51 protein-coding genes, 1 other RNA gene and 1 pseudogene (2 of these 53 cut by a window edge) are annotated in these 57671 nt (G+C 37.9%); 23 read left to right on the top strand and 30 right to left on the bottom strand.

Features of this window, described 5'->3' with window-relative positions; translation table 11 throughout:
* Positions 1–596, top strand: partial view of a pentapeptide repeat-containing protein gene (locus H8Z77_RS10555; RefSeq protein ID WP_186996972.1) — the 3' portion only. It extends 16 nt beyond the left edge of the window; 596 of the gene's 612 nt are visible here — the last part of the coding sequence; its start codon lies beyond the left edge, outside the window; it ends in the stop codon at positions 594–596.
* 72 nt (positions 597–668) lie between these two features.
* On the opposite strand, the gene rnpB is transcribed toward H8Z77_RS10555, so the two are convergent.
* The 3 genes from rnpB to H8Z77_RS10540 form a co-directional block, all read right to left on the bottom strand.
* Positions 669–1000: RNase P RNA component class A (gene rnpB, locus H8Z77_RS10550), an RNA gene on the bottom strand.
* A gap of 42 nt (positions 1001–1042) precedes the next feature.
* Positions 1043–1240: a pro-sigmaK processing inhibitor BofA family protein gene (locus H8Z77_RS10545; RefSeq protein ID WP_076939103.1), complete on the bottom strand. Its 198-nt coding sequence runs from the start codon at positions 1238–1240 to the stop codon at positions 1043–1045.
* Positions 1203–1556, bottom strand: a complete 354-nt coding sequence (locus H8Z77_RS10540; protein ID WP_069986944.1) for a DUF2508 family protein — start codon at positions 1554–1556, stop codon at positions 1203–1205. The genes H8Z77_RS10545 and H8Z77_RS10540 overlap by 38 nt, the downstream gene beginning before the upstream one ends.
* Before the next feature lie 205 nt (positions 1557–1761).
* On the opposite strand from H8Z77_RS10540, the gene H8Z77_RS10535 reads away from it, so the two are divergent.
* Both H8Z77_RS10535 and H8Z77_RS10530 read left to right on the top strand, forming a co-directional pair.
* Positions 1762–2487, top strand: a complete 726-nt coding sequence (locus H8Z77_RS10535) for a rhomboid family intramembrane serine protease (RefSeq protein ID WP_186996971.1) — start codon at positions 1762–1764, stop codon at positions 2485–2487.
* A gap of 119 nt (positions 2488–2606) precedes the next feature.
* Positions 2607–2882, top strand: a complete 276-nt coding sequence (locus H8Z77_RS10530) for a Nif11-like leader peptide family natural product precursor (RefSeq protein WP_186996970.1) — start codon at positions 2607–2609, stop codon at positions 2880–2882.
* A gap of 697 nt (positions 2883–3579) precedes the next feature.
* Here H8Z77_RS10530 and H8Z77_RS10525 read toward each other — a convergent pair.
* Together H8Z77_RS10525 and H8Z77_RS10520 are read right to left on the bottom strand one after the other, a co-directional pair.
* Entirely contained in the window at positions 3580–5100 is a 1521-nt protein-coding gene (locus tag H8Z77_RS10525; protein ID WP_069986946.1) for a sugar transferase, read from the bottom strand.
* An 18-nt stretch (positions 5101–5118) separates the two neighbouring features.
* Positions 5119–6519, bottom strand: a complete 1401-nt coding sequence (locus H8Z77_RS10520) for a lipopolysaccharide biosynthesis protein (RefSeq protein ID WP_069986947.1) — start codon at positions 6517–6519, stop codon at positions 5119–5121.
* A gap of 392 nt (positions 6520–6911) precedes the next feature.
* Here H8Z77_RS10520 and H8Z77_RS10515 point away from each other — a divergent pair, with 392 nt between their 5' ends.
* Both H8Z77_RS10515 and H8Z77_RS10510 read left to right on the top strand, forming a co-directional pair.
* The gene (locus H8Z77_RS10515) at positions 6912–9437 is read left to right on the top strand and encodes a YfhO family protein (protein ID WP_186996969.1); all 2526 of its coding nucleotides are present in this window, start codon (positions 6912–6914) and stop codon (positions 9435–9437) included.
* 126 nt (positions 9438–9563) lie between these two features.
* Positions 9564–10358, top strand: a complete 795-nt coding sequence (locus H8Z77_RS10510; RefSeq protein ID WP_186996968.1) for an alpha/beta hydrolase — start codon at positions 9564–9566, stop codon at positions 10356–10358.
* A 180-nt stretch (positions 10359–10538) separates the two neighbouring features.
* On the opposite strand, the gene H8Z77_RS10505 is transcribed toward H8Z77_RS10510, so the two are convergent.
* Together H8Z77_RS10505 and H8Z77_RS10500 are read right to left on the bottom strand one after the other, a co-directional pair.
* On the bottom strand, positions 10539–11432 hold the full coding sequence (locus tag H8Z77_RS10505; RefSeq protein WP_186996967.1) for a bactofilin family protein: 894 nt from the start codon (positions 11430–11432) through the stop codon (positions 10539–10541).
* A 24-nt stretch (positions 11433–11456) separates the two neighbouring features.
* Positions 11457–13382: an ABC-F family ATP-binding cassette domain-containing protein gene (locus tag H8Z77_RS10500; RefSeq protein WP_186996966.1), complete on the bottom strand. Its 1926-nt coding sequence runs from the start codon at positions 13380–13382 to the stop codon at positions 11457–11459.
* A 218-nt stretch (positions 13383–13600) separates the two neighbouring features.
* On the opposite strand from H8Z77_RS10500, the gene H8Z77_RS10495 reads away from it, so the two are divergent.
* Together H8Z77_RS10495 and H8Z77_RS10490 are read left to right on the top strand one after the other, a co-directional pair.
* On the top strand, positions 13601–14428 hold the full coding sequence (locus H8Z77_RS10495; protein ID WP_069986932.1) for an Mrp/NBP35 family ATP-binding protein: 828 nt from the start codon (positions 13601–13603) through the stop codon (positions 14426–14428).
* A 116-nt stretch (positions 14429–14544) separates the two neighbouring features.
* On the top strand, positions 14545–15255 hold the full coding sequence (locus tag H8Z77_RS10490; RefSeq protein ID WP_186996965.1) for a hypothetical protein: 711 nt from the start codon (positions 14545–14547) through the stop codon (positions 15253–15255).
* 126 nt (positions 15256–15381) lie between these two features.
* Here the strand turns inward: H8Z77_RS10490 and H8Z77_RS10485 are convergent, their stop codons facing one another.
* Positions 15382–16245, bottom strand: coding sequence for a delta-lactam-biosynthetic de-N-acetylase (locus H8Z77_RS10485; protein ID WP_286165580.1), 864 nt, complete (start codon positions 16243–16245; stop codon positions 15382–15384).
* 3 nt (positions 16246–16248) lie between these two features.
* On the bottom strand, positions 16249–16515 hold the full coding sequence (locus H8Z77_RS10480; protein ID WP_069986929.1) for a hypothetical protein: 267 nt from the start codon (positions 16513–16515) through the stop codon (positions 16249–16251).
* 187 nt (positions 16516–16702) lie between these two features.
* Between H8Z77_RS10480 and eno the strand changes: the two genes are divergently transcribed.
* The gene (gene eno, locus H8Z77_RS10475; RefSeq protein WP_186996963.1) at positions 16703–17977 is read left to right on the top strand and encodes a phosphopyruvate hydratase; all 1275 of its coding nucleotides are present in this window, start codon (positions 16703–16705) and stop codon (positions 17975–17977) included.
* A gap of 81 nt (positions 17978–18058) precedes the next feature.
* Positions 18059–18367: a thioredoxin gene (gene trxA / locus H8Z77_RS10470; RefSeq protein ID WP_069986927.1), complete on the top strand. Its 309-nt coding sequence runs from the start codon at positions 18059–18061 to the stop codon at positions 18365–18367.
* A 230-nt stretch (positions 18368–18597) separates the two neighbouring features.
* Here the strand turns inward: trxA and H8Z77_RS10465 are convergent, their stop codons facing one another.
* The 5 genes from H8Z77_RS10465 to H8Z77_RS10445 form a co-directional block, all read right to left on the bottom strand.
* Complete coding sequence (locus tag H8Z77_RS10465) at positions 18598–19266, bottom strand: Crp/Fnr family transcriptional regulator (protein ID WP_186996962.1); 669 nt, start codon at positions 19264–19266, stop codon at positions 18598–18600.
* Between the two features lie 108 nt (positions 19267–19374).
* Positions 19375–19590, bottom strand: a complete 216-nt coding sequence (locus tag H8Z77_RS10460; RefSeq protein ID WP_186996961.1) for a hypothetical protein — start codon at positions 19588–19590, stop codon at positions 19375–19377.
* An 85-nt stretch (positions 19591–19675) separates the two neighbouring features.
* The gene (locus tag H8Z77_RS10455; protein ID WP_186996960.1) at positions 19676–20677 is read right to left on the bottom strand and encodes an ABC transporter substrate-binding protein; all 1002 of its coding nucleotides are present in this window, start codon (positions 20675–20677) and stop codon (positions 19676–19678) included.
* 83 nt (positions 20678–20760) lie between these two features.
* Complete coding sequence (locus H8Z77_RS10450; RefSeq protein ID WP_286165579.1) at positions 20761–21576, bottom strand: ABC transporter permease; 816 nt, start codon at positions 21574–21576, stop codon at positions 20761–20763.
* Entirely contained in the window at positions 21566–22327 is a 762-nt protein-coding gene (locus H8Z77_RS10445; protein ID WP_141720166.1) for an ABC transporter ATP-binding protein, read from the bottom strand. Before H8Z77_RS10445 ends, H8Z77_RS10450 begins: the two co-directional genes overlap by 11 nt.
* Positions 22328–22584: 257 nt before the next feature.
* Here H8Z77_RS10445 and pyk point away from each other — a divergent pair, with 257 nt between their 5' ends.
* Complete coding sequence (gene pyk / locus H8Z77_RS10440; RefSeq protein WP_186996958.1) at positions 22585–24345, top strand: pyruvate kinase; 1761 nt, start codon at positions 22585–22587, stop codon at positions 24343–24345.
* Positions 24346–24933: 588 nt separating this feature from the next.
* Here the strand turns inward: pyk and H8Z77_RS10435 are convergent.
* The 4 genes from H8Z77_RS10435 to typA form a co-directional block, all read right to left on the bottom strand.
* Entirely contained in the window at positions 24934–25368 is a 435-nt protein-coding gene (locus H8Z77_RS10435) for a PPC domain-containing DNA-binding protein (protein WP_186996957.1), read from the bottom strand.
* Positions 25369–25429: 61 nt separating this feature from the next.
* Positions 25430–26260: a 16S rRNA (cytidine(1402)-2'-O)-methyltransferase gene (rsmI, locus tag H8Z77_RS10430; protein WP_069986919.1), complete on the bottom strand. Its 831-nt coding sequence runs from the start codon at positions 26258–26260 to the stop codon at positions 25430–25432.
* Positions 26260–26979, bottom strand: a complete 720-nt coding sequence (locus H8Z77_RS10425; RefSeq protein WP_186996956.1) for a tRNA1(Val) (adenine(37)-N6)-methyltransferase — start codon at positions 26977–26979, stop codon at positions 26260–26262. Before H8Z77_RS10425 ends, rsmI begins: the two co-directional genes overlap by 1 nt.
* A gap of 69 nt (positions 26980–27048) precedes the next feature.
* Complete coding sequence (typA, locus tag H8Z77_RS10420; protein WP_069986917.1) at positions 27049–28863, bottom strand: translational GTPase TypA; 1815 nt, start codon at positions 28861–28863, stop codon at positions 27049–27051.
* A gap of 608 nt (positions 28864–29471) precedes the next feature.
* Between typA and H8Z77_RS11745 the strand changes: the two genes are divergently transcribed.
* The 8 genes from H8Z77_RS11745 to H8Z77_RS10380 all read left to right on the top strand — a co-directional run bounded on the left by H8Z77_RS11745 (position 29472) and on the right by H8Z77_RS10380 (position 37059).
* A complete protein-coding gene (locus H8Z77_RS11745; protein WP_186996955.1) occupies positions 29472–31241 on the top strand; it encodes an LTA synthase family protein in 1770 nt (589 codons plus the stop codon).
* 405 nt (positions 31242–31646) lie between these two features.
* Positions 31647–33068: a spore germination protein gene (locus H8Z77_RS10410; RefSeq protein ID WP_186996954.1), complete on the top strand. Its 1422-nt coding sequence runs from the start codon at positions 31647–31649 to the stop codon at positions 33066–33068.
* A 300-nt stretch (positions 33069–33368) separates the two neighbouring features.
* Positions 33369–33797: a 50S ribosomal protein L13 gene (gene rplM, locus H8Z77_RS10405; protein WP_069986914.1), complete on the top strand. Its 429-nt coding sequence runs from the start codon at positions 33369–33371 to the stop codon at positions 33795–33797.
* A gap of 24 nt (positions 33798–33821) precedes the next feature.
* A complete protein-coding gene (gene rpsI / locus H8Z77_RS10400) occupies positions 33822–34220 on the top strand; it encodes a 30S ribosomal protein S9 (protein ID WP_069986913.1) in 399 nt (132 codons plus the stop codon).
* A gap of 91 nt (positions 34221–34311) precedes the next feature.
* A complete protein-coding gene (locus H8Z77_RS10395) occupies positions 34312–35283 on the top strand; it encodes a P1 family peptidase (protein WP_186996953.1) in 972 nt (323 codons plus the stop codon).
* Between the two features lie 283 nt (positions 35284–35566).
* A complete protein-coding gene (locus H8Z77_RS10390; protein ID WP_069986911.1) occupies positions 35567–36082 on the top strand; it encodes a heme-degrading domain-containing protein in 516 nt (171 codons plus the stop codon).
* A gap of 118 nt (positions 36083–36200) precedes the next feature.
* Positions 36201–36710 carry a DUF4234 domain-containing protein gene (locus tag H8Z77_RS10385; RefSeq protein ID WP_286165577.1) on the top strand — a complete coding sequence of 170 codons (510 nt, stop codon included), beginning with the start codon at positions 36201–36203 and terminating at the stop codon, positions 36708–36710.
* Positions 36697–37059 carry a DUF2752 domain-containing protein gene (locus H8Z77_RS10380; protein WP_076939102.1) on the top strand — a complete coding sequence of 121 codons (363 nt, stop codon included), beginning with the start codon at positions 36697–36699 and terminating at the stop codon, positions 37057–37059. The genes H8Z77_RS10385 and H8Z77_RS10380 overlap by 14 nt, the downstream gene beginning before the upstream one ends.
* 241 nt (positions 37060–37300) lie before the next feature.
* Here H8Z77_RS10380 and H8Z77_RS10375 read toward each other — a convergent pair whose 3' ends face one another.
* A complete protein-coding gene (locus tag H8Z77_RS10375; RefSeq protein WP_186996952.1) occupies positions 37301–38296 on the bottom strand; it encodes an AraC family transcriptional regulator in 996 nt (331 codons plus the stop codon).
* Positions 38297–38486: 190 nt separating this feature from the next.
* Here H8Z77_RS10375 and H8Z77_RS10370 point away from each other — a divergent pair, with 190 nt between their 5' ends.
* On the top strand, positions 38487–41675 hold the full coding sequence (locus tag H8Z77_RS10370; protein ID WP_186996951.1) for an alpha-L-rhamnosidase: 3189 nt from the start codon (positions 38487–38489) through the stop codon (positions 41673–41675).
* A 79-nt stretch (positions 41676–41754) separates the two neighbouring features.
* On the opposite strand, the gene H8Z77_RS10365 is transcribed toward H8Z77_RS10370, so the two are convergent.
* The 7 genes and pseudogenes from H8Z77_RS10365 to H8Z77_RS10335 form a co-directional block, all read right to left on the bottom strand.
* Positions 41755–42204, bottom strand: a complete 450-nt coding sequence (locus H8Z77_RS10365; RefSeq protein ID WP_366472191.1) for a DUF6560 family protein — start codon at positions 42202–42204, stop codon at positions 41755–41757.
* 155 nt (positions 42205–42359) lie between these two features.
* The gene (locus tag H8Z77_RS10360; RefSeq protein WP_069986906.1) at positions 42360–42764 is read right to left on the bottom strand and encodes an Hsp20/alpha crystallin family protein; all 405 of its coding nucleotides are present in this window, start codon (positions 42762–42764) and stop codon (positions 42360–42362) included.
* 499 nt (positions 42765–43263) lie between these two features.
* The gene (locus tag H8Z77_RS10355) at positions 43264–43911 is read right to left on the bottom strand and encodes a flavin reductase (protein ID WP_186996949.1); all 648 of its coding nucleotides are present in this window, start codon (positions 43909–43911) and stop codon (positions 43264–43266) included.
* A 257-nt stretch (positions 43912–44168) separates the two neighbouring features.
* Positions 44169–45812 (bottom strand): annotated as a pseudogene (locus H8Z77_RS10350) (PTS transporter subunit EIIC); the annotation flags it as partial.
* Between the two features lie 28 nt (positions 45813–45840).
* A complete protein-coding gene (locus H8Z77_RS10345; protein ID WP_186996947.1) occupies positions 45841–46323 on the bottom strand; it encodes a PTS sugar transporter subunit IIA in 483 nt (160 codons plus the stop codon).
* A 283-nt stretch (positions 46324–46606) separates the two neighbouring features.
* Positions 46607–47422 carry a PRD domain-containing protein gene (locus H8Z77_RS10340; protein WP_186996946.1) on the bottom strand — a complete coding sequence of 272 codons (816 nt, stop codon included), beginning with the start codon at positions 47420–47422 and terminating at the stop codon, positions 46607–46609.
* 21 nt (positions 47423–47443) lie between these two features.
* Positions 47444–47704 (bottom strand): HPr family phosphocarrier protein, encoded by a 261-nt coding sequence (locus tag H8Z77_RS10335; protein WP_186996945.1) that lies wholly within the window; start codon positions 47702–47704, stop codon positions 47444–47446.
* Positions 47705–48266: 562 nt separating this feature from the next.
* Here H8Z77_RS10335 and ptsP point away from each other — a divergent pair.
* The 4 genes from ptsP to H8Z77_RS10315 all read left to right on the top strand — a co-directional run bounded on the left by ptsP (position 48267) and on the right by H8Z77_RS10315 (position 53330).
* Positions 48267–49913 (top strand): phosphoenolpyruvate--protein phosphotransferase, encoded by a 1647-nt coding sequence (ptsP, locus tag H8Z77_RS10330; RefSeq protein WP_186996944.1) that lies wholly within the window; start codon positions 48267–48269, stop codon positions 49911–49913.
* 19 nt (positions 49914–49932) lie between these two features.
* Positions 49933–50478, top strand: a complete 546-nt coding sequence (locus tag H8Z77_RS10325; protein WP_069986899.1) for an inorganic diphosphatase — start codon at positions 49933–49935, stop codon at positions 50476–50478.
* Between the two features lie 408 nt (positions 50479–50886).
* The gene (locus H8Z77_RS10320; RefSeq protein WP_069986898.1) at positions 50887–52149 is read left to right on the top strand and encodes an AI-2E family transporter; all 1263 of its coding nucleotides are present in this window, start codon (positions 50887–50889) and stop codon (positions 52147–52149) included.
* A 410-nt stretch (positions 52150–52559) separates the two neighbouring features.
* On the top strand, positions 52560–53330 hold the full coding sequence (locus tag H8Z77_RS10315) for a DeoR/GlpR family DNA-binding transcription regulator (RefSeq protein WP_186996943.1): 771 nt from the start codon (positions 52560–52562) through the stop codon (positions 53328–53330).
* 459 nt (positions 53331–53789) lie between these two features.
* Here H8Z77_RS10315 and H8Z77_RS10310 read toward each other — a convergent pair whose 3' ends face one another.
* From H8Z77_RS10310 to H8Z77_RS10295, 4 genes are all read right to left on the bottom strand, one after another.
* Entirely contained in the window at positions 53790–55280 is a 1491-nt protein-coding gene (locus H8Z77_RS10310; protein WP_186996942.1) for an NAD(P)H-hydrate dehydratase, read from the bottom strand.
* 75 nt (positions 55281–55355) lie between these two features.
* Entirely contained in the window at positions 55356–55928 is a 573-nt protein-coding gene (locus tag H8Z77_RS10305; RefSeq protein WP_069986895.1) for a sugar O-acetyltransferase, read from the bottom strand.
* A gap of 99 nt (positions 55929–56027) precedes the next feature.
* Complete coding sequence (locus H8Z77_RS10300; RefSeq protein WP_286165680.1) at positions 56028–56531, bottom strand: peptidylprolyl isomerase; 504 nt, start codon at positions 56529–56531, stop codon at positions 56028–56030.
* 357 nt (positions 56532–56888) lie between these two features.
* Positions 56889–57671, bottom strand: the 3' portion of a protein-coding gene (locus H8Z77_RS10295) for a 1-phosphofructokinase family hexose kinase (RefSeq protein ID WP_186996941.1). It continues 165 nt past the right edge of the window; only the last 783 of its 948 coding nucleotides appear in the window; its start codon lies off the right edge, out of view — the gene reads right to left on this strand; it ends in the stop codon at positions 56889–56891.

Here is a 57671-nt window from a genome sequence, read left to right as displayed (position 1 = left end):
ATTACACAAATATGGATTTTTCCAATCAAGTCATAGAAGAAATGGAATTAAATCGAAAAAAGTTTACTCATTGTCGTTTTATAGGAGCTGATTTTTCCGATGTTTCTATTTGTTACCATTGTGAATTTGACAATTGCAATTTTTCATCCGCAATATTGAGTAGTGTCCATTTCAAAAATTGCATCTTTTTGAATTGCAGGTTTCGTTTTGCAAACCTTTTTGCAGTTAATTTTGATGGATGTAAAATGATTGGATCCAGCTTAATGGATACGGATTGTAGTTTAGTATCTATTACAGATGGAGATTGGTCGTACACTGAAATGCGTTTTTTAGAGTTTGATAAACAAATGATAGAAAGGGTTAATTTTACTGGCTCAGATTTTACAGGGACGAGTTTTATCCGGTGTATCCTATCAGAATGTAATTTTACAGATATCATTACTCATAATCTAAGCTTTCGTCATTCAGATATCAGGACATCTCATCTTGGGCTTGATCAAAATTCATTGCTCTCGATTGATTTTCAAAACACAAAGGTGGATTTACAACAATGTATTCTATTGGCAGAAGCTATTGGAGCAACATACTCCCCTTAAAGAATACATATAAAAAGAGGTATCCAACTGGATACCTCTTTTTTCACCATATCATGGTTTGGGGTTCTAGAAAACGCGACCAGACCTATAAGCCGAGTTCTGTTTTTGTGACAATCTATCTTGGTACTATATTGCTATAGCACTCCAGCCATCCGTCGGGAGCGTCGAGCCAACGATAGCCTCCCAGTCGATGTTGCATCGGATAGGGTTTACATGGCAGCAGGGTTCCCCCTGCTCCGGTGAGCTCTTACCTCGCCTTTCCATCCTTACCGGATTGCTCCGGCGGTATCTTTCTGTTGCACTTTCCCTAGAGTCGCCTCCGCCTGCCGTTAGCAGGTACCCTGCTCTGTGATGCTCGGACTTTCCTCACCGTAATTGTACAGCGCTGCCACACAGTCTGCTCGCATTTAACAGTATACCTGAAATAAAGGATAGTGTCAAATTGTTTAAAAGATCTGGTTAAAGATTGCCACCGTAGCCACGCCTGGAATCCCTAATATCGCTGAGATTGCCAATGTAGCATAATTAATTGCCAATACTCCTGAGGTAACCCCATTTACCACAAATAGTGCGGCAATGCCAGAGATACTTCCCAATAAAAACGACCTAACAGGTTTTTTCCTGTGTTTGTAGTAAAATACCATAATGATTGCCAACAGGCTGAGTACGATCCAAACAACCATTTTGTTTAACCTCCTCTTTTACGTCCACATACTCATTATAACGGAGGCCTTGTGCTTTGGCTTGTTTGACCAAATAGTTATATTTTACTTCTAATGACTCAATCTGAAAAATACAGGCATCAATTAAATCCAGATTTACCAAGCAGTCAAAATGGTTTTGAGCAGCCAACAATTGCAGTTTGGTATCCCTGATTTCCTCCAGCAATGGCGGGGTAGTTTCCTGATCTTTACCGACCAATTTGTATAGTTTCGCTCTGATAGATTGAATAAACTCCATTATGATCAACTCCGTTAACATCAATTTATGCAGATAGTATGGGCAAATAGTACAATCGTATACAGTTATTTCCAAACAAAAATAAAATATTGGCGCTTTTCACGATTTTACCCGTTCCAATATGGTTGTTTTCGACTATACGGTGTGATATAATAAACAACATAACTTGCTCGTTACGATTATTTTGATGGGAGGGGCCACCTTTATGAAAATATTAGATAAAATGGAACGGAAGTTTGGAAGGTTTGGAATTCCAAACCTTATGTTGTATCTTGTCATTGGAAATTTATTGGTATATATTTTTGATATTTTCTTTGTTCTAAAGGCAGGTACTACTTTTAGCCAATACCTTTATTTTTCTCCTGCCCTGGTTATGCAGGGGCAAATTTGGAGGATTATTACCTTTATTTTTGTTCCGCCTAATTCCTCTTTGGTGTTTATTGCGTTTACTCTATATTTTTACTATTTTATTGGAGTTAGCCTAGAACGGGAATGGGGTAGTTTTCGGTTTACCGTTTATTATTTAACTGGTATGGTTGCCACGATTATTGGAGGATTTATCTCTTATTTCCTTCCAGTTGGTGGAGGAATTTCCGATATTATGGCTGTTTTATCCATGTCAACGATATCAGCTACCTATTTAAATCTCTCTTTGTTCTTTGCGTTTGCCACACTATATCCAGACCATAAATTGCTATTATTCTTTTTTATTCCAATCAAAGTAAAATACCTGGCATTTGCGGATGCTGTAATTTTCCTGTATTCTTTGATTGTATACCCTTGGCCAGTAAAAATTAGTATTATTATGGCAATCTTAAATTATTTATTATTCTTTGGACCGGATTTTATCCGTACCCTCAAATTAAAAGCCCAAGTACGCAAAAACCGGAAAAATTTTCAGCAAAAAATGGATAATACCTGGAATCGATAATCATAAAAATAGATGGCGGACTCTATTTGTGGTTGGATATTGAAAAACCGCCAGAAAATAACAGAAAAATTCCAATTGTCCAGTTATCAATGATAAGCAAGGGTAAAGGAGGCCTACAAATGGATGAAATACTATGCCGTCTGTTAAAAGATGCTCTGCACCATCCTGAATTAAAACAGAAATTGCTGCAAACGGAACAGGCAGATGATCCAATGGATGCCTTTTGTCAGCTGGCAACACAATTGGGGTATCCCATTAACATCGGCGATTTGTTTGCTATGGGACAAGATTATCATGATAATCTGATGAAAAGCGTCAATGGTGGTGGAGTAGAAACACCGGACGGATGGGATGACGCATACGAACAATTTTTTGCTGCATTGCATACAAAATAGCAAAAACAGGCATGGTAAGTTACCATGCCTGTTTTTTTATTGTAGCTTTAGCGAGGAACTCTCCGCTATGCGGGTGAGATTCAAGCTTAACCAAAGGAATATCCTTTCTGGTATAACGGTGATTGTTCCATCCTTCTCTTTTAGGGATGATCGTAACTATAGCTTCTACTTCAGATATTAGAGCAATAAACTGTGAATGAAAGTATCTAAAATAAATAAAACTTTATTAAAAGGGGAATTATGCGTTTACGAACGATCAAATAATCAATCTGTGCTGGTTTGTTGGCATTTCTCGTGAGACCTTTTTTATTTTCTTCCAAGTTTTTATCCATGCCATTTGTTATCCAATGATTTTGACCGTATTTTTGTATGGCACAATCTCTAATTTTACGAAAGGCCAACAAAAAATGCTTTTGATACAAATCCAAAATATTTTATGATAAAAGAAACATGAAAGGTTTATAATAAAAAATTCCTTTTTGGTGTGTTTGCTATCTGACAACAACAAAACACCAAAAAGGAGAATATAAATCGATAAATCATCATATTGGAACAACAAAGAATGACCTATCTTTATGTTCAAATACAATTGCAGATTAAATATAATTCTTTTAAAATCACATTGTTTTACCTGTTAATACCAAAACAAAAGGGAATCTCATAGAGAGTACAACCTTTATAAGCATATAGATAATAGTTATTTTGGTTTATCGGATGGTTTGGTTGCCCCTTTATCAATTTCCTCTAAAATAGTATTGATATCATCATCCTGCTGTGTAACGCCTTCTGTGCTGTCTTTCTTTAAAAAGACTATCATGGTTTGTAAAATCAGCTTAATATCTAACCAAATCGAATATTGGGCAATATACTCCAAATCCAGCGCCAATTTATCCTTTGGCGTTGTATTGTATTTACTCATAATCTGAGCTAATCCAGTTAAGCCGGCTTTTACTTTCAAACGGTACCGGAACTCTGGCAGCTCTTTTTCATATTCTTTCGCAATTACTAAACGTTCTGGACGAGGTCCCACAACACTCATATCTCCTTTTAGAATATTGAATAGCTGCGGCAGTTCATCTAAACGGAATCGGCGCAATATTTTTCCTACTGGAGTGATGCGGTCATCATTTTCAGTCGATAACATAGCACCCGTGTTTTTCTCCGCATCTACAATCATGGAACGGAATTTAAGTACATTAAATTCTCTGCCGCCTTTGGTCAAACGTGCTTGTTTATAAAAGACAGGACCTCGGTCATAAATTTTAATAGCCAAAGCGGAAATAATCATAAACGGGCTGCTAAGGAGGATCATAATCACAGCGAAAATAATATCGCAAATCCGCTTGATAATCATCTGCTCAAAACTCATACTTTGTTTTGTAGAAGCAAACATAGCGGTATCATCCACTACTACATGGCTGGCATGATTTAAAATAATATCCGAAACATCCGGCAATATATAGATATTCTTATTATGCGCATAACAGTATTCCACCTGACGGGTGCGTTCATTTTTAGGAACATCTAAAAAGAAAATGGTGCTATGCCCTAACAGTGCCCCTTTGATATCCGGGTCATCGTATTTGATCAGCCGGTTAATCCTCCACTGTTTTTTATACTTTTGGATTTTTGGAATCACGGTCGGCAGCAAACTTTCATCCTGATATACAATCAAAGATTTTTGAGGATGGTTGATTTTGAAGTAAACAAAATTTCCAAAATAGGAAAAGATATAAAGCAACAATACCTGTAGCACAAATACGATAACCAATAACCCCAATCCCGGCAATACACGGGTGGTAAAATAGTACTGTAGGAAGTATTTCATCGGAATATCCTGCAAAGGCGGAATAACAGATAAATTCAAGTGGTTGTCCGCAAAATTATGGATTTGTGTAGTACTCAATCCCATAATATACATTTCCAGAAAGGTAATGATATCTGCCATTAAAGTTGCCAACAGCATAGAGTTGACAATTTCTTTACTTTTCTTCTCACCAACTGAAAATCCACCATAAATACGGATAAATAACAGAATGGCTACCACAAAAGTTCCATATGATATGATGGATGTACGGTTAAACACACGTAATTCCGGTATCAAATAAGAATATACTCCAAAAAAAGCTACAAATAAACTGACAAGCATAATTGTCTTAATAGCAAATAAAACGGTATTTTCACAGCGCCGTATTATATATTTGAGTTTGCGATTCACTCAATTACACCTCCCAGTTTAAGAACGAACTTTTTTCAAGATCATCTTTACAAAATCTTTGATGATACCACGTAATACAATGATACAATAAACCGCAACTACTACGGCAAAAATAACATTCATTAAAATAGAACCTTTAAAGAAAACCAACGAAGCAAGGGCAAACATCAATCCATAGTGGACTAAATAACCCATCTGATAGTTTAACTTTACAACATCCCGCAGGTTGATTGTACGCATAATCACAACCGCTAAAAAGCAGAGGATAGTGGCCAAAGGTGCGGCTTGGAACCCAATAATCGGAATCGTCCCAAACATCACGACTACAGTAATAATAGCACCTACTACAGTGGATGTAAGTTGAGATTTCATCCGTTGTTCCGCACACATCACAGAACCCAGGAAGTTGGCAAGAGAATCCATAAACGCTCCCAAATATGCTAACGGGATAATCGCCAACCCCGCCTGGGAACCATTTCGAACAAAGATGGGAAATACAATCCTAGTAACTGGTACTAGGAAAAGCAAACCACAGGATACAAATAGCAAAAAGTTTTTCAACATCAAGTTATATTTTTTTGCTCTGTCCGCATCATGGCTCATAGAGAAGGTCATTTCCTGCCAAGCAAGATTGAACACCATTACCACCAATTGTATAATAGATGTAAATTTATTCGCCCAGTAAAATACACCAGTTGCTGCCAATCCCATCATAATCGTAATAATCTGAGTATTGGCACGGTTGGTAATCCAATATGCGCCCTGGTTCAAACTATAGGGGAAACAATATCTTGCCATTGTTTTTACGACAGACCAATCCAAATCGCGCAAACGGACTTTTTTCAAGGTGCGCGCAAAGAACTCCATAAATAAAGCTGGAACAAAATAGGAAAGTGCCGCTGCCAAAATCAGTGCGGCAGAACCCCAATGGAATACTAACACTAAAATCAGGTTAGTAGAAAAGGAAACGATACTGCCTAAAATGCCGGAGCAAACATACAGTTTGTTGTACCCCAATCCACGCACCGTAAAGGCAACATTCTGATGCAGCATATAGGCAACACAAAAGAAATAAACAAAACCAGCTTCCCGTATTGGCGCAAAGAAATTGACTATAATAAAGCCAACTGTAAATATTACAAGTGAGATAATCTCAATAGTATAACCAGCGGTAATGACTTTACGCTTCATCCTCCGGCTGTCATAATCCTTATCCAACAAATATCGCAGGATGCCGGACCAAGCGGAGATAAACAGCATAATAACAACAATATTGACCAATGCCTCTACTGTTGCAAAATAGCCAGAATCTTCATTGCTTACATGTTGGGTGATAAAAGGCATCACCAAAAATGACATCAATCGGCTTGCTGTATTTCCAATAAAATACAATCCAAAGGTCTTTAAAAATCTACCCATGTAATAACCTCAATCAAATCTTATAGTTTTAACGTTCTCGACATGATATTACATCTTATCATTATAGCAAACTATTCCAAAAAAGTCTATGGTATCCTGGTTTGTTCAACTTGTTTCTTTATTTTTCGGAAATGTCCCGAAAAAAACAATAGAAAAGCATTTCAATTTAGACAAATCTATGTATCTATCTTACAACAAATATGGTATAATAATTTGGTAATTACAGGATTTTCACTGGAAAGCATCGGCAAGGTTTTTTATTTTTATAACAACACAAATAGAAAAAACGGATTGTACACCAATCATAATAGAAGGATGTCATAGGATTGTGATAGAAAAATGATTAAAACAAGAATATCTATTTACTTTATTTTTTAATAAGGAGGTTTTTCATGCTAACAAAAGTCCAGCGGTGGTTTTCCCCCACCCGATCAGAGTCAAAAAACTGCATTAAAGTTTTTTTGCTGGCTGCTTTGATAACTACTATTATTTTTCTGCCTTTTATCATTTGTGACAAAGGATTATTTATCTTTTATGGGGATTATAATGTACAACAAATTCCATTTTATCAATACGCCCATGACGCAATTCGCTCTGGAGAAGTAGGTTGGAGTTGGTACACCGACCTTGGCTCCAATTTTGTAGGTTCCTATGGGTTTTATTTACTGGGTAGCCCTTTCTTTTGGCTGACAATTCCCTTTCCATCCTCATGGGTCCCCTATTTAATGGCACCATTATTTATTTTAAAATTTTCTATTGCAGCCACTACATCCTACGCGTTTATCCGGAGGTTTACCAAAACCCCGCATATGGCGATTATTGGTGCCATGATGTACGCGTTTTCCAGCTTTTCCATTTACAATATTTTCTTTAACCATTTTCATGAAGTCATTGCATTTTTCCCATTACTGTTAATCGGTTTGGAAGAACTGGTGATGAATAACAGAAAAGGCCTTTTTGCTATGGCTGTCGCATTGAATGTATTTACAAACTATTTCTTCTTTGCGGGGCAAGTTGCCTTTTTGGTTCTGTATTTCTTTTTGCGCTGTTTATGTTTAGATTTCCGCATAAACCTGAAAAAATTCGGCTTACTGGCAGCGGAATCCATTATTGGCGTTTTAATCGCCCTTGTCCTGTTTCTACCATGTATCTGTTCTTTGATGGGAAATCCCAGAACAGATAATATGTTAACTGGGTTTAACATGCTGTTTTATTATAATCCACAGCGCTATGGATTGATTTTACAAAGTATGTTCTTCCCTGCGGATATGCCAGCTCGCGCCAACTTCTTTCCGGATTCCAACGCCAAATGGTGCTCAGTTGCGGCTTGGTTACCACTGTTCAGTATGGCGGGTGTCCTCACGTTTTTAAGGGAAAAAAGAAAACACTGGTTAAAGACGTTAATTATTGTATTAATCACAATGTCACTGGTACCAATCCTGAACAGTGCTTTCTTTGCGTTTAACTCTTCCTATTATGCCCGCTGGTTCTACATGATGGTGCTAATGATGTCCCTTGCTACCGTCATTGTACTGGAAAATAAAAAAATGGATATTAGCTTTGGTATTAAAACGACATTTATTATTACCTGCCTATTTGCTATCATTGGTATTATCCCTACTACAGAAGATGGAAAAACCACCTATTTTTCAGCGCCAGGATATCCAACTATGTTCTGGATTAATGTTTTGATCGCAATCCTCTGTATTGTCATAGCAGCGTTTATCCTACAAAAATACCGAAAAACCAAAACAAGACTTTACCGTTCTTCTTTGATAGCGCTTTGCGCCATTATTGTAGTAAATGGAGTGGTACAGGTTTCCTGGGGAAAAATGCAGAATGTAGATTATGTTTACCGCAATGTAGTAGACCGTGGATTGAACGCGGAATTTCAATTGGATGACAGTGAATTTTACCGGATTGATGTTTATGATGGAATGGATAACTGGCCTATGTATTGGAGGATGCCAACTATACAGGCATTCCAAAGCGTTGTACCAGCATCCATTATGGAATTCTATCCAGCGGTTGGAGTAGACCGTGATGTTGCTTCCCGTCCAGAACCAAAGTATTACGGGTTAAGGGAACTGCTCTCGGTAAAATATATTTTCGCAGAAAATAATGCCGACAACAAAAAAACCAACCTAGATTTACCTCCTAACTGCGTCCTCTATGACAACCAAAATGGTTTTGACATCTATGAAAATAAAAACTTTATCCCCATGGGATTCACTTACGATTCTTATATTACCCAAGAGCAGTTTGACGATTCTTTTGAAGATACTCGTGACCGCCTATTGGTAAATTCAATCCTATTAGACGAAGAACAAATCCAAAAATACAGTGGTTTATTGGAACACTATATTGGAGATACCAATATTTCTGATGAGGAGCTCACAGATATCTGTGAGGACCGTCGACGATATACCTGTGATACCTTTGAAACCAGTGGAAACGGTTTTGACGCCACCATTACATTGAAGGAAGAAAATCTGGTATTTTTCTCCGTCCCTTATGATAAAGGATGGACAGCCACTGTAAATGGAGAACCCGTTGAGATTGAGAAAGTAAATGTTGGTTTTATGGCGGTAAAATGTGCCTCTGGGGAAAATACAATTGAGTTCCATTATTCTACCCCTGGACTAAAACTTGGATTTATCGGTACCATTGTTGGGGTAGCTTTATTCCTATTGTACCTGCTATTGTGTAAAAAACTAGAAAAACGCAATCCAAAAGAATTTGCTTATAATCCTAAAGGACATCTGGAAGAACTAAAAAATGATTCTTTACAGCCAACCCGTACGGAAATTTACCAGGAATATGAGCTTAACCATCCAAATATCCTTATACGGCAGGTATCTTCATCTGAAAAGGATACAGATCTATCAGATCAAGATGATCCAATAGATAAAACCTAAACACTTATAAAAGGTTTGACGGTATCAAAAATCCCACCTTGTATTTACGACAAAGTGGGATTTTTATATAGATAAATTTGTCCAATGATACCTATTATGATAAATACAGAAACGGAGTGAAATAAAATGAAAAAATCCACTGTAAAACACATCAACTTTTACAGCAAAATACTCAATAAAACAATGGGTATAAATGTATACTTACCGAAAGAATACGATAACATGCATCCCTTGCCAGTATTATATTTCCTACACGGAAGAAGCGGTGATGAAACAATTCTAACTGAATTGAAAATCGATGAAATAGCAGATAAACTAATTGAACAAAATAAAATATCCCCTCTGATTATAGTTTGCCCTAGAATTGAAAATAGCAGAGGAATCAATTCGTCCCCTACTTGTAAAGAAATTTTAAGTCCAGGAGATAGTGGAATTATGATTAATGTTGGACGGTATGAAGATTATTTTATTAAAGAGGTAATCCCATTTATCGACCAGACATTCTATACTATTCCAACGAAAAATGGAAGGTATCTTGGTGGCATCTCCGCAGGCGGATATGCAGCATTGCACAATTCATTCCGCCACCAAGAATTGTTCAGTAAAGTTGGCGGCCATATGCCAGCAATCGAATTAACATTGGAACCAGAAGATATACCATATTTTCAGGATAGAGCAATGTGGGAAAAATATGACCCTATCACAATCGCTAAAAATAACATGATTACAAAAGAGCTGAAAGTATATCTTGATGCTGGCAATCATGACGAAGGCCGTTTTTATGAAGGCTGTAAATTTTTACATAAAATATTAAAAGAAAAAGGTATCGAATCACAAAACGATGTATATGAAGGACATCACAACATAGAATATATACAATCTAATTTGGAAAAATATTTAATATTTTACACCAATCACTGAGAATATAGATTATTGCGAATGAATTTTAGAAATTTTTCAACTTATCTTTTGGTTTAAAGCTATAGAGATACTATTTTCAAACCGCAAAATTTATATTAATTAAGTATAAAAAGGGCAGTCAGTAATAACTGACTGCCCTTTAATAATAAATTTTAAATATCTAAAATCAGATTCTTTCTATTATTGCTGTGGGTTTGTGGTAGTGGAATCCGATTTCTTTGTTACTGGTGTTTCCTCTGCAGTTTTAGGTGCTTCTTCTTTTGGAACATCAGGTAGTGCAAAAATTTCAGATTCGCTCTGTTTGGTATCACATACAATGATAACATGACCATTGATAACAGCACCATTTTGTGCACTAAAGTTTTTCGCAGAGATATTACCATGTACCAATGCGTTGTTCTGCAAAGTAACAGAACCATTCGCAGAAATCTGCCCTTTTACTTTACCATCAATGGTACAATCATTACCACTGATATTACCGATAATAACAGCTTTTCCATCAAAGGTAACGTTGCCGGAAGCTGTGATGTTTCCTTTGATAATACCGCCATTAATATGAATATCACGTCCAGTAATATCGCCATATGCCTGGCCGCTAATAGTCACATTGCCTTCACCGGAAATATCGCCGTATACTTGGCCGCCTACTGAGATATTCCCCTCACAGTTTAAATGTCCCCGGACAATACCATTAATTTTTACATCGGATTTTGATTTAATCGGACCTTCTACAACGGTATCCCGGTTAATCACGGTTGCTGGGGAAGAAAATGGAGAAGAAAGTGGACTGGCAGGTTTATGATCTACAGTAGTAGTATGCATGTTGTGTTCTGAAGTAGAAGTGTGTGTGTGATGGTCTTTCATCTCTTTCACTTCCTTGATTTTATCTTGAACGTCAAAAGCCTCTTCTGGCTCGTCTTCTATTTCCAGGGTTTCTTTTCCAAATTTGTTTTTAATCCATTTCCATAAAGTTGGAAGTTCTGGAATTGGTGGCTCTGTAGAAGAATCCATCATAGAATCCATGAAATCTTCTTCTGCATTTTCACCAAATTTAAGGTCTTTGTCATCTTTCATTATAGTTGCCTCCTACTTCAAAAGTTATACCAATTCGGATAATTCAGCCCATTCTTCAAAATAACTGGAATGGTTTTGTTTATACTCCTCTAATTTGGAGCAAGCTTCATTCATTGCCAAATAGTTCTCATAAACATCTGGCTTTGTCATCTCTTCCTCAAGCTGGGCGATATCCAGTTCAGTCTGTTCAATTAACCGTTCTAACTCCCGTAAACGGGTACGCATTTTTGCTTCTGCGGCTTTTTGCTGTTTTGTCTTATAGCCATTTGTGGCTTTTTTTATAACAACTGGCTGATCCTGTTCTTGCTGTTGGGCCGCCTGCTGTTCTTTTTGAGTTTGTTCCAGATAATCATCAAATTTCCCTGAATAAACATGGATTCCATCTCGACGCATGTCTATAATTTTAGAAGGCACTTTATTTAATAGATACCTATCATGGGATACCATTAAAATGGTACCGGAAAAAGAAACCAATGCCTGCTCCAACACCTCTTTAGTACGAAGATCCAAATGGTTAGTTGGTTCGTCCATAACCAATACATTAGGACGTTCCATCATAATAATGGCAAGGCTCAATTTTGCCTTTTCCCCGCCACTGATCACTTCTACTTTTTTATAAACATTTTCACCAGTCAGTAACACACCGCCCAAAGCCGAACGGATTTGCTGTTCATTCATATGTGGAAAACGGCTCCATAATTCTTCCAAAACAGTATTGTTTGGATTTAACTGGTCCATTTCCTGACGGTAATAACTAATCCTTGTATTGGTACCCCAACGAATTTTTCCTTCTGGAATAGGGATAATATGCTGAACCGCTTTTAAAAAACTGGATTTTCCAATTCCATTTTCCCCAATAATCGCAAATTTCTCACCACGGAACAGATGTAAATTAAGATGTTGTGCTAATGTTTTTTGTGTTTCCCCTCGCCCAACCGTCAAAGTTAAATCTTGGACATCCAAAATATCTTTAACCGGTTCCTTATCATAAAAGAACTGGATACGAGGAGGTTTTTCCAAACAGGCTGGACGCTCCACAATCTCCATCCGGTCTAAAGCATGCTGACGGCTTTTTGCCATTTTGGAGGTGGAAGCTCTTGCCATATTCCGGTCGATATAATCCTGCATAGAAGCAATCTGCTTTTGCTGGATTTCATATTCTTTCATCTGGCGCTCCACATACTCCTGCTTTAATACAGTATATCTGGAATAGTTCCCTCGGAATGTAAGAAGTTTATGCTGCTCTACCTCCCAAATGGTCTGAACCGTCTGGTCTAAAAAATAGCGGTCATGGGATACTACCAAAAGTGCGCCTTTGTATTCTCTCAAATAATCTTCCAGCCACATCAGGGTTTTAAAATCCAAGTGGTTGGTTGGTTCGTCCAAAATCAACAAATCCGGCTGTTCCAATAACAATTTTGCCATAGCCAAACGGGTTTTTTCACCGCCGCTTAATGTTTGGATCAAGGTCTCCTTTGGCTTATCACCAAAGCCCATCCCGTTTAAAATAGTGTTGATTTTTACTTCCATTAAATACCCATCCCGTTGCTCAAAATAGGTTTGTTGATGGGCATATTCCTGCGTTAAACGTTGGTATTCCTCTGGATTGGATTTTAAGGATTCATCCGCCAATCTTACTTCTATCTGCTTCATTTGGCTTTGAATTTTTAACAAATCGGAAAATACCGATTTCATCTCTTCCAAAATGGTATTATTGGATTCCAACCCACTGTTTTGCTGCAAAAAACCAATTGTCACTTTTGCAGAACGGGCAATTTCTCCAGTATCAGGAGATTCTAGATCACAAATCAGCCGAAGCAAAGTTGATTTACCGGCACCGTTGGCGCCAATCAGACCAATCCTGTCATGATCTTCAATTGTGGCGCTAACCTGTTGTAATACTGGATTGCCTAAATAAAATTTATCAATTGATTCAATTGAAACCAGCATGTTCTGTTTCCTTTAACATAAAATAGTTTGGATTACAAATAATACAAACATATCATCATTATAGCATACAGCGTCAAGCTTTTAACCGGAATAATTGTAAATTTTATTTTAATATGCTTATAGATTGACAAATAACATCGATTCGGATTATAATTTTAAAAGAGTATAAAAAGAACCATCCTATCATTGGATGGTGGATAAAATGAGGAGATGAAGTAATGAGCGAATGTACACATGATTGCAGTAGCTGTGGAAAAGACTGTAGCTCCAGAACCCAAGAGAGCCTGTTAAAAAAACCTCATGAAGGCAGCAGCATCCAAAAAGTAATTGGGGTTGTCAGCGGTAAAGGCGGAGTTGGAAAATCCCTGGTAACAGCAATGATGGCTTGCGCTTTTAATAGAAGGGGTTACCACACTGCTGTTTTAGATGCGGATATTACTGGCCCTTCCATTCCAAAATTATTTGGCTTAAACGAAAGAATCCAAGGAACCCAAGATACCCTTTACCCTGTTAAAACCGATACGGGGATCGACGTCGTTTCTGTTAATCTGCTATTGGATGATGAACGTATGCCGGTTGTATGGAGAGGGCCTGTTATTGCTGGCACCGTACAACAGTTCTGGCAGAATGTGCTTTGGGAAAATGTAGACTATATGTTTGTGGACATGCCTCCAGGAACTGGTGATGTACCATTGACCGTGTTCCAGTCCATCCCATTGGACGGTATTATCGTTGTCACCTCACCACAAGAATTGGTTTCTATGATTGTTGCCAAAGCAGTAAATATGGCAAATATGATGAATATTCCAATTTTAGGTATCATCGAAAACTATAGCTATTTCCAATGTCCAGATTGTGGTAAGACAATTTCTATTTTTGGGGAAAGCCACATTGATGAAATTGCGAAGGATTTTGACCTGGATGTTTTAGCAAAACTGCCAATCAACCCAGAATTTGCGAAAGCATGTGACAATGGTGCCATTGAAGGATTTGACAGTAGTTATATCGAACCCGCTGTGGATAAACTGGAAGAAAAAACAAAATAATAATGTTACAATTACCTCTTGTTATTCTATTTTCTATAACAGGAGGTATTTTATATATTGTAAAACTTATACTCCATAAATTATAAATACCATTTGATTGAGTAGGGGAAGATAATATGAAACGGATCAGAATTGCTTTACTTTTATTCTGTTGTATGTTCTTTGTGTTTCCATCAATAGCATTTGCTTTTCCAAACAATATCAAAACAAGTACGATTCGTCCTGACAAACAACAAACCATCTGGAATAATACCGATTTACATATCACAACGGAACAGCCGGAAAAACATCCTATCCCTGATTGGTTTGCTGTTTCAGAAAATGGATGGGTAGCAATTAGCTGCTTTGGTGATCCCAGCTCAATTTCTATTTACAACCCAAACTATGAATTTCAATCTATTATTTATATTGATAGTAATACAGATGTTCAAGTTGATTGGAAGGAAGATAATTTGATTTTAATTTTTGGTATATCTACCGTTATGGCTGAAATCACTCTGCAAGGGGAATTGGTTGATATGAATTATCTACTCACAGACGATGATAACACCCGCCGTTATTACTATGAGTACTTAGGGAACCACACGAAAATATCCAATGGAATAACCTACCGGCTCCAAAATTCCTCAAAAATTTTGGACCGCATGCTATTTGTGGATAAAAATCAATTGGTCAGGGTAAATTTGGACGGAACGGAAACAATAATCTACGATGCAACTGTCGAACAAAAATCTTTCTTTTATGTCAAAGTAGTAATTGCAATAGTCCTGATAGGAGTATGTGCCATGATATTCATCCCTAAATTGGTTCAATTATGTAAAAATTAATCGCGAAATAATGGAAAGTCATTGTTGGTTTGGTGTTCTTTTTCTAACATTTAAACTAATCCACAGTAATTATTTTGAAATATAAAAACACCTGGATCTTATTTAAAAAATCCAGGTGTTTTTATATTATTCTGCCATTGGTTGGAAGTTGTACCCTTCCTGTTGAAGTTGGTCAATCATGTTGCCTAAAATCTCAGTATTGGTCTTGCTCACTGCATGCAATAGGTAAACCGCTCCATTATGGGCACGGTCTACTGTTTTTTTCAAAGCTTCTGATGGGTCTGGCTGTTTATCCACATTCCAATCTGAATAAGCAAAACTCCAAAACACAGTTTCATATCCTAACTCTTTTGCTACAGCAAGGCTTTGTTCCGAAAATTCCCCTTTTGGAGGACGGAACAGCGTCATGGTATAGGAAAATTCCTGTTTAATATAATCATGGAGTTTTGTAATTTCTTCTTGCTGTTTTTCTACACTAATTTCTGGCATAGATGGGTGGCTATAACTATGGTTCCCCACAATATGCCCTTCGTCAATCATTCGTTGAATCAAATCCGGATTTTTGCTGGCATAATCATAGGTAACAAAAAATACTGCAGGAACCTGTTTTTCCTTTAAAACATCCAGGATTTTGGAGGTATATCCATTTTCATATCCTTCATCAAAGGTAAGGAAAATCTGATTTTCACAATTCTGTTTGACAAAAACAGCATTATATTTTCCGTATTTTTCTTGAAATGTTGTACAGGAAATGGGTATATTTTGTTCGTCAAACTGTACTCCCTGGCCCCAACCTTGTTTTTTCGTATCTAAATTACCGAAAGTAGGGGAAACTGCATTGATAACAGGGGAAGAACTGGTTGACGGCAATGGTACTTTAGAGGATGTTTGGGATGAGCTATCTTTTCCTTTTGTGCCACAGCCAGTTAATATGGTACTAGCCAATCCAACTGCTACCAGTTGGATTGCTATTTTTTTATAATTTTTCATCATTTATCCTTTAGAACTTTCATTGGTACTACTATGGTCCATCATACTGCTAACAGCTTCTTTTCCATCACTTACTACTTTGCTTGTCGTGTCTTTTATATCGCTAGCAACATCAGAACCTTTGGATTCCAAATCGGAAACAGTACTGGATAAACTGCTGGACGCAGAAGAATTTTTGGATGAGTTATCTTTGTCCTTATCTCCGGAACATCCGGATAACATTACTAAACATAAGAAAGAAACCATCAATGTTACTAATATTTTTTTCATAAGATCTTCATCTCCATTTAAAAATCCCCCGCAATTGTGGGGTTCATTACTTTGATTTGCTTTACTAGTATGCCAAGGATTTTCCAAAAAACAATTGGAATATTCTGGATTTTTGAATACTCTATGATAAAAATTGCTTAAACAGTCCATACTAAAACTAAAATTAAGAAAAAAGGAGCCGTTTATTATGTCAACGATTAAATCGGTTTTTGGTAGAGAGATTATTGATTCCAGAGGAAATCCAACGGTAGAAGCAACTGTGGTTTTGGAAAATGGAAAAGTGGGAACCGCCAGTGTTCCCTCCGGTGCATCTACTGGTATTTATGAAGCCCATGAACTGCGGGACAATAATCCACAGCGGTATGGCGGAAAAGGTACACTACAGGCTGTGGAAAACATTAATCTACACATTGCAGCAACGTTAAAAGGGAAAAATTGCTTAAACCAAAAAAACATTGATGATGCCATGCGTGAATTAGATGGTACAGAAAACAAAAGCAGTTTAGGGGCAAACGCAATTTTGGCAGTTTCCCTTGCCAACGCAAAAGCAGCCGCTAATTTTTGTGAATTACCATTATACCGTTATTTAGGCGGTGTTCGTGCAATGGAACTCCCTGTACCCATGATGAATATTTTAAACGGTGGAGCTCATGCGGCAAATAATATTGATATTCAGGAATTTATGATTATGCCAGTAGGTGCGGATAGTTTTTCCCGCGGCTTACAAATGTGTGTGGAGATCTTCCACAAACTCGGCTCTATTTTAAAGGAAAAAGGACTTTCCACCTCCGTTGGAGATGAAGGAGGGTATGCCCCAAACCTGGAAGAAGATGAACAGGCAATCCAATTGATTTTACAGGCAACGGAACAATGTGGCTATAAACCAGGGTCAGATATTTGCATTGCTTTGGATGCGGCTTCCAGTGAATGGTACCAAGAAAATTGCTATGTATTGCCCAAAAAGAACCAGGTTCACACAACTGAGTCGTTAATTTCCTATTTTGAAAAATTGTGCCAACAATATCCAATTGTTTCTATTGAGGACCCATTATCTGAAGTAGACTTTGATGGATTCACCCAAATTACCCGCAGTTTAAAAGGGGTACAGATTGTGGGGGATGACCTGTTTGTTACAAATCCAAAACGGTTGCAGCAAGGGATTTCCCAACAAGCAGGAAATGCAATCCTCATTAAGGTAAATCAAATTGGTACCCTAAGTGAAACATTGGACGCTATCCGTCTGGCACAGGAAAATGGATATCATGCTGTTATTTCCCATCGTAGCGGGGAAACAGAGGATACAACCATCGCGGATTTAGCAGTTGCCACCAACGCAGGCCAGATCAAAACAGGTGCCCCTTCCCGTACCGAACGGGTTGCGAAATACAATAGGCTGTTAAAAATTGAATCCTATCTTGGCTGCAATGCTTACTATCCTGGCCCCCAACTATTTAAAAAATAGTCCTTGTGTGACTTGGTTACAGAATAAATAACAAACATAGAGTATACTGAAACCAGATCAAACAGAAAGGAGTCCTGACAAATGTCAGTATTGCATATTACAAAAGAAAATTTTGAACAAGAGGTATTACAATCCGACCGCCCAGTATTATTGGATTTTTGGGCTGATTGGTGTATGCCATGTAAAATGCTTTCGCCAGTTATTGATGAAATTGCTGCAGAAAATCCACAAGTAAAAGTAGGTAAAATTAATATTGATGAACAAATGGAATTGGCACAATCTTTCCAGGTCATGAGTATCCCAACCCTCATGGTATTCAAAGATGGACAGAAACAATCCACTTCTGTCGGCGTCCAACCAAAAACCGCTATTTTAGAAATGTTAGGATAATACCTATACAATAAACTTTTTGACTTAACCATGGAGAATATCCAAAACAATATATGTAGTTTACCATATGGCGGTTGTTATCGTTCGGCACAAATCTGTTCAATAAAAAATCCAGGCAAATAATTTGCCTGGATTTTTTGTTTGTATACCGAAACCTCTTGTTGGTCTATAATTGGATGCTTTTCTGAGTAGAAGTCCAATAGGATTCTTCAAAAATTGGAGAAATCGAATCAGTTCAATAGTCCTTTTAATTTTTTCTTATCCAATACTTGAATTCCTCCTCGGGAAAGTGCCACAATTCCTTCCCCTTCAAAATATTTTAACATACGGGAAACAACTTCCCGTGCGCTTCCCATGTACTTTGCAATCTGCTCATGGGTAATTTTTAAAGCATCTGAATGGTTTTTTGCCACCTCATCCAATAAAAAAATAGCTAGGCGTTTATCAAAACTCATAAATAGAATTTGCTGCATCGTCCACATAACATCCGAAAAACTTGCTGCAATTAACTGATAGGTAAAATTTTCTACATGAATATTTTGTTCCATCAACTGGTGCATTAAATTAGAGGGAAGGATAACAACCTGGCTATCTTCTTCCGCATCAATCGAAACTTCAAAGGTAATCGCATCCAAAATACAAGAAGCGGATAAAACACAGATATCCCCTTGAAAAAGCCGCATCAATGTGATTTCTCTTCCATCTTCCGATAACAGATATGCCCTAATCTGTCCGCTTTTTACTAGTACCATTCCCAAACAACCTTCTGAACTATTATGTAAAACTTCCCCTTTACAAAAAGACTTTTCGATTGCATTTTGTTCCAACAGATGTTGTTCTGTCTTAGTTAGCCGGTTCCAAAAAGAAAGATTTTTTTGTAAAAATTCAATTTTTTCCATCTATTTTCCCTCCCAACTTTTTGGTTGTATTGTACCACTAAATAGAGGAAAAAACAACCTAAAACAACAGTAAAAATAGGCTATCCTTTCAGGATAGCCTATTTTTTACTAGGACAGGGATTCCAATTCTGTTTGGATTTTTTTCACAGTTTCTTGAGAAATATTTGCTTTTCCAGCATACTGCATCAAATCTTTTAGTTTAAAATGTTTTACCATTCCAATCATAGGATGATGCACAAGTTGTGGAGTATACTTCTCAAAAACCGAACGGGATTTTGGATTTTCCAGTAATTGCCCTACTGTCATATCAAAGGTAAATTTCATCTTTCACACTCCTTCCCTTTATCCTATGCAGCCGCAAAAATACCAATTGTAACTTTTTTCTTGCTAATTTTGAACAAATGGCTGCTTAGTTTACTTTTTCCGCATAGCTGTTGTTGATAATTTCCTCAAATGGAACATATTCAGATAGTTCCCCTGCGGAAATCATAACATCTTGCAAACGTTGGAAAGCTTCTTTTTTCATAACAGGGGTAGCATTCCAAGCATCCGCATCAATATAGCTTTGTAAACCTCTTGATAAAGTTTCTACATCTGTATCTGGGAAGAAATCCACAATGGACTCCGCAATTTCTTCTGCGGTATGTTCCTTTACCCATTGCTGCCCTTTTGCTACTGCATTGGTAAATCCTTGAATAATCTCAGGGTTTTCTTCCATATAACTCTGTTTCGCACAGTAAGCGGTATAAGGGATTTCACCGCTCTCTGTACCAATAGAACATACAATATGGCCTTTACCTTCCTGTTCAATCATAGATGCAGTAGGCTCAAATAAAGTAACAAAGTCCGCTGTACCACTGGAGAACGCCCCAGCCATTAAATCAAACTGGATGCTGTCGTCTAAAGTAGTGTCAGTTGCTGGGTCAATTCCATTTTCTTTAATAATATATTCCAATGTCATGTAAGGCACTCCACCTTTTCTACCTGGAATCACTGTTTTTCCTTTAATATCATCCCATGTAAAACCCTGTATATCCTCTTTTGCTACCAAAAAAGAGCCATCCCGTTTGGTCAATTGGGCAAATACTTGTGGATGATCCTCTTTTCCTTCATTATATACATAAATACTTGCCTCTGGGCCTGCCAACCCAATATCCATATCCCCTGACAGAATCGCAGCCATAACTTTATCTGCTCCACCGCCATTGCTCAATTCTAGCTCCAAGCCTTCTTCCGCAAAAAATCCTTCCGAAATAGCAACATATTGGGGAGCGTAAAACAACGAATGGGTTACTTCACAAACATTTAATTTTGTCAAACCTTCCTCTTTTTCACTAGAACATCCTGCCGCTACCAGGCAACACATAATACCAGCTAATAGAACACTAAGTATTTTCTTCCAATAACGCATACTGTCCCTCCTGAAAAAATAAAATGAAACCCCGCTGGGGGAATTTCTTGCCGCATAATAGAATCCTAGATTTCTGCTTTATATTAGCGGTGACTTACAAAATGGTTCACCAATTTTTCACCTAACACAACAACTTCGTATAAAACTGCCGCTACTATTGCAAGAATAATGACACTTGCCATAACCAAATCCAATTTAAAGACCTGGCCGCCATATACAATTAAATAACCAAGCCCCGCTTTGGATACTAAAAATTCTCCTGCAATTACCCCAACCAGGGATAGCCCTATATTTACTTTTAATGAGTTAAACAAGGTATGCAGATTGGATGGAAATACAATTTTAGTAAAAATCTGCGCTTTACTAGCGGAAAAACTCTGCGCCATCCGTATCATCTCTGGGTTAGTACTGCGGAATCCATTGAGCATTTCCAGTACAGTAACAATTAACGAAATCGCTACTGCCATAAAAACAATTGCACCTGTTCCTGCCCCTACCCAAATGATAATAACTGGCCCCAACGCAATTTTGGGTAAACTATTTAATACCACCAAAAATGGCTCACTTACTTTGGATAAAAATTTAGACCACCATAGAATAATCGCAATGATGATCCCCAAAATAACCCCTAAAAAGAATCCCGTTAATGTCTCATATAAAGTAACCCCTAAATGAGTTAAAATTCCATTATTAGATAAGTTACCAAATGTTTTTAAAATACGGGAAGGGCTACTCATAATAAAGCTATCGATAACGCCAATATCCGCTAAAATCTCCCAAAGGGCAATTAATACAACCAAAATGCCCAGTTGTGTCACCCTAACCAGATTACGGTTCCGCTTTTTCCGTTTGAGATAGTTTTGGCGTTCAGCCGAAAGCTGATTTGATTCATTTTTCAACCAACTCACCCCAAATCTCATTGAAATATTCGCTGAACTTTGGCTGCTTCCGCCGTTCTAACGGTTTTAAATCTTCCCCAAAATCCAGAGTATGCACTGCTTTGACTTTACCAGGACGTGCAGATAATACTACTACCCGGTCAGACATACTGATTGCCTCTGGAATATCATGGGTAACCATTATTGTGGTTTTCCCTTCTTTCCGTAGGATCTGACGGACGTCATCTGTTACCTGCAATCTAGTTTGATAATCCAGTGCGGAAAAAGCTTCATCCAATAAAAGCAACTCCGGTTTAATTGCTAAAGTACGAATTAGAGCAGCCCTCTGCCTCATTCCGCCAGAAAGCTGTGATGGATATTTTTGCTTAAACTCCCCTAATCCATAATTATCAATTAGCTGGTTAACATAAGCAATATTTTCCGGTGTTTTCTTTTTTTGTATTTCAAGACCTAATAATATATTTTTATAGATCGACCGCCACTCTAACAGGTTATCATCTTGCAGCATATAAGCGATTTGGGAAGATACTCTTGTAATTTCCTTCCCATTTACCTCAATACTGCCGTGGGTTGGCTGTTCCAATCCTGCCACGATGGAAAGCAAGGTGGATTTTCCGCAGCCGCTAGGGCCAACAATACTGACCAACTCCCCTTGCGCTACCGAAAGGCTTACCCCATCCAGTGCCAGTACTTCGCCATTATCTGCTTGATATTGTTCTATTATATTTTTAATTTTCACAAATTCCTGCAATGGTCTCACCTCAATTCCTATCTTTTGTATCATATGAAAATTGTTTTTATCCTGTGCATTAATAGTGGAGATTAAACAAATAAATTGTAATAAATTTATGCAATCTTTGCATCATCACGCTTGTAATTTGAAATTGTCTATAGTATAATTTAAAAGAATAAACGACCTCATCATTGTAATCAATGTTTGGTCGTATATTGATTAAGATGGTAGTAGCGCTATACTGCTATTCCGATATTTTGGAGGTTGATTTCACTATGCTACGAAAAACAAAGATCATCTGCACTTTAGGCCCAGCAACCGATGACGATAAAGTATTGCGTCAATTAATGCTCTCTGGTATGAACGTAGCGCGTTTTAACTTTTCTCACCAGACTCACGAAGAACACAAACAGCGTTTTGACAAAATTGTGAAAATGCGTGAGGAATTAGGGCTTCCCATTGCAACTTTATTGGATACCAAAGGTCCTGAAATCCGTATCCATACCTTAAAAGATGGCAAAGCTATTTTAAAAGAAGGAAACACTTTTACCCTTTACACCAAAGAGCGTATCGGAGATGAAACCGGTGTTTCCATTACCTACCAAGACCTTCCAAAAGATATTGCCTTAGGAACAAGAATTTTAATTGATGATGGTTTAATTGAACTAAAAGTAACTTCTTTTGATAATGAAAAGATTGTCTGTACTATTGTAAATGGTGGAAAAATCTCTGATCGTAAGAGTATCAATGTCCCTGACATTAGCCTTTCACTTCCTTATGTAAGTGAGAAGGACGAATCCGACATTGTATTTGGGATTGAAACCGGGTTTGATTTTATTGCGGCTTCTTTTACCCGTTCTGCCCAGGATATTATGGATATCCGCAGCATTCTTAATAAGCACAACTGCCACTGGATGAAGATTATCGCAAAAATTGAAAACCGGGAAGGTGTGGAGAATATTGATGAAATTTTGCGCCTAGTAGACGGTATTATGGTTGCCCGTGGCGATATGGGAGTAGAAATTCCCTTTGAACAGCTTCCACCTATTCAGAAAATGTTAATTAAAAAAGCTTACCGAGCTGGGAAACAGGTGATTACAGCAACCCAAATGCTGGACAGCATGATGCAAAATCCACGCCCAACCAGAGCGGAAACCAGTGACGTGGCAAACGCTATCTATGATGGTACCAGTGCCATTATGCTTTCTGGTGAAACAGCTGCTGGTAAATATCCAGTCGAAGCCTTAAAAGCAATGACGAGAATCGCAGAAGAAACCGAAACAAATATCCACTATAAAAAACGGTTTGCAACAAGAGAAGCTACCAGCGAAGAAGAAACAACAAATGTTACAAACGCAATTTCCAAAGCTACCGTTACAACAGCCCACAACCTATTGGCGACTGCGATTATTACAGTGACAAAATCCGGTATGACCGCAAGAGAAATTAGCAAGTTCCGCCCTAATGTTCCAATTATTGGTGGATCTACAGATCCAAGAGTATACCGCCAGATGAACCTTTCCTGGGGTGTTTATCCTGTATTTTTACAGGAAAAAGATACAACGGACGAGCTGTTTGACCATGTAGTAGATGTTGCAACCGAGGCCGGCTATCTTTCCAGTGGAGATCTGGTTGTAATCACAGCTGGTATTCCTCTGGGTATTTCCGGTACTACTAATATGATTAAAGTCCATGTAGTGGGAAATGTATTGATTTCTGGTACAGGAATTTCCCACGGTAACATGTGTGGCAATCTTTGTGTATGCCGTAATGCGGAAGAAGCAAAGAAAAAATTTAAAAAGGGCGATATCTTGGTAATTCCTCAAACAGATAATACTTTAATTGATGTAATCCGAGATGCTTCTGGTATCATTGTAGAACAGGACGGATTGAACTCCCATGCGGCAATTGCTGGTTTAGCTTTGGATATTCCAGTTATCATTGGCGCACACGATGCTACGAAAGTGTTAAAACATGGTATTACCGTACAGATGGATGCAGAGCGCGGTATTATCAGCAGCACCCATCAACACTAATTTTGATTTATTATTTAATAAAAAACGTGGAATCGATTATGATTCCACGTTTTTTTGTATAGATTTTCGGTATTGGGATAATGTCACATAATATTTTTTACTAAAAATTTTTCCAAAATAGCTCCTGTCCTGAAAACCGAAACAATCATTGATATTCCTATTAAAAAGAAAAGTTATTTTTCATAACAAATATTTTCTAACCATCTTTATAATAATACATCATCCGAATTTTTACTTATTTTATCTTTTAATATCTTACAGATATCGATATGCTAAAGAACACCGGAACAACTTCTTGAAAGTTACTATTGATTCTATTTTCTCTCTTATACAAAAGGCTGGTTCCTATAGGACCAGCCTTTTTGCAATATATCGTAATACAGTAATACAATTGGCAAAAAACAACAATAAAAAAGTAAATACACTATCTACGGAAAAGAAGTAAAAAATTTCTTTTACTACCTATAATAAGTAAAAATCCGTTTTTATTAACTTAGAGTCTCTAGATAAACCATCAAAATCTTGATGGTTATCGTTGCAAAATTCAAAAAAATTATCTCAGAAACAAAGCCCTTTCGTAGTTGGCTACTAATTCTCATCAACAAATCGGATAATATTTAATCCCACTTCTGGACTGAATTCCCGGTCGATTTTTCCGTCAATGACGTTAACAAATAATTCGGCTGTGGCACCAACCACACCTTTGTTTAAATGCCCACTGTAACACTCATGGTGGTTAATATTGCCGATAGTAATGTGCAGGTGAAAGTATGGTACCCCATTCATGGTAGAAATATTTCCGGTTAAATTTCCAATCTCGTAAACGCCAGTATAAGTATTGCTATGATATTGCTTTGTCGTGGTGTCAAACACTCCAATTTCTGCCTGTTTTAATGCCCCAATCCCAGAAATCTGAGCTAAATCAATTTTTTCATCTTCACAAAGTCGCTGTAAGGATTCCACAATTTCATCCTCAACATCTAGCCGCACTACATAAGTGGTTCCACATTTACGATACTCCATAACACTACCTCCTAATTATTTTTCAACAGTTACCTCTAAAAACCAAACTGTTTTTCCACAATTAATCAATTAATTGTTTATAAATCTCCGCTTTTTTGAACTGAGTCAGTTTTGCCGCCTCTTTTGCCGCATCACTTGGACGGTGCCCTTGCTCCATCAGTTCTTTTGCCAGTTGTACTGCCTGTTCTAATGTCATTTCTTCCTCATTGTTTTCCGCAATAACAGCCCCTTCCAGCACAAGCACAAATTCCCCTTTTGGCGTATTTTCCGTGTAATATTGCACCGCTTGTGCCAATGTTGTCCGGTTGACTGATTCATGTAGTTTGGTAATCTCTTTCACCAGAGAGATTTTTCGGTCCCCCAACGTTTCATAAAGATCTTTTAGGGTAGAAAGCAGTTTATGAGGCGCTTCATAAAAAATCAAGGTATGGGTATCCTTCCGGATGGAAGTGAGATGTTCCAGGCGGCTCCGTTTGTTGGTGCTTAAAAAACCTTCAAAGGAAAAACGGGATGTCACCAGTCCGCTGACACATAAAGCAGAAATCACTGCGCTTGGCCCAGGTACTACCCTAGTCTCAATCTGATATTCTGCGCACAGCCTTACTAGATCCTCTCCAGGGTCAGAAATACAAGGCATTCCGGCATCCGAAACAATCGCGCAATTTTCTCCAGCTAAAATGCGCTGGATAATCTGCTCCCCACGCTGGCGAAGATTATGTTCATAATAGCTGACCATCGGTTTTTTAATGCCAAAATGGTTGAGTAACTTTAAAGTTACCCGGGTATCTTCCGCAGCGATAAAATCCACCTGCTGCAGTGTTTCCACTGCCCTAGGTGAAAAATCGGATAAATTCCCAATTGGCGTTCCAACAACATACAAGATACCTGCCACTACTCTGCCTCCCAATCATAAATTTTCTGCATTTCCTGGGAAAATTCTTCCCCTTCATAAATTCCTAATGTCGGCATGACTTGTAAAAACGGCTTGCTTCCTTTTTTGCCTTCCAACAAAAACAGCCATGGTGTAGAATCCGGATATTTTGCCACCATCCGTAGTCGTTTTGGCTCTAAACCAGCTTCCCGCATGCTGCAAATGGTATCCGCCAAGCGTTCCGGACGTTGACAAATACAGAGCTTCCCTCCATATTTTAACAGTTTTACCGCCGATTGGCAAACATCCTGTATGGTACACCTTGTTTCATGGCGTGCCACCTGTTCCGCAGACATTTCGCTTAAGAATCCAGCCCCATTCGAAAAATAAGGTGGGTTACAGGTTACCAGGTCAAACTGTCCGAATGGCATACCAGATAGTTGTTTTAAATCCCCACAAACTGGATGGATTACTGGTTCCACAGTGGAATGATCCAGTCCAATTTGGAACTGCTCAATCCCCTGAGGCTGAATTTCCACCCCCCAAATTTCCTTTGGCTTATGGCGTTTACACCAAATGAATGGAATGATCCCACAGCCTGTCCCCAAATCACAGACCAAATCTTTCCGCCTTGGGGAAGCAAAGTTTGCCAACAAAAAAGCATCTGTACCGAATTTGTGCTCTGGGGTAACGCACACTACAATATTCCGATTTAACCGTTCTAGCTGATATTCAAACATCGTTTCCTCTAAATACAAAGGGCGCTGCGATTTGATTTGCATCAACATGGCAGCAGCCCAATTTTTTTATTATTTATTTCTTTGTTTTGCGCGTTGTACATTACTTAGAATGCGTTTTCTAATACGCAAAGATTCTGGTGTTACTTCCAAGAGCTCGTCTTCCGCCAAAAATTCCAAAGATTCTTCCAAGCTCATCACACGTGGTGGAGTTAAGCGCAAAGCATCATCTGACCCGCTAGCACGGGTGTTGGTAAGCTGTTTTTTCTTACAAACATTTACTACCAGATCTTCCTGTTTTGGAGAACAACCAACAACCATCCCTTCATAAACAGGGGTCTGGGCACCAATAAACAGAGTTCCTCTTTCCTGGGCATTGTACAAACCATAGGTAACAGCGGTACCTGTTTCGTAGGAAACCAAACTTCCGGTGGAACGGGTTGGAATTTCTCCTTTAAAAGGCTGATAACTATCGAAAATGGTGTTCATAATCCCTTCGCCTTTGGTATCGGTAAGGAATTCATTTCGATAACCAAACAACCCACGAGATGGAATTAAAAACTCAACCCGCATACGACTACCTTGTGGAGCCATCTGAACCAGTTCCCCTTTTCTCTGGCCCATTTTTTCCATAACGGAACCCAGGGATTCTTCTGGAACATCAATTACTACCCGTTCAATTGGTTCGCATTTTTTGCCGTCAATTTCTTTAAACAGAACTCTAGGAGTACTTACTGAGAGTTCAAACCCTTCGCGGCGCATATTTTCAATTAAAATGGACAGGTGCATTTCTCCACGTCCACAAACATTGAATTTTTCGGTGGAATCTGTGTCCGAAACACGCAAAGAAACATCTTTTAACAGTTCTTTTTGCAGCCGTTCCCGAATCTGGCGGGAGGTGACAAACTTACCTTCCTGCCCCGCAAATGGGCTATCGTTTACGCCAAAAGTCATTTCTACCGTAGGTTCGCTGATTTTTACAAATGGCAATGGGTCTACATTCCCCAATTTACAAATAGTATCCCCAATTGTAATTTTTTCGATACCGGAAAAACAAACAATATCCCCTACAGTTGCTTCTTTAATAGGAGTTCTACCAAATGCGTCAATCTGATATAAGTTTACAATCTTGCCACGGTATGGGTCTTTGCTTTCGTGATAATCGCAAACGGTAACATCTTCTCCTTGTTTTACAACACCGCTTTCCACTTTACCAATAGCAATACGACCTACATATTCATTGTAATCAATGGCAGAAACCAATACCTGGGTATCTTTGGTTTCATCTCCGGAAGGAGGGTCAATATGATTCAAAATTGTTTCAAATAATGGGGTTAAATCTTTTCCTTCCTCGTATTGGGAGAGGGAAGCAGTACCGGAACGTCCAGAGCAGAACAAAATTGGGCTTTCCAATTGTTCCTCAGAAGCATCTAAATCCAACAATAATTCCAATACTTCATCTGGGATTTCATCCAGGCGGGCGTCTGGACGGTCAATTTTATTTACTACTACTATAATTTTTAACCCCAGTTCCAAAGCTTTCTGGGTCACAAAACGTGTTTGCGGCATAGGGCCTTCCGCAGCGTCAACTAACAGAATAACCCCGTCTACCATCTTTAATACACGCTCTACTTCACCGCCAAAATCGGCATGTCCAGGGGTATCAATAATATTAATTTTGGTATCTTTATAATATACAGCAGTGTTTTTTGATAAAATGGTAATACCACGTTCCCGTTCCAGGTCGTTCGAGTCCATTACCCTTTCTTCCACTACCTGGTTTTCACGGTAAGCGCCGCCCTGTTTTAGCATTTCATCTACCAGGGTGGTTTTACCATGGTCTACGTGGGCAACAATCGCAATGTTTCTCAAATCATTTCTTATCACAAAAAAGCCTCCCGTCAGCTATTGAGAAGGAACCGCAATTTTCCTTCTATTCCAATGTTTTTCCAACAAAAAAAGAATTTTTTCTGTTAACATCCTATTTACTATCATTTTTCTAATAATCCTATAATATCTTATCATACCTCAAAACCAGAATCAAGATAGGGAAATACCCAAATAAGTGGTTCACAATGATTTAGAAATTGATCATATTGATAGTTTTTTTACCTTATTTTTGGGAGTTCCTACAAAAAATAAATTTGCTATTCAAATAACATATGGTATAAAATAAAAACACATATAAGCAATTTATCTAATAAATCATAATTATTTATACTTTATATACACAAATTATCTAATTTCACATATGTTCTCTATTTTTTCATAAAAACTTACTTGTATCTTTTTATTTATTCATTATACTAGATAAAATAGAGTTGAATTTTGCAATATACTTTATTAGTTAAAAAGGTATAAAGCACATTTTATAAACTATGGTACCTATTTACTGATGAATCAAATACGAAGATGATAAAGCAAATATGAACGTTTGGCTAAAATCATCAAACTTTTTTAACTGTATCCGAACCGGAGAAAGGACGGTGCAAACCGTGAAGCAAGTAGTCAAAAGGTTCCGTTTACAACGAAAAGAAAACACAACAAAATACTACAAATTAAACCAGGTATTTCTTTGGACATCGCCTTTATTTCTAATCCTGCTGTGTGAATTTAATCATCTACAGGACTTTGGAGCATTAATTGGGTTTATTGTCCATGATTTTTCTGTTATTTTGTTTGATACTTTGTTATTAGGTGCTGTCATTTTAACAGTATTGTGCCTTGTCAAAAGTGGTTTTATTGCTACTTTTGTTCCGGGATTATTTTTGTTTATTATTTCGTTCGTGGAATATTATAAATACCAATCCAGTGGTTCTCATTTTGTACTAACCGATTTATTTATGGCGGGGAACACTTCTCAACTAATGAAGTTTGCCGGAGTACAATTAAACGCTTATTTTATCATAGATATTTTGATTTTTATCACATATTTTGCAGTCATCTTCTGGTTTAATCCCAGAATTCGTTTTGCCCAAAAACCGCTGAAACGTTTAGTTACAGCTGTAAGTTGTGTATTAACAGTCAGCATTATTGTAGCTACTCCCGTTTCCAATTTTGTATATTCCGCATTTGCACTGGATAATGAGGAAGCTTCCAACAACTATGAATGTGACGATAAATTTAAAAAGAATAATTTGATCGCATATTTAGCACAAACCTCTACGGAACAGATTCTCAACTCTCCGGAAGAACCAGAAAGCTATTCTGAAAATGAAATCCGAAAGGAACTACAGCCAGCTAAACCGGCAGTTTCCGACCAGAAGCCGAATGTTGTTATGATTATGTCAGAATCCTTTGCGGATTTCCGCAGATTAGATGGTATACCAAACTTGGATGAATATTATCAGAACTTTGACCAGTTTGCAAAAGAAGGTATTTGCGGAAACTGTGTTGTTCCTACCTTTGGTAACACTACCGTGAGAACCGAATTTGAATTGATGTTTGGGCTGCCAATGAAAAGTTTAAATGACAGTACTTCTCCACAAAAGATGCTGCCAGAACGGGAAACTTCCCAGCCTACCTTTGCGGATTATTATAAATCGCAAGGATATTCCACCACCTATATTCACCCATTCCTCAATAGCTTTTATGATAGGGATCAGATTTATAACAACTACAACTTTGATGAACTCCGTTTTCAAGATGATTTTAAGACAGATACAACAAAATTTCGCCAATACATTGATGATAAAAGCGATTTTAATGAAATTATTTCCTGCTTAAAACAGAGCGAACAGCCTGCCTATGTTTATACTTCTACGATGCAAAACCACCAGCCCTATAATTTGGATTCTGGTATGACAGAATTTGAATATTATATGGCGGGGATTCAGCAGACAGACCAGGCCTTGGCTATGCTAATGGAACAGTTAAAACAATTGGATGAGCCAACTATTGTGTTATTTGTGGGAGACCATTATCCTTATTTTACTGATAGCTCAGATTCCTATGATTTAGCGGATATTAGCACAGAAAATGCCTATGTCCTGTATCAACAGCCGTTTGTTATTTGGAATAATTATGGTGCATCTAGGAATGTAGAACAGACTGTTTCTGCCTTTTACCTGCCTCATTTAATTGTCCAGCTAACCGGTGGGGAACAAACGCCGTTTATCTCCACAATGTTGGACCAGATGCAGACAACACCGGTTTACTCTAGCAATTATTCAGTAGAAATAGAGAACAATAAGGTGTTGGACGATTTAACCTATGACCGTGTATTGGGGGAAATTTATTCTAGGGATTCTGTAAATACTCCTTGACTTTCTGCCTAATATGGCACCTCTGTATGAATTTTGTTTTCATTAAAATGCACTTCGTGGTCTTATTCGATAAAATGAGATAAAAAAAGCTTGTAGAAAATTCTACAAGCTTTTTTCCGTTTTAGCTGCTTTTAAAGCTACTATTTTAGGAAACGATTGCCTTTGTAAAGAAAAATGCTACTGTTTTCTCCGAAACAAACCAATTAGCCATCGGAAAATATGGTATTGCCCTAACAAGAATCAGCCTCCCAACTATTTTGCTTAACATATTGTTATGTCAAACAAACAGAATATAGAACATCCCTTTTTCATTTTTATCACAGTTTTACCTTGTTTTTGCATGATTCCAAAAAAATAGCACATAGTAATAGTGTACTATAACTTTTACAGAAACGAGGATGCTGTATGAAAATCAGTACAAACATAGACCAAAACATCAAAACGTTTCAAGAACAGCTGCATTGTGATAAAAATTTTGATATTGTGTATCGCACCATAAAGATTATGGATAAAACGGCTTGTTTCTTTTTTGTAGATGGATTTGCGAAAGATGAAATCATGACAAAAATGATGGACGCCTTTTTTAAAATACAAGATCAAAAATTGCTGACAGATGCTTATACTTTTTCAAAATCCTGTATTTCCTATGGGGAAATTGGATTGGAAGATGACCTTGATAAACTATTTGTGGCACTGCTTTCTGGGCAAATTGTGATGATGTTGGATGGGTTTGACCGGGCAGTTTTAATTGATGCCAGAACCTACCCACAAAGAACTACTTCAGAGCCGGAAAAGGACAAGGTGTTCCGTGGCTCCCATGATGGTTTTGTAGAAACACTGGTGCTGAATGCCGCATTAATCCGGCGACGCATCCGTTCTCCAGAACTTTGTATGCAACATCTATCAATCGGTACAATTTCTCATACTGATGTTTCCATCTGTTATATGAACAATAAAGTATCCCAAACATTACTAAATCAGATTGTACAAAAACTAAAATCAGCAGATGTGGAATCCTTGACCATGAATCAGGAAAGTTTAGTAGAAGTATTATTAAAAAGAAAATGGTATAACCCCTTCCCGAAAGTAAAATTTACCGAACGTCCTGATACCACAGCCGCCCAAATATTAGAGGGAGACATTGCTATTTTAGTGGACAACTCCCCTTCCGCCATCATTCTTCCCTCTACTATTTTTCATTTAATGGAGGAAGCTAACGACTATTATTTTCCCCCATTAACAGGCGCTTATCTAAGATTGAGCCGATTTGCCGTTTTATTTGTAGCTATTTTCTTAACACCTGTCTGGATTTTATTGACCCAATACCCAGATATTGTTCCGGAATGGTTAAAATTTATTTTAATTACCGAGGATATCTCCGTCCCTTTACTGCTACAGCTTTTAATGTTAGAAGTTGCCATTGACGGTTTACAGCTGGCATCTTTAAATACTCCAAATATGCTTGCAACTCCCCTTAGTATCATTGCGGCGATTATTGTTGGAGACTATGCAGTACAGTCTGGATGGTTCTCTCCTCAGGCGCTACTCTACCAAGCGTTTGTCACATTGGCAAATTTCTCCCAACCAGGATTTGAATTGGGATATGCGTTGAAATTCTTCCGGATCCTTCTTTTAATTGTTACCGGAGCATTTGGAATATGGGGATTTGTCGCTGGGGTACTATTCCTATTAATTGTATTGGTGTGCAACAAAACTGTCACAGGAAAATGCTATTTATATCCTTTGGTTCCATTTAATTGGCAGATACTAAAACGCCATCTATTTCGTATGAACATCAAAAATCATACCACCAAAAAACGCCGTTGATTGTTAAAATCAGCGGTTTTTTTCTATTATTTTAAAATACACCCATATTTTATCGAATTTTCTTCTGAATACGTAACATTTTCATTTCCATCAAAAAAATCATTTTGGATTTAAAAAAATAATAATTTAGAAATAAAGAGATAACAAAAGAAAACAAGCGAAAATAAGAGATAAAAAAATATAAATTAAAATTCTCGAAAAAAGGTGTTGACAAACCATTTTGATCTAGATATAATAGGTTAGGTGAGAAAAAGCTGATCGGGCTTTTTTAGTTTTGTATTTTAAATGGAGGTAACAACCATGTCAACTTATATGGCAAAGGCGAATGAAGTAAGCCGTAAATGGTATGTAATTGACGCAGCAGGCAAACCACTGGGTCGTGTGGCTGCTAAAGCTGCTGCTATTCTTCGTGGCAAACATAAACCAACTTTTACTCCTCATGTAGATTGTGGTGACCACGTTATTGTTATCAACTGTGCAGAAGCTGTTCTGACTGGTAACAAACTGCAAAATAAATATTATAGATGGCACACAGGCTGGATTGGTAATTTAAAAGAAATCAAATACGATACTTTAATGAAAACTAACCCAGAAAAAGCAATGACACTTGCTATCGAAGGTATGCTTCCTGACACTGTAATCGGAAGACAAGCTGCTCGTCGTTTAAGAACTTACAAAGGTGCTGACCATTCCCACGATGCTCAGAAACCAGAAAACCTCGAGTTTTAATGAAAGGAAGGAGGCACACTTATTATGTATGAATCTAAACCATATTTTTACGGTACAGGCAGAAGAAAAAGTTCTGTAGCTAGAGTTCGTGTATACCAAGGTACAGGTAAAATCACTATCAACAACCGTGATATTGATGAATACTTTGGTCTGGAAACATTAAAATTAATCGTTCGTCAACCATTGGAATTAACCAATACAAATGGTAAATTTGATATTGTTTGTAATGTGGCAGGCGGCGGTGTAACTGGCCAGGCTGGTGCAATCCGTCACGGCATCTCCCGTGCGCTGTTGCTGTTTGATCCAGAATTGCGTCCAATTCTGAAAAAAGCAGGCTTCCTGACCCGTGACCCAAGAATGAAAGAACGTAAGAAATACGGTCTTAAAGCTGCTCGTAGAGCTCCACAGTTCTCGAAACGTTAGTTTTATTTTATTAAAAACTGATCAAACCTCCCAGAATACCCTGGGAGGTTTTTTGTAATATACAAATGGCTTATTAAAAGGAGGACTACCGTTGAAAGAAATTAAAACATCCGAGATTCCAGGCTTTCGAATTGGCCACGCACAAGACGAAGCCAACGCAACAGGCTGTACGGCTATTATTTGTGAAAATGGTGCGTGGGCAGGAGTAGATGTTCGTGGTGGTAGCCCAGCTTCCAGAGAAACAGAATTGCTGAAACCAGTAAATACAGTGCAACAAATCCACTGTGTGATGCTTTCAGGTGGAAGCGCATTTGGTCTGGAAGCAGGAGATGGAGCAATGCAATTCTTGGAGGAAAAAGGCGTTGGTTTTGATGTAGGAATCGGTCGTGTTCCCATTGTTTGTGGAGCTTCCCTGTTTGATCTGGAACTGGTTAACTTTCACAGTAGACCGGATAAAAAAATGGGGTATGAAGCCTGCAAAAACGCATATATAAATCCTGAGCCAGAGCAAGGGAATGTTGGAGCAGGTACTGGGGCAACTGTAGGGAAGCTGCATAACACCGTAGATATGATGAAATGTGGGATAGGAATCTATGCCGCACAAATTGGTAATGTAAAATGTGCGGCTATTGTCGCTGTTAATGCCTTAGGTGATGTAGTTGATTACGATACTGGAAGAATTCTTGCAGGGCTTTTGAATCAAGACCATACTGGTTTTGCGGACACTAAGAAGTGTCTCTATCAAGAAATAGAACAAAACAGAAATCTATGGAATGGCAATACAACAATTGGCTGTGTAATTACCAATGCGAAATTGGATAAATGCCAGTGTAATAAGGCGGCAAGCATTGTGCATAACGCCTTTGCACAAACCATCCGTCCAGCACACTCCACAGCGGATGGCGATACTATATTTGTTATGGCAAATGGAAAAATAGAAGTATCCCCTGATGCATTCAATACAATGGCTACTGAAATAATGGCACGCGCTGTTAACCGTGCCGCCCTTTCCGCGGAACCAGCGTATGGTCTAAAATCAGCACAAACTATGTTGTCAAAGTAACTATATTCCTATTATCACTGATATCAAGCTTATCTTATACCATAAGTGAATAAGCTACTATTTGTTTCGATACACTGACATACTTCATCACGACAAAAATATAAAATTGGCTATTCAATGAAAGGCATTTTGATATTTCTATAAAAATTCTTCAATTCTTTTTTCTAAAAACATTAAAAATATTTTTGGAATCATAATAGCAGTTTTTGCACAAAAATGTTATAATAGTTGTATAAGCTGTTGTTGCTTAAAAAAACAGAAGTTTATTTAGGAGGTTGTGACGATGGACAAACAAAATTACACCAAAATAAATGAGACCATTTTAAAGCAGGAAGAAATGCTGGTATTTCCCCATTTCTCCAACAAAGACGCTTGGGATTTAGGCTGTTTTTTAGTGAACAAAGTATATGAAAGTAATGAGTCCCTTGCAGTAGCCATCCGCAAATTAAACGGTACTATGGTATTTTATCATGCCGTAGGGAATACCAACCAAAACAACCAAAACTGGATGAACCGAAAATTCAACACCGTATGTTTAATGGAAAGAAGCTCTTTAGGGGCATGGGCATCCTCCTTCCTCACTGGGGAAAAAATCAGTACCCATGGTTTAAGTGATTCTGATTATGTACTGTGTGGAGGCGGTTTTCCAATCCGCCTAAAAACAGGCGAGATTGTTGCGGTATTGACTGTATCTAATTTTCCACATCAGTTAGACCATGACTTCATCGTAAAAGGTCTAAAAGAATGGCTCAAAATGGAAGATGTGCCTGATCTGGACTTAACATTATCTTATGAATAAAAAACCTCAGCCCGCATGGTCATGCGGGCTTTTTCTGATTTGATTCCAATTGGCATCACTTTATAAAATACGATATAATAATGCTATCTTAATTGAGCAGATTTGCGAGGAGAAAAAGATGATATATTGTAAACGATGTGGTGCTGCCTGCGATGACAGTATGCAGTTTTGCCTAAATTGTGGAAATCCACTCCCAATGGTACCAACACACCAACCTCCACCACCTCCACAAGATCCTTCCATGCCATATAATCCATATACCACTACAAATAATGGTCCACACCGATGCTTTAAAGAAAGAAATATTGTAATGTGCATTATTCTTTCCATTATTACATGCGGTATTTATCCATTTTACTGGCTCGTTGTATTGAACAATGACCTTAATGATCTTACTGGGGATAGGAATGCCTTTTCCGGTGGAATGGTTTTATTATTGACTTTAGTAACCTGTAATATTTATTTTATTTACTGGTCTTATCGGGCTGGCGAAAAAGTGGATTGTATCAAAAGGCAGGCCCCTACATTTCATATTGTATTTTTGATACTATCCCTTTTTGGTTTGGGCATTGTCAACTTTATTCTAATCCAAGATACGATTAACAAAAGAATTCATGGACAGATATAAAATAAAACCAATGGTAGGCTTCATCTGTATTGGGTTCCTGTACTTGGTATGGATACAGCTTACTGGGACCGCAATCCCCTGTTTCTTCCACACCGTCACTGGACTTTTTTGTCCAGGTTGCGGTATTACCAGATTAATCCTACATCTGTCCCAAGGGGATTTGGTTGGTGCTTATCAAGCAAATCAGTTTTTATTTATCACTGGTCCTCTGCTTATAGTAGAACTGATTCTCTATTTTGTTCAATGCTGTAACAATAAGACTTTGCCAAAATGGAATCAGATTTTACTCTTATTGTATAGTATTGCGTTAATTGTTTTCGGAATACTACGCAATGTTTTATCCCCATAATTATACGATATAACTTCAATATGGAAAAGCACCACATTACAATATGTAACTATTGCGCTTCTTTTCCTGTATTTTAAACCTTTTTTTCTGATAAAGTTTAACAAAAAACTATAAAAAGCAGGCGTTGCAATGTCTTCGCCTGCTTTTATTTTATATAGAAATTTATGATTATAAATGAATTCAGTTTCTGTTTAATGCCCTGTCCATTCTTATCGATTCCAATAATAAAACAATAGGTACACTATTTTTTTCGGAACTCTGCCGGAGACATTCCTGTTTCCTCCCGAAAAATCCGATAAAAATAGCTTTTATTCGCATATCCTACCAAAGATACAATCTCATCAATGGACATCGTAGTATGTTCCAAATAATCCTTTGCCGCATTGATACGGAATTTTTGGATAATATCAGAAAATGTACTGCCTGTATATTTTTTTAATATTCTGGATAAAGAATTGGGGTGGTAGTTAAACTGCTTTGCGGTAGACTCTACTGTAACATCCTGATAATGCTCTCCAATATATTGGACAATTTGGGAAATATCAGGGCCATTTAATTCCCTAGCGCTTTCCCGTTCCTGATAGGAACGGTAAGCCCTTGTTAACTCTAAGAATAATAGTATTATCGTGAGTTCTGTTGCGGTTTGATAATTACTTTGTTTGGTAAAAGATTCTGCTATAATTTTTTGTAACATCTCCAAAGCGTCTGTGTGTTGATACATCATAAGCGGAAACAGCATATAATTCTGCTCCTGATTCTTTTTATACAAGGAATTGGCAAAAAAATTAAAAATAAGTTCATTCCCATTTAGTACATAGAAAAAAGCATTTTCAAACAGGCTTTTTTCAATCAAAATATTTAGTACGATTGTTTCTCCCTCAATTTTACTGATCTGATGGATCGCGTTGGCATTGAGCAGACAAATATCCCCTTGGTGCATCTCAATTAAATTTCCATCTACCTGGTTTTTGATCTCACCTTGATATACATAGATAATTTCAAAAAAATCATGACGATGTAGGGCTAAGGCAACAGGAACATTGATATGAAAATTTACACAAATATGAGCATCATCAAACCAGCCGTTACTTTTTAATACAAAAAATCCCTGTTGTTCAATTTCTAATTCCCAATACTCTTTTTCTTCTTTTATGGTTGGTTTGAAATTTATATTTTTATAATAATTGCATTGTTCCAATTGATTTTGTATCAATTGATAAAACTTTTTCTGTTCCACATCTATCCCCTCCCTTTTGTATATATTATACTAAATCATTTCCTATATTTCAACATTTTAATTAGTTGATGTTAGATTATGTTACGAATCCTGTAGCAACAGGTTATTGTTTATTGAGTGGATTCCTTTTAAAATAAAAACTATCATCTATAAAATAATCTTACACTTTCAAGAAAAGGAGAGATCATTTATGAAGTCGAAAAAAATGTTAGCCGCTGTCATTGCCGCAGCTATGGCTACTACTGTGGGGTTATCCTCCCTGCCCGCATTTGCCCAGGATTCTTACACCTTAATTGATGATTTGACAATCAATTATCAGGTAAACCCTTTGGGAGTAGATTTCCAGGATGCAGTCCGATTCAGTTGGAATATGGATTCCAACCTAATTGGACAAGGGCAGCAATCCTATCAAATTAAATTGTATCAGGACAACACAACAGGAAATCCAATTTGGGATTCTGGTGTTGTATCCAGCAGCCAATCCAGTGGAATTTCCTATAACGGCAATCAACTAAAAAATGAAACCCATTACTGCTGGACTGTTACCGTAGTGGACAAACAAGGTAAATCCATCACTTCAGAGCCCGCCCATTTTGACACTGGATGTGATTTTGGCGATGCCAAATGGATTATGCCTACCAGCCAGGAAAACGGCGCTCCTATGCTACGCACCGAACAAAAATTAACTGGTAAAGAAGTAGCTTCCGCGAAACTTTATATTTCTTCCTTGGGAATTTACACCGCATATTTAAATGGACAGGAAGTAAAAGCGGAACAAAATGGAGAAACCGTAGACGATATCTTCAATCCAGGATGGACGGATTACAAATATTATACCAACTACCAGACTTATGATGTTACAGATTATATTTCTGGGGACAGCCTCGCAATGGGTGTTATGTTGGGCAAAGGTTGGTACGCTGGAAACATCAGCAGTGTTGGCGCTTATCAAGATGTAATCGGTGATTCTGGTGAAGGCGCAACCAACGAACTGGCGCTAATCGCAAAACTGGCAATTACCTATGCGGATGGCTCCACTCAGGTGATCAACACCAACCAAAACGATTGGAAATCCAGTGATTACAGTCCAGTTACTGCAAACGACTACTTTGACGGTGAAAGTTACGACGCAAATATCGCAAAAAAAGTAGCTGGTTGGAACAATGTTGGATATGATACATCCAACTGGTCCAATGTGACAGAAGGCAACTACGTAGGGAAATTACATTCCAGTACAAAAGCAGTTGCTAGAGTAGCAGAAGAATACACCCAACACCCTGTGTCCGCCTTTACATACAATGACAGTGAAACACTAACACCAGAACAAGCTGGAAATGATTTTGGTGCTGTTACCAAGCATGATGTGGATATCTCCAAAGACATTACTTTAAAAGCTGGTGATAAATTAATCGTGGATATGGGTCAGAACATGGTAGGGGTTACCAATCTATCTATTAGTGGCCCACAAGGGGCAACTATGACTTTACGCCATGCGGAAATGCTTAATGACGGTAGAAAAAATCCAACTTTAGAATCAGGTGGAAGTGATGGACCAAAAGATACTCTATATATGCGGGCAATTACAAACGCGAAAGTAACCGATACCTATACCTTCTCTGATGATGCGACACAAACCTTCCAACCTTCCTTTACCTATCATGGTTTCCGCTATGTAGAAATTACAGCTGACCAGGATATTACCATCCATAACATCCAAGGCAAAGTAATTACTGCCGTTGGAGAACAAACAGGTCATTTGGAAACCTCCAATGCAGACATTAACCAATTGGTAAGTAACACACTGTGGAGCCAAAAGGGTAACTATTTATCCATTCCAACCGACTGCCCACAGCGTGGGGAGCGTGCAGGCTGGACCGGGGATGCCCAGTTATTCGCGCAAACCGGTGTTTACAACTATGATGTCCTTTCTTTCCTGGAAAACTACAATGAAGTAATGCAGGAACACGCCTCTCAAAACGGAGATGCTTATGGTGCCATTATGCCGAGCAGTTTTGTAGGTTTCTTTGCTACTACAGTAGCTAGTGGTTGGAGCGATGCTGGCGTTATTATCCCTTGGGTACTCTATCAGCAAACCGGTGATACCACTTTAATTGAGGAGTATTACAGCCAAATGGATGCTTATATGGATACTGTAGATAAACAAGGTTATAATGCAGGATTATTTGGTGACTGGCTAGCATTTAGTGGTGCGTCCACTCCATATTTAAATGCTGTATATCAGATTTACACCACCCAACTGATGAGTAAAATGGCGGATGCTATCGGTAATTCCAATGCAAAACAAAAATACGATATGAAATATGATACCTTAAAATCCTCCTTTATGAAAAAATATGTAGATGAACAAGGGAATGTTCTTTCCTCTACAGCAGATGGTGTAACAACATCAAATCATGGCTATCCAGTAATTGATAATGCTCAAACCGCTCTGCTTTGGGCTTTAAAATGTGGTCTGTATGATTCTACCGAACAACGGGATACTATGATTGCCAACCTGATTATTAACATCAAAAACGAGGATGGTTCCATCCGGGAAGGCTATGATGAAAACACTTTGGGAGTTGGTTTCCTCGGTGTTAATGTCATCCTCCCTGTCTTGACCGAAATTGGTGCGGAAGATGTGGCTTATGACCTGCTGTTACAAGACAGCATGCCTTCTTGGTTATACTCTGTAAAAAATGGCGCTACTACTATTTGGGAACGTTGGAACTCCTATTCTGTGGAAAACAGCTTTGGTGATTCTGGTATGAACTCCTTTAACCATTATTCTTATGGTGCTTGTCTGGAATGGATGTATGAATACATGTCCGGTATCAATGCAGATGAAGATAACCCTGGTTTCCAATCGATTATCTTACAACCTACTGTTGATGAGAGTGGTCGCATTACCTATGCAAACGGCAGTTATGATTCCGTTTACGGAAATATTGTTTCCAACTGGACCGCTAATGATGGAACTATGTCTTCCTATCACGCTGAAATCCCTGCTAATACTTCCGCAACCTTATATTTACCGGTAACAGAAGAAATGGCAAAATCCATTAATGTAGAAGGAATCACCTTTATTGGTATGGAAGAAAACAATGGTGAAACGGTAGCAGCCTTTACCGTAGAAGCTGGTGGATATGACTTTACCATAGATGGTGATAAACTAAATGTTTCTGTGGCTGATGGATATGTAACAAATAATACAGAACCAACTCCATCCAATCCATCAGAAGAACCAAATTCTAAACCTTCGAGCAATAGCTCACAAGCTTCTCCACAAACAGGGGATGTTGCCCTTCCAATCGCTGGAGTTGCAATCCTGGCAATTGCAGGCGGTGCAGCCTATGTTATGAAAAAAATGAAAAAATAAAGTATTTTTCTTATCCTAACTAAACGAACTAAAAATTCCCATCTATGAATCTAAATTCATAGATGGGAATTTTTCAATTCTAAATGACCCTGTTTTTTAACATTTGTAAAAATTCTTTGTAACCAACACAATCGCAAGATACGGTACAAACCTTTTTAGTACGCACATAAAGTTTCACTCCAATTTTCGGTATTTCCTTAAAAGAAGTGAGATCGCTAAAACGAACTGTCCTTGATCTTCCGATCATAGGTGTTAAATGCAAAACATCACCTTCGATCACAACTTTATGCCTGCGGCACATCCATACACAAAACTCTGTTAACAAGACGCAAACAGCAAAAAAGATGATACAAACAAGATTACCTGCAAGTATCGCTATAAGTTCTATAACAGCGAACGCCGCTGCACAAATATGGAAAACAATTGGATAATAACTCAATAGATATACCGTATTTGTAAATTTCTCTTCTTCTGTCATCTCCTTGAGCAACTCTGATACCCATACTGCAAACGAATTTTTCATCGCAATTATATCCTCCAGCAGTAACTTACTATATCATTGATTGTATCCGATCATGCTGTTAGTGTCAACCTTTATGGCAGTAACGCCTTGACCTGGTAAAACAAAATAAAAACTGGCCATCTTAAAAAAGAAAACCAGTTTTTATTTTACCTTTCTACAGTTTATAATTCAATCTTCTTTATGGGAATAGAGGATGGTTCTTTTTTGGGAAGGGAAAGCCGTAATAACCCTTGCCGATAATCCACTGTAATTTGATCCGTTTCCACATTGGAAACGTCAAAACTTCTTACAAATGCCCGGCTTTCATTTTTACTAGTATGGTAATCAGCCGTTTGCTCCTGTATTAATTTATGCTGCTTTGCTTCAATGACCATTTTATTCTGCTGAATTGTAATTGAAATATCCTCTTTTTCAAACCCTGGCAGTTCTATTTGTATTTCATAGGTTTTTTCAGTTTCCTGTATTTTGGTGTGGTAATGGGAAAGTCCAACTAAATCAAATAGATTTTGTTCTAAATATTGATAAAAACTTTGGCTTTCCTGTTCAAATGGAGTTAGTTCAAACATTGGTTGCCCCTCTTTTCGTTGGTTTTCATTTTATGGTATGAAATATTTTCCCATTGAGTGAAAAATCAACCACCATTTTCTATATTTTGAATTACACCATTCATAAATTCCTGTACCTATTTTGATATCCAAAAAGATGGAAATTATAATATATTACAAGTATCTAATATTTTCTATCTGGTTTCTATTTATAAAGATATTTTCAAATCTTTTTCATCTTTTATCCATTCTACTAAGAAATAAAAACACTTATGAACAGATAATTGATTCGAATTTGAAATAATAAATTTCCTCTCCAAAGGAAGTTTCTTACAGCCCTTTTCCTGTAATATAAACCTTTGTAATACAGTTGTGCTATACAATCCCGCTTTACCTTGGAAAACCTTATATTAAATATTTTTGTTGCGTATCTAATTTAAATCCAAAAATTAACATCACTTTAAATCAGAACAAAAAAACAGACATCTTATTAGATGCCTGTTTTTTTCATAAAACGAAATTATTTTTTTACAAATTTATCTTTTCCCTGCTTACAAATTGGACAAACATAATCATCCGGTTCTTTTGTTAAATCCCCATGGTAAACATAACCGCAAACAGTACAGACATAAATTTCTTCTTCTGGCTGTTCTGCTGTTACTTCTTCCTTTACATAAGTAGGCGCATTTTTAGGAGCTTTTCCTTTTACGACCTGATGGTAATAACGGTAAGACATTGGAGGGATATCATCGTTATAATCAAAGGTATCCACTACCCTGCCTAAAATAATCGTATGTGTTTCCACTTCATAACTGCCCACTACTTTGCAGAGGAATGCCCCGGAAATATGGTCCGTCAAAACAGGCATATCTTCTACCATACGATAAGCAACCTGTTCAAACTTATTGGTATCTCGCCCGGAGGAAAATCCCATATACGAAATGACAGTTGGGTCTGTTTGTTCTGATAAAATACTAACACTAAATTTTCCAGAATTGAGGATTACATCGTGGGTATAATTGTTTTTATTCATACTTAGCGCTACAATCGGGTTTTCGCTGGTAATTTGAGAAATTGTGTTGACGATACATCCCGCTGGTTTGCCATTGTCGTCTGCTCCAACAACATACATTCCATAAGAAAGTTGCATTAACGGTTTTAAATCCATAACAAGACCTCCCCCTTGTTCCAATATAGTTGATTGCTACAATATAGATATCAACTATCAAATTGATAATTATTCTTAATTTTATTATATCAAGCTAATTGGTATTGTCAAGAGATTCTATGGTAATTTCTTCTTTTTAGCAATATTGCTGATTATTTGTGCGGAACATTGGTAATTTTGAAATAGGTTTTTATTATATGAAAAGCTCCATTCCTGTTTATCAGATACAGGAATGGAGACAAAATCTAAGATAAATGGTCAATATAATCTTCTAGTTCACTTTTTATTACTGTAACACGTGGTCCATAAATCACCTGAACACCATCGCCTTTGTGAATGACCCCTGCTGCCCCACTCTGTTTTAATAAACTATCCTGTACTTTTCCGCTATCATTTACAGTAACACGTAAACGGGTAGCGCAACAATCCAAGTTTTTAATATTCTCCATACCACCAAGCCCTTCTAAAATAAGAGCGGATGTTTCAGAGCCAGATGACGTAGCTTGTTTATTATCTACATTCTTTTCCTGATTTTTTCTTGCGTCCACATCTTTACGGGTAAATAGTTTGGTTTCTTCCCCATCGTCTTCCCGTCCTGGAGTTTTTAAATTAAATTTCTTGATTAAGAACCGGAATAGGAAATAGTAAATGACAAAATAGGCAATACCAACAGGGATGACCAATAACCAATTGGTTTTTTCATTCCCCTGTAAAACGCCAAACAACAGGAAGTCAATTACACCACCAGAAAAAGTCATGCCAATGGTGACATTGAGGAGATGCATCAACATATAAGCCAACCCAGCAAATACACAATGGATTGCATATAAAGCTGGTGCAACAAACAGGAAGGTAAATTCCAACGGTTCGGTAATACCGGTTAAAAATGCTGTTAAAGCTGCGGATAACAACAAACCACCCACAATTTTTTTCTTGCTAGATTTTGCGCAGGAATACATCGCCAACGCCGCACCTGGTAGACCAAACATCATCAATGGGAATTTACCTGTCATAAAGCGGGTTGCTTCCACACTAAATTCTTGCGTAGTTGGGGAAGCCAATTGTGCGAAGAAAATATTTTGCGCACCCATAATGTTCACACCGTCGATCATCATGCTTCCGCCTAAGCCAGTCTGCCAGAATGGTAAATAGAACACATGGTGCAAACCAAATGGAATCAAAGCACGTTCCAACACACCATAAATAAAAGTTCCCGCATAGCCGGAGCTGAGTACTAATCCTCCTAATGCGTAAATCCCTTTTTGGATAAATGGCCACAGGAAGAACATCAAAGCACCTACTAAAACATAAACAACAGTGGAAATAATAGGGACAAAGCGGGTTCCTCCAAAGAAAGACAATACAGTTGGCAATTTTATTTTATAAAAACGGTTGTGTAATGCGGCAACACCAAGCCCAACAATAATACCACCAAAGACACCCATCTGTAAGGACATAATACCAGTAGCGGAGCCAATTGCGCCTTGCATAACATCAGGGGAAATACTTCCATCTGGTAGGATTTGCCCAGAAATTTTAAGCATTGCGTTTATGGTGGCGTTCATCGCAAAATAAGCGATTGCAGCGGATAATGTTGCAACTTCTTTTTCTTTTTCCGCCATTCCAAGGGCAACACCCATGGCGAATAAAATTGGCAAGTTATCAAATATAACCTGACCAGCGGAATTCATTACCTGTAAAATTGCATGCAATACGGTGCCATCGCCCAGGATATTTTCCAATCCATAAGCTTCGATCATGGTTGCATTCGTAAACGATGCGCCAATCCCCAACAGCAAGCCAGCTACAGGCAGCAGTGCAATTGGCAACATAAATGACCGTCCAATCCGCTGTAAGAGCGAAAAAACAGAGCGGTCTTTTTTCAGACTATGTTCAGCCATTATAATCCTTCTTTCTATTATTGTTTATCTACGCATGATGGTAAGTCATCACTACGGTTTCTCCAGCAATAGTATCCCCTTGCTCAAAGTGAAGATCTGTAATCTCATCTATATTGGTAATAATAATGGGCGTATGCAGCGGATAACCTTTTGACGCAACCAGTTCCAAATCCACCTGCGCCAAAGGGTCTCCAGCTTTTACATGGTCTCCTTCTTTGACCAAGGCCTGAAAACCCTCCCCTTTTAACTCTACGGTATTTACACCAATATGAACCAAAATATCCAGTCCATCATCAGAAGCAATCCCATAGGCATGAAGGGTATCAGTCACATTAGAGATTACGCCGTCTACTGGAGAAACTACCTTTCCATCTGTAGGTAGTACTGCAATGCCGTCTCCTAAAATTTTTTTTGCAAATACATCATCTGGTACTTGTTCCATGGGAACTAAACTCCCACTTTGTGTTGCTAGAATTTCCTTTGCTGTTTTTTTCTTACCAAAACCAAACATATTCATTTTCCTTTCATGATCATCCTGTCAATTTTTAATTACAAAGCACCGAAACGTGCCATAATAAAATAAAATAGAACCATTTATAGCTTTTAATCAAAAATTTCTTTTTTATAGCAGATAAACTTTTGTTTTCACTAGCACTACTTATGATAAAACTAGGAATGAAAACATTACAGATAACACTAGTATGTCAATAGAGCAAAATAAAAATACACAAAAATTCAATTGTAACACTAATTACAAGGTAGTACATGTGTGAAAATAAGCAAAACATGGTATTTCACACTATTTTTTGTACTTCTACTGTCAAATATGCAATACAATCGTCATTTAAATGGATTCCAATTTTTGCTTCAATCAAAGTAGAAATTTCCTTTGCAATTTCATAGCTCTCTTTCATGGAAACAAAAACCTGACGTTTGCATGGCATCAAATACACTTCCCCATTGGAGCAGCGATGGAGCATATTATTTAATGAGAGAAGAAAAATCCTTAACTCCAATTCCCGTTCCTGACCGTATAATTCCAACTGTTCTTCTAAAATTGTGCTAATGGCATTAAAAAGATTAACACGTTCCATTGTCACACTCATCGTCCGACGTTTTCGGGCGGTATTAAAATGCAATGCCATCAAACCGACTTCGTTTTCCCCTAAATCTACTCCCAGCTCTTTTCTAATATGTTCTACTGCCAATTTCGCAAAGGAATACTCCATTGAATATAGAACCGAAATTTCCGTACCATAAGGATTGTCCAGAGGAAGTCCAAAGTTAATACGGTCCAACGAAAAAGAAATATGATCCAACAAAGGTTGATAAAGCAAATCCGGTTCTACTCCCATACGTTGGTGGACCTGCTCTACAATTTGACGCACCACCTGTTCCAATTGATTGAAATCATAACTGGTATGGGAAATCATATTTGGCTTATTCCAAAATTTAAAGATTTCCTGGGAACCCACCTGATCAGAAATGGAATCCCCTGGTTTTCGATGAAAACCAATGCCTTTTGACATCAGCATTACCTGCTCACTTGAATCAACTTCTTTGGCAAGTATGACATTATTGTTAATCGCCTTAACCACCTGGTATTCCATGGACTTCCTCCTTTTTTTGTTCTATAGATTTTGTTCAAAAAATTCTTTTATCTCTTTTTCAGCGGCAATTTCATCCCCACCGTTTACCTTTACTGTAATTTCATCCCCACATACTACACCAAGACTCATAAGTGCAAATAATTTGCGGGCATCCGCAGAACGTTCCCCTTTTTGGATTGTTACTATACAATCTTCCAAAACAGAAACTTTTTTTACCAACAATCCAGCTGGTCGTGCGTGAATACCATTTTCATCTTTGATTACATACTGAAACGCTCTCATAATAATAACCTCCTAATTCACATTGCATTGTTTTTACTACTAACACAGCAAAAAAGGCATGAACATAAAACAAGCACAGGGGATAGCCGTGCATGTTTCAGTTCATGCCTGATCGAATCAGTAACACACTGAATTTTAATTCTGCTTTTATTATGGGGCATACCATCTATAAAGTCAATAGCATTTTAATAATTTTGGAAGTTATTACAAATAGTAATCGCATTAATTGTTAAAATCTACGATTTGTTTTATTTTTTACAAATCAGCTCTCTTTCAAAAACTTTAAACCGATTTCCGGCTAACTCCAGTCCAATTCCTATAAAATTGAAAAAGCAACATATACTATTAGCAGATTCACCAATCTAAATTTAAATTTTGCAACAATTTAACAATGGACAAAAAAAGGCTTCTCTGCTATAATCTAGGTGAAAACCAAAATATTTGGGGCGTGTTATTATTTAGTTAAGCAATAACCCAAACAAAAAGGTAGGTGAACAGGCTGACCCTTTTTGTTTGGGTTTTTCTATTTTAGAACAGCCAACGGAAAGGAGTTTAATCAGACATGATTACCATCAAAGGAAAAGGCGTTGTAGAAGGAGTGGCATTTGGGAAATTGTCTTTTTTCCAAAAAATGCAACAGCAGGTAGAACGCCACAAGGTACAGGATACTTCCGCTGAACTAAAGCGATTTGAAGAAGCAAAAAAACAGGCAATGGAACAACTCCAAATTTTATATCAAAAAGCGTTATCAGAGGTAGGGGAAGAAAATGCCATGATTTTTGAAATCCATCAGATGATGCTGGAAGATTTGGATTATTGCGAATCCATTACCAATATAGTTTGTTCCCAGCAGGTAAACGCAGAGTATGCTGTCGCCAAAACAGCGGATAATTTTTCTGCCATGTTTTCCTCTATGGATGACCCTTATTTGCAGGCAAGGGCTGCTGATGTAAAGGACATCTCTGAAAAATTAATCCATATTTTAATGGGAAACACTGAGCAAAGTTACTCGTTTACAGAACCATGTATTATCGCGGCAGATGACCTAGCCCCCAGCGAAACTGTCCAGTTAGATAAGACAAAAGTGCTTGCGTTTGTCACTAGAAAGGGCTCTTCAAATTCCCATACCGCTATTTTAGCAAGAACAATGAATATCCCCGCAATTATTGGTGTAGGGGATCAACTAAAACCAGATTTTGAGGGAAAAGACATTATTGTAGATGGAGAAACAGGTAATGTTTATATCAATCCGGATACTGCTACTTTTGATACAATGCGCCTGAAAAAAATGGAGCTGGATCGGGAAAATTCTTTGTTGGCGGAATTAAAAGGTCAGCCAAGCATTACCTTAGATGGACAAACTATCCATTTATATGCTAATATAGGAAGTGTCACCGATACCGTTGCCGCTTTAAACTACGATGCGGAAGGGATTGGCTTGTTCCGCAGTGAGTTCCTCTATTTAGAAAACCAGGATTATCCCACTGAGGAAGAACAGTTTCAAGCATATCGCACTGTAGCGGAAAACATGGCAGGGAAAAAAGTAATTATCCGTACCCTGGATATTGGGGCTGATAAAAACATTGATTATTTCCAACTGCCAAAAGAGGATAATCCCGCTATGGGCTATCGGGCAATCCGAATTTGTTTAACCAGGCCAGAACTGTTCCACACCCAATTACGCGCTTTATACCGCGCTTCCGCATTTGGAAAAATCGCAATAATGTTTCCAATGATAACTTCGGTAGAAGAAGTAAAACAGATAAAGGAAATTGCTGCACAAGTACGAAATGAATTGAAAGAGGCTGGTGTACCTTTTGACCCATCCGTTGAGCTTGGAATCATGATTGAAACTCCAGCAGCCGCAGTGATCAGTGACCAATTGGCAAAAGAAGTGGATTTCTTCAGTGTAGGAACCAATGATTTAACCCAATACACATTGGCGATTGACCGCCAAAATCCAAAACTGGACCGCTTTTACCAGCCACATCACCCAGCAATCCTACGCCTGATCCGTATGGCAGCGGATAATGCCCATAAAAATGGAATATGGATCGGTATTTGCGGTGAATTAGGGGCAGATTTGGACATGACAGAAACATTCTTAGCAATGGGCATTGACGAACTCTCTGTTTCCCCTTCTTCTGTGCTCAAACTACGCCAAAAAATAAGGCAAACAGATGTATCCAAAGTAATACCAAAAGGATAAAAGAATACGGAGGCTTACAATGAATATTTGGCATGATATTAATCCTAAACGGATTTCACCTTCCGATTTTATCGCGGTGATTGAAATCCCATCTGGCAGCAAGAAAAAATATGAACTGGATAAGGAAACCGGTTTGATTATTCTAGACCGTATCCTATATACCTCTACCCACTATCCTGCTAATTACGGTTTTATTCCCCGTACGTATGGGGATGATGGAGACCCATTGGATGTATTGGTACTTTGCACAGAACCAATTGAACCATTAACTCTGGTTCGCTGTTACCCGATTGGAGTAATCAGCATGATGGATGGTGGTAAAAGGGATGAAAAAATCATTGCCATCCCCTATAACGAACCCACTTACCGAGAATATACTGATATCAATCAGCTGCCAAAACATATCTTTAGTGAAATGTCCCATTTTTTCAGTGTATATAAAGCACTGGAACACAAAGAAACTGTTGTGGACGAAGTCCAAAACTGGCAGGTGGCAACTAAAATTATCTATGAGTGCATTCAACGTTATAATCAAAAATTTGGAGTCAAAAAAGAGGAACAATAGTAAGAACAAGCCTATCTATTAGGAGGATAGGCTCGTTTTTATGGTAAGAAACTAAAAATAGGGACATTTCTGTGGTTCTAAAAACCCAAAACAAATACACTGTTCCCCATGTAATTACCTTCTAAATTAGATATAAGCATAAAAACATAGTTTATATAGCGTTTTTTTATCAAGTAAATTACTGTATTATGAATAATATTTACTGTTTTCTGTTTTTTGTTAAGGATAGAGATGGGAACATCCTCTACATAAATCTTTTCGTTAGGGTTTTCATTTTTAAACGGCAAGTTAGATAAATATAATTTATTTTCTAGTAAACTGTAAACAAATCAAAAACCTATGGCAATCTCATGTAAAAACAGGTATAATGGTATTGATAAACATTCTAAAAGGTAAAGGAGAAATCATATGAAACTGAAAAACCATAAATATTTTTCCTTTGGTATTATGATTTTTCTTACATTTGCAGCCTGCGTGTTGTTTCAAAAATGTATTGATACATTTGAAATCGGCAATTTTCTGCAAATTATTATTGGAATATTAATGCCGTTCTTTGTTGGGTTTACGATTGCGTATTTACTCAACCCAATCGTAGATTTTTTTGAACAAAAGGTATTCCACCGACTTTTTGTAAAAAAAGATTTTAAACACAAAAAAACGCTGATTCGAGTATTGGCTCTTTCTATCTCAATGATTATTGCTATTGCGGCTTTCGCAGGACTGTTGACATTGTTGTTGCCACAATTGTTAATCAGTATTATTGGCCTATTCAACAATGCACCAAGTTATATCAGGGAAGCCAGCGACTATTTTACCAGCTTATTGCATGACAATCCTTCCATTGCCAATTTTATTGATGCACAATTGGAAGGAATTATGACCTATATACAGCAGTTATCCAATGCTATTCTGCCAAGTTTACAAAAATTATTGGGTAATTTAACTTCGGGTGTAATTGATTTTATCAGTGTATTAAAAAATATGTTGGTGGGAATTATCATTTCCATTTATGTTTTATACTCGAAAGAGCGTTTTATTGCACAGAGCAAAAAAGTAGTGGTAGCATTGTTTCCATCCTCTTTTGCCACTTCCTTTATCAATCTTATTAAAGAAACCAATACGGTATTTGGCGGATTTATCCGTGGGCAGATTATTGACGCAATTATTGTGGGAATTTTATGTACCATTGGAACCTCTTTTATCTACAAACCCTACGCCATTTTAATCGGCGCTATTGTGGGTACCACAAATGTCATTCCATTTTTCGGGCCATTTATTGGCGCAATTCCAAGTGCGTTTTTATTGCTACTGATAGACCCGAAAAAATGTTTGATTTTTATTATATTTATTATTGCCCTACAGCAATTTGACGGCAATATATTAGTTCCTAAAATTGTAGGAGACCGTACAGGGTTAAGCGCATTCTGGGTTGTTTTTGCTATCTTAGCGTTTGGCACTTTATTTGGTTTTGTTGGTATGTTTATTGGTGTGCCAGTATTTGCTGTTATCTATACCTTAGTCAGTCGTTTCATCAATAACCGGTTAAGCAAAAAAGGTTTCTCGATCAATACAGCGGATTACCTCTATATGAAGGGAGGGAAGCCACCAATAAAACCGGCGGAAAATTCTGAGGAATCAAACCCTACTAACAACGCAAAAGCGGACCAATAAATCAATTGTACATTTGGTGGTTAGGCAATGTGGTAGTAACTATGCGAAAAAACAAAAGAGCGGGATGCCTAACAGCGCAATCCCGCTCTTTTTGTTTTCTTCCAATTCTCTTTCCTATCTCTGACAGATAGACTTTTTGCATCTTGTTATTGCTCTACTTTTGAGGATAATTCTATAATATTACAGCATCTTGTAATATTATAGCACATTTACTTGTAATAGTAAAGCCATTTCAAACAATTGGATTCCAAATATCACTTATTGTTTTTCGTATAAATTTAACAAATTTAACTAAAATGTGCATAATTTTTTAAATAGTTCCTTTCCTTTTATGCTACAATCTGTTATACTAAAATGGAAAAGGGAGACCCATTTTCACTACAAAAACAAACGAAAAAGGAGGGATTATTTTGAAGCAGGACAGACAAGAGTTTATTTTAAGAAAATTGCGCCAGCAAAACGAAATCAGAATCACAGAAATCCATGCAGCTCTTCCGGAAGTATCAGAAATGACCGTACGCAGAGATTTGGATGAAATGGCTGAACAAGGTTTACTGGTTCGTACCCATGGTGGGGCCCGGCGTGTGCCTGAAGTAGTACCACATAAATACGATTTTGAATCCCGTTCCCATCTTAATCTTTCTGCAAAAACTACTATTGCACAGTTGTCCCGGCATATGATCCCTGCAAACCAATCGGCCTATTTCGAGGCAGGCAGTACAATTATGGAGTTGGTAAAACAAATTGGAAAATATAAGCTACATGCGGTTACCAACGCCCCTAACATTGCACTTGAGCTCTGTAAACATCCAGAAATTCAAACAATTTCATTAGGGGGGCCAGTAAATCCCCGTACCCTTTCGGTTACAGGGCCAATGGCTCTGGAAAATTTAAAACAAATTAATCTTGATATTGCGTTTTTATCCGCTAGTGGTTTTTCTCCGGAAAGTGGTTTTACCAATGCCTACATTGAAGAATGTATTTTAAAACAAACTGTCATACAAATGGCACAGCATATTGTTGTTTTATTAGACCACTCCAAGTTTGGGCAAGTATTACCATTTACATTCGCGCAACCAAAACAGATTCATACAATTGTTACCGACCAAAAACCAGATGATAAAACAATCGCTTGTTTTGAAGAAAATCAAGTACAAATTGTATATCCAACCGTAATATAATACATTATAAAAAGAGTGCTTATTGTTTTTACAGTAAGCACTCTTTTTAATCTATTTTAGATAATGAAAATGTAGAAACAGCTTAGGATCTCTGATGAATAATATTAAGAAATATTAGTAACTGATAACAACACCAATTATATATTTTATCAAATTGGATAGTAAAGCTTTCTTAAGAACTAAACTGGTAACAGTATCTTTCTTCACCAATTGTCTAATTTATCTTTTTATATATAATAGTTTTATTAGAACTCATATCTTTCATACTTATCCAGCTAAAGAAAAAATACTCTTAAAATCATACAACAAAATAAATAGGTTAGTTTTATACAAGTGATAGTTTCTTTCAATCATAGTTTCTGAAAATTCAAATAAACTACTCCTGAATAAATTTAGATGGGAAAGGTCTGCCACTCCACACAGGTTTATCACGTAATATTTACTTAAAATATAACTTATTTATGACAAAAATGGCAGGATTTCAATCAGTTTTTCTGCGGAAATTCCATCCAATGAATAACCTTTTTCCACTAATTTTTCAGAAGCCAAACCATGTAGATAGACTGCGTTGGAAATTGCTTCTTGCGGATTTTGATACCGTGGTAGCAGCCCTGCTATCATTCCGCTCAATACATCGCCGGAACCACCTTTGGCAAGCCCTGCGTTTCCACTAGTGTTGATATACTGATTCCCAGATGGTGTTGCGACAATTGTATATGGACCCTTCAATACCACGAAAATTCCATGTTGCATTGCTAATTTGCGGCTTACCGCAAAACGGTTTTTCTGGATCTCCTCGATTGGTACACCACAAAGTCGTGCCATTTCCCCCATATGCGGAGTAACTACAGTGACAGAAGAACGGTTGTCAACAATCCCCCACATTTCATTCAAATAAAATAAAGCATCCGCATCAATAATCGTAGGCTTATCTTGTACTAATATATTCTTTACCAATTGGCGAGTTTGTTCCGTCCTGCCTAATCCCATTCCGATAGCAACCACCTGAATGGAATCCGGTATCTCTACCTGTACTAAATTTCCATCCTGTTCCTTACAAGGCAAAAAAGTAGCTTCGGTTGCTTTTTGTGCTGCTACTGGACGAATATGGTTTGGGAATGCACAGCTGAGCAGCCCAATTCCAGAGGCAATACAAGCCTGTGCCGCCAAAATCGGTGCCCCTATCATATGGGAGCTTCCCCCAATGATAAGCCCTTTCCCATTACTTCCTTTATGGCTATTTGGACTGCGTTCTATCTTAGTAGATTGATACTCTTTTTCTCCCCAGGTATATTTATGGTATTCCAGGGAATCTGTTGTTTGTGGTGGGATTCCAATATCCACAACCTTCCATTCTCCATAATAACAAGCCGCAGGGTATAAAAAAGCGGATTGTTTTGGATACTGCACCATATAGGTGACATCCGCTCGTACTGCCTGGAATACTATAGCCTGTTCCGCATTCACCCCGCTTGGAATATCCACTGAAACCACCTTTGCCTTGGATTGGTTAACCTCCTGTACAATTCTGTCATATGGAGGGCGCAGTTCCCCTGCCATGCCAATCCCCAAAAGGGCGTCTACAATGACGTCTGCCTGCTGAATCGCAGGATATAACTCTTCTCCATAATGGAATACAGGATACTGATGCCTGTGATAAAGCTCCAGATGTACCTTTGCAGCATCCCGCACCTTTTCCTCTGGAGGAATTAACCACAATTGAACTTGATACCCCAAGTTTAACAAACGGCGGGCAATCACAATTCCATCCCCACCATTGTTTCCCGTTCCTGCCAGCACCACAATATGGGTATCAATCTCCCAGTCCTTGATAATCTCGGATACAATTGCTTGCCCCGCATTTTCCATCAAAGTTTCCCCTGGAATACCAAGAGTCTCAATTGTCATTTGATCCGCCTGATACATTTGATTTTGATTCAATACTTCCACTAAAATATTCCCTCCCTAATGAACGATTGGCATTGCCATACTGTAATGGTAGATTCTCTATTGGACACATTCCTCTTACTCTTGTACATATTTGATTACTTTTGCTGGCACTCCAACTGCCACAGCGTTTTCCGGAATATCCTTTGTCACAACCGCACCCGCACCAATTACCGCATTATCTCCAATGGTTACGCCTGGTGCAATAGTAGCATTAGAGCCAATCCATACATTTTTTCCAATAATAATAGGAAATGGATAGGTTGTGTTTCGAGTTGCTTGGTCAAAACCATGGTTCAGTGTTGCCATGGTAACATTCATTCCAATTTGGGTACCATCTCCAATTACGATTCCTCCACGGTCTTGAAAAGAACAACCTGTATTCAAAAATACATTTTTACCAATTGTAATATTCTTTCCAAAGTCGGTATAAAAAGGCGGAAAGCACAGAAAACTTGAATCAATTTCTGTACCTGTCAGCTGGCAAAATAATTCTCGCACTTGTTCCGGTTCATGATAACTACCATTTAACTCAGCTGTAATTTTCATTGCCTCCTGGCTACATTGCGTTAATAATCCATGTAGTTCTTTGTCTTCCCCTGCAATTGGATTTCCTTCTTTACAAAAAGCAATAAATTCTTTCATTTCCATAGGTAAACCCCTCTCTTTCAGCATTCTTATGATTAGTATAACATATTTGACAAGGAATGTTCCAGCAAAAAAGGGTTGCCGAAGCAACCCTTTTTCTCTTTATTCTGTTTTTACTGGTTCTGGATATGTAACCCCAAAGGTATCCACAGTAATTGTCGCAATCACTGGAGGATTCGCTACAGTACCATTGTTATCTGTAACCTGTGCGTTAGCAACAATCTGGTCTACTACTTCCATTCCTTCGGTTACTTTACCAAATGCGGCATATTCCCCATCTAAGTAGTTCGCATCTGCGTGCATAATAAAGAACTGGGAACCGGCAGAATCCGGCATGGAGCTTCTTGCCATGGATAAAACGCCCCTGGTATGGCTTAAATCGTTTTTCGCATAACCATTGCTGGAAAACTCTCCTGGAATTTCATACCCAGGTCCACCAGTACCGTTTCCTTTTGGATCTCCGCCCTGAATCATAAAGCCGTCCATGATGCGGTGGAAGGTCAAACCATCATAGAATTTCTGGTTGATTAACGAGATAAAGTTGTTTACGGTATTTGGTGCGATATCTGGATATAATTCTGCTTTAATCACACTGCCATCCTGCATGGTGATGGTGACAACTGGATTTTGCGCGTCCGCTGGTTTTGCGCTTTGTACACTAAATTTATCTTCCTGTTTTGAACTAGTTGTTTTACTGGAAGATTGGGATGATGTTGTTTTGGAAGAACTGGATTCTTTGGTAGAAGCAGTTTTGTCGCCTCCGCTACAACCTACTAAGCCAAGGGTCATTACCATTGCCAAAGCAGCTGCAGCAACTTTGAGAAATTTTTTCATGGTTATTTTTTCCTTTCCTGGGTTCCATCCGCACGGGGAATTTATTGATCAGTTATTACAGCATGTTATATGGCCTATTTCCAGTAACACGCCACAAACATCCCATACAAACGGATACCTGTTTTGAATTTATATTTGATCGAATTGATCACAACGTGTTTGTGTAGCGGCTTTTTGCCACTGCTCTGGGGTGATTGTACCTGTACCATCCAGCTGGACTGAAGCTGTCCCTCCGGCGAATGCCCACAACGCAGCCTGTTCCGGACGTTTCCCTTGCAAAATCGCTGTCAGGAAACAGGCCAAGGAGGTGTCCCCTGCCCCAACAGTGGACTTGACTGGTACAGATGGGGTTGTTATTTTCCAAATTCCAGATTGGTTCGCATAATATCCCCCATCCGCCCCCATACTCAACAAAAGATGGTCTGTACAGTTCACAACCCTTGCAATCTGACACAACAGCTCATCTCCCTCCAAACTGGAGTATCCTGTTAAATGTAAAAACTCAACATAGTTGGGTTTGATGACAAAAGGATGGATTTGGGTGACCATTTCCAAGGAAAACAAATCATTATCCAACGTAATCGGATTGGGTAAATCATGGAATGACCGGACCATTTGGAAATACTGCTCCACACTAAGGTTCGGCGGCTTTCCACCAGAAAAAGCCAAAATATCCTGTGGAGATTTCAGGTTTTTACGGATCATCTGGCACACTTGGTCCAACACTTCTGGGGCAATCTTTTCCCCTGTACGGTTTACCTTTAATACTTTACCATCTTCCAAACAAAGGGTCAAGTTTTCCCGGATACTTCCTGGCGGGGAAACAAATTGATAGGATACCCCTTTTTGCTGTAGTAGCTGTTCCATACTGGCCAAGTTATTCCTACACGCAACCCCTAACAATTGGCATTC

The sequence above is a fragment of the Clostridium facile genome, from assembly GCF_014297275.1.
GTDB classification, from domain to species: Bacteria; Bacillota; Clostridia; order Oscillospirales; family Ruminococcaceae; genus Massilioclostridium; species Massilioclostridium facile.
Note: the sequence above shows the minus strand (reverse complement) of the source record. Positions and strands in the feature narration are given on the sequence as shown.

Excerpts from the sequence above, each read along its gene's own strand:
- H8Z77_RS10320 (WP_069986898.1), top strand. The coding sequence starts at position 50,887 with ATGAAACTGAAAAACCATAAATATTTTTCCTTTGGTATTATGATTTTT.
- H8Z77_RS10355 (WP_186996949.1), bottom strand. The coding sequence starts at position 43,911 with ATGGATTTAAAACCGTTAATGCAACTTTCTTATGGAATGTATGTTGTT.
- H8Z77_RS10380 (WP_076939102.1), top strand. The coding sequence starts at position 36,697 with ATGGACAGATATAAAATAAAACCAATGGTAGGCTTCATCTGTATTGGG.
- H8Z77_RS10455 (WP_186996960.1), bottom strand. The coding sequence starts at position 20,677 with ATGCGTTATTGGAAGAAAATACTTAGTGTTCTATTAGCTGGTATTATG.
- H8Z77_RS10340 (WP_186996946.1), bottom strand. The coding sequence starts at position 47,422 with ATGGAATACCAGGTGGTTAAGGCGATTAACAATAATGTCATACTTGCC.
- H8Z77_RS10490 (WP_186996965.1), top strand. The coding sequence starts at position 14,545 with ATGAAACGGATCAGAATTGCTTTACTTTTATTCTGTTGTATGTTCTTT.
- H8Z77_RS10435 (WP_186996957.1), bottom strand. The coding sequence starts at position 25,368 with ATGGAGTATCGTAAATGTGGAACCACTTATGTAGTGCGGCTAGATGTT.
- H8Z77_RS10370 (WP_186996951.1), top strand. The coding sequence starts at position 38,487 with ATGAAGTCGAAAAAAATGTTAGCCGCTGTCATTGCCGCAGCTATGGCT.
- H8Z77_RS10410 (WP_186996954.1), top strand. The coding sequence starts at position 31,647 with ATGAAAATCAGTACAAACATAGACCAAAACATCAAAACGTTTCAAGAA.
- H8Z77_RS10300 (WP_286165680.1), bottom strand. The coding sequence starts at position 56,531 with ATGCAGGATGGCAGTGTGATTAAAGCAGAATTATATCCAGATATCGCA.
- H8Z77_RS10500 (WP_186996966.1), bottom strand. The coding sequence starts at position 13,382 with ATGCTGGTTTCAATTGAATCAATTGATAAATTTTATTTAGGCAATCCA.
- H8Z77_RS10495 (WP_069986932.1), top strand. The coding sequence starts at position 13,601 with ATGAGCGAATGTACACATGATTGCAGTAGCTGTGGAAAAGACTGTAGC.
- rpsI (WP_069986913.1), top strand. The coding sequence starts at position 33,822 with ATGTATGAATCTAAACCATATTTTTACGGTACAGGCAGAAGAAAAAGT.
- H8Z77_RS10510 (WP_186996968.1), top strand. The coding sequence starts at position 9,564 with ATGAAAAAATCCACTGTAAAACACATCAACTTTTACAGCAAAATACTC.
- pyk (WP_186996958.1), top strand. The coding sequence starts at position 22,585 with ATGCTACGAAAAACAAAGATCATCTGCACTTTAGGCCCAGCAACCGAT.
- H8Z77_RS10390 (WP_069986911.1), top strand. The coding sequence starts at position 35,567 with ATGGACAAACAAAATTACACCAAAATAAATGAGACCATTTTAAAGCAG.
- H8Z77_RS10305 (WP_069986895.1), bottom strand. The coding sequence starts at position 55,928 with ATGGAAATGAAAGAATTTATTGCTTTTTGTAAAGAAGGAAATCCAATT.
- H8Z77_RS10515 (WP_186996969.1), top strand. The coding sequence starts at position 6,912 with ATGCTAACAAAAGTCCAGCGGTGGTTTTCCCCCACCCGATCAGAGTCA.
- rplM (WP_069986914.1), top strand. The coding sequence starts at position 33,369 with ATGTCAACTTATATGGCAAAGGCGAATGAAGTAAGCCGTAAATGGTAT.
- eno (WP_186996963.1), top strand. The coding sequence starts at position 16,703 with ATGTCAACGATTAAATCGGTTTTTGGTAGAGAGATTATTGATTCCAGA.
- H8Z77_RS10545 (WP_076939103.1), bottom strand. The coding sequence starts at position 1,240 with ATGGTATTTTACTACAAACACAGGAAAAAACCTGTTAGGTCGTTTTTA.
- H8Z77_RS10505 (WP_186996967.1), bottom strand. The coding sequence starts at position 11,432 with ATGAAAGATGACAAAGACCTTAAATTTGGTGAAAATGCAGAAGAAGAT.
- H8Z77_RS10480 (WP_069986929.1), bottom strand. The coding sequence starts at position 16,515 with ATGAAAAAAATATTAGTAACATTGATGGTTTCTTTCTTATGTTTAGTA.
- H8Z77_RS10485 (WP_286165580.1), bottom strand. The coding sequence starts at position 16,245 with ATGAAAAATTATAAAAAAATAGCAATCCAACTGGTAGCAGTTGGATTG.
- H8Z77_RS10325 (WP_069986899.1), top strand. The coding sequence starts at position 49,933 with ATGAATATTTGGCATGATATTAATCCTAAACGGATTTCACCTTCCGAT.
- H8Z77_RS10520 (WP_069986947.1), bottom strand. The coding sequence starts at position 6,519 with ATGGGTAGATTTTTAAAGACCTTTGGATTGTATTTTATTGGAAATACA.
- H8Z77_RS10540 (WP_069986944.1), bottom strand. The coding sequence starts at position 1,556 with ATGGAGTTTATTCAATCTATCAGAGCGAAACTATACAAATTGGTCGGT.
- H8Z77_RS10385 (WP_286165577.1), top strand. The coding sequence starts at position 36,201 with ATGATATATTGTAAACGATGTGGTGCTGCCTGCGATGACAGTATGCAG.
- trxA (WP_069986927.1), top strand. The coding sequence starts at position 18,059 with ATGTCAGTATTGCATATTACAAAAGAAAATTTTGAACAAGAGGTATTA.
- H8Z77_RS10360 (WP_069986906.1), bottom strand. The coding sequence starts at position 42,764 with ATGTTTGAACTAACTCCATTTGAACAGGAAAGCCAAAGTTTTTATCAA.
- H8Z77_RS10465 (WP_186996962.1), bottom strand. The coding sequence starts at position 19,266 with ATGGAAAAAATTGAATTTTTACAAAAAAATCTTTCTTTTTGGAACCGG.
- ptsP (WP_186996944.1), top strand. The coding sequence starts at position 48,267 with ATGATTACCATCAAAGGAAAAGGCGTTGTAGAAGGAGTGGCATTTGGG.
- H8Z77_RS10345 (WP_186996947.1), bottom strand. The coding sequence starts at position 46,323 with ATGTTTGGTTTTGGTAAGAAAAAAACAGCAAAGGAAATTCTAGCAACA.
- H8Z77_RS10460 (WP_186996961.1), bottom strand. The coding sequence starts at position 19,590 with ATGAAATTTACCTTTGATATGACAGTAGGGCAATTACTGGAAAATCCA.
- H8Z77_RS10425 (WP_186996956.1), bottom strand. The coding sequence starts at position 26,979 with ATGTTTGAATATCAGCTAGAACGGTTAAATCGGAATATTGTAGTGTGC.
- H8Z77_RS10530 (WP_186996970.1), top strand. The coding sequence starts at position 2,607 with ATGGATGAAATACTATGCCGTCTGTTAAAAGATGCTCTGCACCATCCT.
- H8Z77_RS10335 (WP_186996945.1), bottom strand. The coding sequence starts at position 47,704 with ATGAGAGCGTTTCAGTATGTAATCAAAGATGAAAATGGTATTCACGCA.
- H8Z77_RS10535 (WP_186996971.1), top strand. The coding sequence starts at position 1,762 with ATGAAAATATTAGATAAAATGGAACGGAAGTTTGGAAGGTTTGGAATT.